The sequence below is a fragment of the Bisbaumannia pacifica genome (assembly GCF_007989625.1).
Classification (GTDB): domain Bacteria; phylum Pseudomonadota; class Gammaproteobacteria; order Pseudomonadales; family Halomonadaceae; genus Bisbaumannia; species Bisbaumannia pacifica.
Genome location: NZ_BJUK01000028.1, coordinates 1 through 48,737, shown reverse-complemented (window position 1 = coordinate 48,737; position 48,737 = coordinate 1). Strand labels below are relative to the sequence as shown.

Genomic DNA, 48,737 nt, shown 5'->3' with positions numbered 1-48,737 from the left:
CGGCCCGGCCTTTACGCTGGTTAATGACGGCGATGGTGACGGAATCGTCAGTCTGGTCACGCAGAACCCGGCTGTCGATACGACTTACACCGGTAATTTTGCCGACTGGATTTATGGGGCAGATGATTTTGGTGAAGTTGCGACTACTTTGCCAGAGGGTGTTGAGGTTGAGTCTATAGCTGCCGATGGTAGTCAGGTTGTGCTTAACTTCTACGAAAGTGATGTGCTTGTAGCCATCCTTACGCTGAATGCCGATAGTGAAGATACGCTTGAGGTCTTCCATCGTGAGCCCGAGGTTGAGTTTTTCGACATTAGCGGAGCAGAGGCGAATGCTGGCGGTCCTGAAGGCGAATTGCTAATCGATTTGGGGGATGAAGCAGATTTCAACGTCCTTGTTACTGCCGATAGTAATGGAACTTCTGCTGAGGTAAATCCTAGTACCCAGGGGTGGGGGGTTAATAATCAGAATATCAATGTAAATCAGTCAATGCTTTTCTCGTTTGTTGATGATGGGGATAACTCAGCGCCATTTGGAATTAAAGATTTCAAGTTTCAGGCAACAAAATATACTGGTGGTTTCAGTGGTGCTATCACAGTAACGATAACTTATATCGATCCGGATACCATGATGGAAGCAATGGAGACTATTTCTCTCACTGTTATATCTGGGCAGACAATACAGATTACTGAGCTTGGGTGGTCAGATTACGAGGCCGGTAATCTACTAACCTCCGTTGAAGTCGCTCATAATGGCGACAGTGGCGCCTTCAATCTGAATGGTATTAATGTGGGGGGGGAGTCTTCTACACCGCCGGATGATCTGTCCTATGAAGGTATCGTTCTCGATATCGTAGATGCTGATGGTGATACAGACAGCCAGGAATTCAGTCTGGTAATTGATGGTGAAGAAGGGGAAGGGCTGGAAGTCGAAGCCATTACCGGAACGTCAGCTGATGATGTACTGGTGGGTACAGGTGGAGATGATACCCTGATCGGTGGCGCCGGTAACGATACTCTGACCGGCGGCCTGGGCGCCGATACCTTCGTCTGGAATCTTGGCGATCAGGGCTCCGATAGCGACCCGGCTGAGGACGAAGTCACGGACTTCACGCTTGGCGACTTCGGTAGCGATGCCGATGCCGATCAGTTGGATATCAGCGACCTGCTCCAAGGGGCTGACTTCGGTAGCGAAGATATCAATGACTATATCTTTGCCGAAGAGTCAGGGAGCGATACCATCCTGCATATCAAGCATAATGGAGGAATCAGCGGTGACGGCAGCAATGCGGATCAGACGATTCTGCTGTCCGACGTGAGTATGGGCGGTAACAATTCCGCGGACTTCATTCAGTCCTTGATCGACAATGGCCAGCTCGATATCGAGTAAGCCGGTGCGTACCGCATCACCCACCGCCGTGCCCGCTTTGCGGGCACGGTTTTTTTATATTGGGTTATGCTGAAGCCAAGATACGTCGGGCGAGGAGGGTGTCATGTACGTGAGCCGGGACGAGACGGGGGCCTTGAGAAAGGTGAGCCGTGAGGCCTCACCGGAGTGTCGGGAGTGGTTGCCCGGGGATGATCCCGAGCTGGATCGCTTCCTGGGGCGGGAGACGGCAGCGGATCCGTTATTGGCCTCCGACCTGGAGCTGGTCCGGGTGCTGGAAGACTTGATCCAGGTGCTGATGGACAAGGGGGTGATCAGTTTTACCGACCTGCCCGATGCCGCCCGGGACAAGCTGTTGACCCGCAAGTCGCTGCGTCGCCGGCTCAATAGCGTCAACCTGCTCGACGATGAGGAGGATGACGTCATCTGATCGATACTCAGTCGCCATCGCTGTCATCCTCCAGATTATGGCGTGGGTCACGAATCCTCGGGCCGGTGAGGCCATGGACGCCGATCTCGATCAGGGTATCCCGTTCCTGGTGTGTGGTGACGCCCTCGGCGATGGAGAGAATGCCCAGCGAGCGGCATAGGGTCACCATGCCGCGCACCATGGCCTGACGCTCCTGGCTGGCCTCGATGGCAGCCACCAGGCTGACATCGAGTTTGATATACCCCAGCCCCAGGTCCTGCAGGTCGGCCAGTCGCGCCAGGCCGGCGCCGGCGTGCTCCAGGCCGATACGGCAGCCGTGGGGGCGTAGGGCCTGGCAGAGGTCGCGCACGCGGTCGAGGCGATGCTGAACGGCCACCTGAGGCAGCTCCAGCCAGAGGGCCGGGCCGGCGTCGGGGTGTGTCGTCAGCAGACGTTGCAGTTGGTGGATCAGATGGCTGTCGCCGATGCCCTCCAGCGACAGGTGGATGCCGCGGGGCAGGCCATCCCGATCGATCTCGCGCAGGGCCTGGGTGACTACGGCCAGGTCGAGTCGAGGCTGGAGCGCCAGCCGGCGTACCCAGGGCATGAAGAGCTCGGGACCGCGCCAATGCCCCCGCAGCCGCAGCCGGGAGGGGCACTCGTGGTGGAGCAGTTCGCCCTCGGGGGTGAGCACCGGGTAGTGAGCCAGGTAGACGCCATCGTCGAAGGCCTGCGCCAGGGCCTGGCGCCACTGATCGTGGGTGGTGAACAGCGGCGGCGGTGCCGTGCCACTATCCACGACCTGCTCCCTGGGCCCCAGGGCCTCGGCCTCGGCGAGGCCCGCATCGAGGCGGCTGAGCAGTTCGGCGCGTCGGGTGTCGGGGGTCAGGCGTGCCACCGCCAGTGGTAGGGGGATGGTCTCGGCGGCGTCGGCCAGGGGGTGCAGGGCGGCCGCCAGGCGTGAGGCCAGGGCCCGGGGATCATCCTCCCAGGGCAACAGCAGGGCGAAATCGCTGCCGTTGAGTCGACCGCAGAAGCTGCCTTCCTCGCCATCGGCGAGGCGTGTCAGTGCCTGGCCCAGCTTGGCCAGCAGGGTGTCGATTCGGGCATGGCCCAGGCGTTCGTTATAGGCGGTCAGGTCGCCGACCCGGACCAGGGCCAGGCAGCCATGGGCCTCGCGGCGTTCGCTCTCCAGGCTGGCCTGGAGGCGTTGCATGAAGTGTTCGCGGTTGGCCACCCGGGTCAGGGGGTCGAGCCGCAGGCGATGATGCAGCCGGTCGAGCTTCTCGCCCTCTTCGGTGAGCATTTCCCTGACGCGTGTCGAGAGCCGGTTCATGGCGGCGGTCACCTCGCGCAGCTCCCGGGTGCGCGGTTCCGGGCGAGTGGTAAAGCGCCGTTCGCCGATCTCCCGGGCCTGGGTCACCGTGGCCTGCAAGGGCCGCCGGATGCCACGCACGATCCACCAGGCCAGCAGGGCGCTGAGTAGCCCGGCCAGCAGGAACCACGCGGTGAGCTGCAGGCCGCGGCGCCACAGGGTGCGGTAGGCATAGCTGTGCTGGCTGACCAGGGTCAGGGTGCCGTATTGTCGCCAGCCGTCCTGAACCACGGCGCGGCCGGGAGGGACCTCGAAGCGCACCAGGGCCACGAACCAGCCCGGCAGGTCGTCGATCTGCTCGTCCGCCTGGCGCTGCAGGATCGTCTCGCCTGCGGGGTTCTCCAGGCGGATCGCGCGGTAGTGGCCGGTGTCGAACTGGGCCGCCAGCAATAGCTCCATCAGCACCGGATCCTTGTCGAGCTGCGTCATGCTGAGTGCCAGGGCATTGGCATTGTCGGCGTTCTTGATGCGCACCTCCTGCTGAATATAGTGGCGGGTCGCGGTCAGGCCGATCATCAGGCTGCCGCCGAAGGCCAGCAGGAGCACCAGACCAATGATGAGCCAGAGCTGCTTGATCAGTGACATGGGCACACCTCCCTGACGGGGTTGCCTTGCGGGTGGGGACAGGGGGCTCGGAGAGTCATAGGAAGCCTTGCTCCTCCATGCGGGCTAGGGCGCCGCGCCAGCGGGAGAGCCGGGCCAGTGGATCGCCGCGGGAGCTGGAGGCATCGCCGACCCACAGGCCATCGCTGTTGAAGCTGAAGACCGGGTCGAGGTCGATTCGCCGCGCGGCCGGAGTAAGGGAGGGCACCAGGTTGTCGAGGATCAGTGGCTCGGCATCCGCGGCGGCGTAGTAGCCCAGCACCATATGCGCCTGGGTGATACGGCTGCGGCCAATCCTCGCCCGCACATAGATCATGCGTAGCCGCTCTCCGGGCACGCCCAGCTGCTTGAGGGTGAGGTACTTGGCGATGGAGTAGTCCTCGCAGTCGCCGCGACCGTTACCCAGGGCCTCCAGGGGCGTGGCCCAGTAGTCCTCGCGGCCCCAGGCATCGAGATCGTCCACCCAGCGGATGCGTCGGTTGAAGAAGTCGTTGACCTCACCCAGCCGGGTCAGCAGGTCGGCCCCCCGGAGCCGGCTCAGGAGATTCAGCCAGGCCTCCAGCGCCGCCAGCCCCGGCTCCCCATAGCGCGATCGCATCTGCTGCCTGAGTCGCGAGGCATCCATGATCGCCGTAGCGGCGGGGGGCCCCAGCAGTCCGGCCAGTAGCACGCCAGCTCCTGCCATCAGGAAGCGGCGACGAGTCAGCGCTGAGGGGGCCGGGGCATGCATCGGGCTGGTGACTCCCCTGGGTGACATTCTGTTTCAGAATGTATCCAGTCTAGCAGCTGGGGAGCGTTGCCAGGGTCACCGTCGGGCGGTTTCTCCGGGGCCGACCCACAGCCGCAGGCGACCCAGCCAGGTCAGGTGTGCCACGCGTTGCCGCAGGCGGGTGGCCAGGGGTTCCAGCGTGCCCTCGGCGGAGGATGCATCGATATAGAGGGAAATATCGATACGGTTGTCCAGGTAATGCAGGTCCAGCGCCAGCCGTGATTGCCAGCAGGGCTCGTCGCCCCAGGCCTCGGCGAGCCGCGCCTCGACCTCACGACGCAGGGGCAGGCCGGGCTGATGGCTATGGGCCAGCATGTCCTGGTCGTCTTCGGGGTCGATATGGAAGGTCACGTCATGCAGGTCGGGGAAGGCCTGGCGCAGTCGACGGCTCACCTCGTTGCCGATCTCATGGGCCTCGGAAACGCTGATGCGTGGCGGTACCACGATATGCAGATCGAGGAGCACATTGCCGCCCACGGTGCGGGTGCGCAGGTCATGGATGCCGCGCACCCCGGGCACCCCTTGCCCCTCCTGGCGCATTGCCGCCTGCTCGCTTTCCGGCAGGGCGGTATCGATCAGTTCCTGGCTCGATTCCCACAGCAGGCGCCCGCCGATCTTGCCTACCAGCAGGGCCACCAGCACCGCGGCCACGGCATCCAGCCAGCCATGACCGAACTGGGCGCCGACCAGGCCGACCAGGACCACTACGGTGGACAGGGCATCGCTGCGCGAGTGCCAGGCGTTGGCCTCCAGCAGCTTGGAGCCGATACGCCGCGCGGTGCGCAGGGTGTAGTGGTAGAGCCACTCCTTGATGGCCAGGGCCACGAGGGCCAGCAGGATGGCCCAGAGGCCCGGGGTGGGGATCGGCTCGCCGGTGAGCAGCCGCATCACGCTGGCCCAGGCGATGCCCCCGGCCACGAAGAGCAGCACGCTGCCCAGCCACAGGGTGGCCAGGGTCTCGATGCGTCCATGGCCATAGGGGTGGTTGCGGTCGGGGGCCTGGTGACCGAAATGGGTGGCGGCCAGCACGAAGGCATCGGTCCCCAGATCCGAGAAGGAGTGGATGCCATCGGCCACGAGCGCCGCCGAGCCCACGAGGGTGCCGACCATGACCTTGAGCAGGCCCAGCAGGCCGTCGAAGCCGGCGCCGACCAGGGTCACGCGGCGCGCTTCGCGTCCCTTGTCGGCCGGCTCGAGAGGGGGGGCATGGGCCATGGTCGCTGTCCTGGGCGGTTCGCCGGTTACAGTTTGCCGGCCCGGTTGAGCACCGGGTTGGCATATTGGGCCAGCCACCAGGCGCGCAGGTGGGTCGGTACCTCGGCGAGGCGCGCCTCGAAGCGGCGGCGATCCGCCTCGGTCACCTCGCTGAGATCGAGCAGCTCCCGACGCTGCCCTTCCTCGACGCCCTCGCTGGCCTCCAGGGCCAGGTAGTGGCTGGGAAAGAGGTGGTAGCCGGTCAGCACCTGGCGATCGATCTCGGCGGTCACCGCCTCGGCGGAGTCGAGCTCCTGGCCCAAGCCGACAGGTGTCCCGAAGTGTAGCCGGATGCGTCCCTTGGGGCCGGTGATGCCGGCGACGATGGAGCGGATGTCCTCATACTGGACCTTCTCGTAGCGTCCCTCGGTATGCAGGGCATGCAGCTCGTGGGCCTTCTGCAGGTCGCAGGGGTCGTACTCATAGCTGATCGACACCGGCACCAGGCGCAGCTCGCGGACCGCCTCGCCGATGCCCACCGTCTTGTCCTGCTGGCGGCGCGCCATGGTCAGCATCTTGATGATCGCCGGGTCGGCGCGGTCGATACCGTCCTTGGCACGCCCCTCCCGCTGAGCCATCCAGATGGAGTGGTTGTCCTCGACGATGGAGTGGCGGATATAGGCGGAGAGCTGTTGGTAGGCGGCCAGCATGGCGCGCTTGCCCCGGGCGCTGCGCGGCACGATAAAGCTCTTGTTGAGGCGCATCAGGTCGCTGACATAGGGCTTTTGTAGCAGGTTGTCGCCGATGGCGATGCGCACCGTATTACGCCCGGCCAGGTAGAGGGCGTAGTTGACGAAGGCCGGATCCAGGGAGATGTCCCGGTGGTTGCCAATGAAGAGATAAGCGGTATCGCCGTCCAGGGCATCCAGGCCGGTCACCTCGAAGGCGTCGGTGGTGGTGCGGATCATGCGCTGCATATAGCCGGCGATGCGCGCCTGGAAGTCGCGGACGCTGGTTACGCCGCGTACCTCACGGCGCACGACGAAACTGGCCAGGGCGCGTGCCAGGCCAGGGGCGAAGCGGGCCAGGCGCGGCAGCTTGAACTGGGTCAGGGCGTCGAGCAATTCCGGGTCGCGGGCCAGGCGCGCCAGGACCTCGGCGACCTCGTCGTCATGGTAGGGGCGAATCTCGGCGAAGGGATCCGGGGTGTCGGTCGATGCTTGTGTCACGGGGCTATCACACGCTCGTTATTGTTGGGCCAGGGCGGCGGCGCCGCCCTCCTGGGCACTGGCTTCACCGCCCAGCCAGCGGGTCAGTTGGCTGATGACCGGGGCCAGGGTCTGGGCCATCAAGGCGAAATCGGTTTCCAGGCGCAGGATGGCGTCGTCGCCATCGTCGGCCTGGGCCGCCTCATCGATCACCGCATCGGCGAAGCGCAGCGACTTCAGGGCCAGGTCGTCATGCAGAGTCCAGGCGAGCTGGCCCTCCACCTCCAGGGCGAGGCGCGTGACCTGGCGGTCATTCTCCAGCAACTGCTTGATCTCGTCGCTGTCCAGGTCCATGTGCCGGGCGCGCACCACGCCCTCGTCCTTGGCCTTGAGCTCCACCTGATCGCCGAGCACCAGCCCCTCGGGACGCTGTTGGGGATCGCTGAGCCAGGCGGTCATGGCGCGGATCGGCAACATCTGGGTGGCCAGGGGCGTGACCTTGAGGCTGCCCAGTGTCTGGCGCAGCAGGTCGAGGATCTCCTCGGCACGCTTGCGGGAGCTGGCATTGACGCCGATCAGGCCGCCGCGAGTATCCCACCACAGGTCGAGGCGCTGGCTGCGCACGAAGGCGCGAGGCAGGAACTCTTCGTAGACCTGCTCCTTGATGGCCTGACGCTCGCGGCGGGGCAGGGGGCGGCCCTCGGCGGCCTCGCGGTCGGCGGCGCGCTCTTCGACCTCTTCGCGCACCACGGCGCTGGGCAGCACGCGCTCCTGGCGCAGCGCCGAGAGCAGCCGATGGCCCTGCACCTCATGCACGAAACGGGGGCTGGTGCGCCCGCCCGGGGTGCGCCACCCCAGTCGGGTCGCCTCGCTGCCACCCAGGGGGCGAAAGGCCTGTTCGGCGAGCCGCTCCTCCAGGGCCTCCAACGGGATGACCTCGGTGTTATGCAGTCGATAGAGATGCAAGTGCTTGAACCACATAGCCAGTCCTGGGCGAAAAAAGGAGGCCTATTATGGCCAAAGGAAGCCATGGGTACCAGCGCATGGGTGGCATGACGCATGTTTAAAACTTGTGTTTGATTGCCGCCGCTCAGGCCCCTAGACTCGAGGCCAGTGTCTCGATCACAACCCAAGGAGTCCCCGATGATCGCTCCCCTGACCCGTACCCGGCTTCGCGTTCGCGGCTACCACCTGGATGGCTATGGCCACGTCAACAATGCTCGCTACCTGGAGTTCCTCGAGGAGGGGCGCTGGGCCTACTTCGACGAGCGTCCCGAGGTGGCGCGGTGGTTCGCTCCGGGGGAAGTGGCCCTGGTGGCGGTCAACCTGAATATCGATTACCGCCGTGCGGCGGTGGCCGGTGATGACCTGGAGGTGCAGACGGTGTTGGCGACGCTGGGCGGGCGCAGCGCCAGGATGCGTCAGCGCATCCTGCGTCGTGGCGATGGCGAACTGGTGGTCGATGCCACCCTGACCTTCGTGTTGCTGGATGTCGCCAGCCAGCAGGCCCTGCCCATCGAGGGCGCGCTGCGCGAGGCCCTGGCGCCGCTGGTGGTCGATCTCGATACCCTGGCCTGATCGTTCCTTTCACGCCGGCGTTCTGGTGTCGCGTCCTGGCCGCCCCGCTGCCCTTGAGGGTGGGGCGGTGGTATACTCCGCCCCTGCTGTCACGACGCTAACGCCGTCGCGCCAATCTGTCGCAGTACAAGGATTCGACGACCCATGGGTGAGATCGCCAGAGAGATTCTGCCAGTCAATATCGAGGACGAGCTGAAGCAGTCGTACCTCGATTACGCCATGAGCGTGATCATCGGCCGGGCGCTGCCGGACGTGCGCGATGGCCTCAAGCCTGTGCACCGCCGCGTCTTGTTCGCCATGAACGAGCTCGGCAACGACTGGAACAAGGCCTACAAGAAGTCCGCCCGTGTGGTCGGCGACGTCATCGGTAAGTATCACCCCCATGGGGATAGCGCCGTCTATGACACCATCGTGCGCATGGCCCAGGACTTCTCGATGCGCCATGTGCTGGTGGATGGTCAGGGCAACTTCGGCTCCATCGACGGCGACAGCGCCGCCGCCATGCGTTACACCGAGGTGCGCATGGCGCGCCTGGCCCACGAGCTGCTGGCCGACCTCGAGAAGGACACCGTCGACTGGGTCGACAACTATGACGGCACCGAACGTATCCCCGAGGTGCTGCCCACCAAGGTGCCCAACCTGCTGGTCAACGGCTCCTCCGGTATCGCCGTGGGCATGGCCACCAATATTCCGCCCCATAACATGGGCGAGGTGATCGACGCCTGCCTGGCGTTGATCGACGACTACACCCTCAGCGTCGACGACCTGATGGAGTACATCCCCGGGCCTGACTTCCCCACCGGCGCCATCATCAACGGCCGCGCCGGCATCCTCGAGGCCTACCGCACCGGTCGCGGGCGCATCTATGTGCGCGCGCTGCACACCATCGAGCACGATGACAAGAGCGGCCGCGACCATATCATCGTCACCGAGCTGCCCTACCAGGTGAACAAGGCGAGGCTGATCGAGAAGATCGCCGAGCTGGTCAAGGACAAGAAGATCGAGGGCATCGCCGAGCTGCGCGATGAGTCCGACAAGGACGGCCTGCGGGTGGTGATCGAGGTCAAGCGCGGCGAGTCCGGCGAGGTGGTGGTCAACAACCTCTTCGCCCAGACCCAACTGCAGAACGTCTTCGGCATCAATATGGTGGCCCTGGAAGACGGTCAGCCGAAGATCCTCAACCTCAAGGAGATCCTCGAGGCCTTTATTCGCCACCGCCGCGAGGTGGTCACCCGGCGCACCCTCTTCGAGCTGAAGAAGGCCCGCGAGCGCGGCCATATCCTCGAGGGCCTGGCCGTGGCCATCTCCAATATCGACGAGGTGATCGAGCTGATCAAGGCCTCGCCGAGCGCCGCCGAGGCCAAGGAGAAACTGCTCGACAAGACCTGGCAGCCGGGGCAGGTGACCGCCATGCTGGAGCGCGCCGGGGCCACCTCCTGCAAGCCAGAGGAGCTCGGCGAGGGCTTCGGCCTGAGCCCCACCGGCGGCGAGTACCGCCTCTCGCCGGGCCAGGCCCAGGCGATCCTCGAGCTGCGCCTGCATCGCCTCACCGGCCTGGAGACCGAGAAGCTCCTCGACGAGTACCTGAGCATCCTCGAGAAGATCGCCGAGCTGACGGCGATCCTCGCCTCCAGCGAGCGTCTGCTGGAGGTGATCCGCGAGGAGCTGGCCGCGGTGCGCGAGCAGTTCGCCGACGCACGCCGCACCGAGATCCAGGCCAGCCACCTGGACCTGTCCATCGAGGACCTGATCGCCGAGGAGGACATGGTGGTCACCGTGTCCCGTTCCGGGTACGCCAAGACCCAGCCGCTCTCCGACTACCAGGCCCAGCGGCGCGGCGGCCGCGGCAAGTCCGCCACCGCCATGAAGGACGAGGACGTCATCGAGCACCTGCTGGTGGCCTCCACCCATGACACCGTGCTGCTGTTCTCCAACCGTGGCAAGGTCTACTGGCTCAAGGTCTACGAGATGCCGGCGGCGAGTCGCGGCTCCCGGGGCAAGCCGCTGGTCAATATGCTGCCGCTGGAGGAGGGCGAGTCGATCAACGCCATCCTGCCGGTGCGCGACTACGACCCGGAGAGCTATATCTTCTTCGCCACCGCCAAGGGCACGGTGAAGCGCACCAGCCTCGAGCAGTTCTCGCGGCCGCGCAGCGTCGGCCTGATCGCCATCGACCTGGAGGAGGGCGACCGCCTGGTGGGCGCCGCCATCACCTCGGGCGCCGACCACGCCATGCTGCTCTCCTCCAACGGCAAGGCGATTCGCTTCGAGGAGACCGCGGTGCGTGCCATGGGCCGTACCGCCCGAGGCGTGCGCGGCATGCGCCTCGCCGAGGGCGCCGAGGTGATCAGCCTGATCATCCCGCAGAGTCAGCAGATCGATGCCGAGGCGGATAACGAAGCCGATGCCGAGGAGGGCGCCGAGCTCGCCTCCGTCAATGGCAATGGTGGCCAGATCTATATCCTGACCGCCTCCGAGAACGGCTACGGCAAGCGCACCCGGTTGGAGGAGTTCCCGCTGCGCGGTCGCGGCGGCCAGGGCGTGATCGCCATGCAGACCAGCGAACGCAATGGCTCGCTGGTGGCCGCCATGCAGGTCTACTCCGCCGACGAGATGATGCTGATCACCGACCGCGGTACCCTGGTGCGCACCCGGGTCGAGGAGGTCTCCACTACCTCCCGTAACACTCAGGGGGTGATGCTGATTCGCCTCGGCGAAGGCGAGCAATTGGTCAAGACGGTGCGGGTGGACGAACCGGAAGAGAGCGAAGCGCCGGCAGAGGGTGTCGCGGAGGCGGATGCGGCCGCGCCGAGCGACGAGCCGGCCACCGACGCCACGCCCACCGACGACGAGTGATACCGTGATGCGGGCCACCGCGGGTGGTCCGCCTTCGCCTGGTGCCATGCCGGGCTACTAGGGACATCTGGAAGCCAAACACCGATGACACGCCATTTCAATTTCTGTGCCGGCCCCGCCGCCCTGCCCACTGCGGTGCTGGAGCGGGCCCGCGATGAACTCCTCGACTACCAGGGGCGCGGCCTCTCGGTGATGGAAATGAGTCACCGCAGCGATGCCTTCGTGGCTATCGCCGAGGCCGCCGAGCGCGACCTGCGCGAGCTGCTGGCCATCCCCGACAATTATCGGGTGCTCTTCCTGCAGGGTGGTGCCTCCATGCAGTTCGCCATGCTGCCCTATAACCTGCTGGGCCAGGGCGGCACCCCCAACTACCTCTACACCGGCATCTGGGGCAAGAAGGCCATCGCCGAGGCGCGCCACCTGGCCGGCGCGCATGTCGCCGCCGAGAGCGCCCCGGGCCTGACCGCGGTGCCGCGCCAGGCGGATATCGCCCTCTCCGAGGACGCCGCCTACCTGCACTACACCGCCAACGAGACCATCGGCGGCCTGGCCTTCGACTATATCCCCGAGGCGTCGGTGCCGGTGGTCTGCGATATGTCCTCCAGCATCCTCGCCGAGCCCCTGGATGTATCGAAATTCGGCGTCATCTATGCCGGCGCCCAGAAGAATATCGGGCCCGCCGGCCTGACCCTGGTGATCGTCCGCGCCGACCTGCTGGATCGCGCCCTGCCGCAGACCCCCAGCATGTTCAATTACCGGCTGATGGCCGAGAATGGCTCCATGTACAACACCCCGCCCAGCTACGCCTGGTACCTGGCCGGACTGGTGTTCCAGTGGTTGAAGCAGGACGTGGGCGGCCTTGAGGCCATGGCCGAGATCAATGCCCGCAAGGCGGCCAAGCTGTATGGGGCCATCGACGCCAGCGACTTCTACTCCAACCCCATCACCGCGGGCAACCGCTCGCGGATGAACGTGCCCTTCGTGCTGGCCGATGACGCCCTCAATGGCGCCTTCCTGGCCGAGGCCGAGGCGGCGGGGCTGCTCAACCTCAAGGGGCATCGCAGCGTGGGCGGCATGCGCGCCAGCCTCTATAACGCCGTGCCCGAGGCGGCGGTGGATGCCCTGGTGAGCTTTATGGCCGACTTCGAACAGCGTCGGGGGTAGGGGCAGCCGCACCGTCTGCCAACGTTGAAGAGAAAATGGGGGCCTAGCTCCCATTGACCAAGAGAGAAGGGAACACCCATGAGTGATACCCCCATCGATCTCGATGCGTTACGCCAGCGCATCGATAGCCTGGACAACGATATCCTGCGCCTGATCAGCGAGCGCGCCCAGGCCGCCCAGCAGGTGGCCCAGGTGAAGACCGCCGAGGACCCCAAGGCGGTCTTCTACCGTCCCGAGCGGGAGGCCCAGGTGCTGCGGCGCATCATGGAGCTCAACCCGGGGCCCCTGGACAGCGAGGAGATGGCGCGGCTGTTCCGCGAGATCATGTCCGCCTGCCTGGCCCTGGAGCAGCCCGTCAAGGTGGCCTATCTCGGTCCCGAAGGCACCTTTACCCAGCAGGCGGCCCTCAAGCATTTCGGCGACAGCGCCGTCAGCCTGCCCATGGCGGCCATCGACGAGGTGTTCCGCGAGGTCGAGGCGGGCGCCGCCAACTATGGCGTGGTGCCGGTGGAGAACTCCACCGAAGGGGTGATCAACCATACCCTGGACTCCTTCGTCGACTCCTCGATCCGCATCTGCGGCGAGGTGGTGCTGCGTATCCACCATCACCTGCTGGTCTCCAGCACGACCCGCCAGGACAAGGTGAGTCGCATCTACTCTCACCCCCAGTCCTTCGCCCAGTGTCGCAAGTGGCTGGATGCCCACTATCCGGGCGCCGAGCGGGTGCCGGTGGCCTCCAACGCCGAGGCGGCCAAACTGATCAAGACCGAGTGGCACAGCGCGGCCATCGCCGGCGACATGGCGGCCAAGCTCTACGACCTGGAGAAGATCGCCGAGAAGATCGAGGATCGCCCGGACAACTCCACGCGCTTCCTGGTGATCGGCAACCAGGACGTACCGCTCTCCGGCGACGACAAGACCTCCATCGTGGTGGCTATGCGTAACCAGCCGGGGGCCCTGCACGACCTGCTGGAGCCCTTCCATCGCCACCAGATCGACCTGACCCGCCTGGAGACCCGCCCGTCCCGCAGCGGCGTGTGGAACTACGTCTTCTTTATCGACTTCAAGGGCCACCGTGACGAGCCACGGGTCGCCGCGGTGCTGGAAGAGGTGCAGCAACGCGCCGCCGAGCTCAAGGTGCTGGGCTCCTACCCCGTGGGTGTGCTCTAGGCATGGCGACCCAGGAGGCCACGCGGCTCGAGGAGCCGCGCCTGCTGATCGTCGGCCTGGGGCTGATCGGCGGCTCCCTGGCCGCCGCCCTCAAGGCCCGCGGCTTCCGCGGCGAGATCCTCGCCTGTGACCGCGATGCCGACGAGATCGCCCGGGGTGTGGCCATGGGCATTATCGATGGCGGTGGCACCGAGCTCGAGCCCCTGCTGGCCGGCGTCTCCCTGGTGGTGCTGGCGGTGCCGGTATTGGCCATGGAGTCGGTGCTGTCGGCCCTGAGGCAGGGGCTCGGCGAGCGCCTCGATACGACGCCGATCACCGATGTGGGCAGCAGCAAGGTGGCGATTCGCGATGCCGCCCGGCGCGCCTTCGGTCGCCTGCCGCCGTCCCTGGTGCTGGGCCATCCCATCGCCGGTTCCGAGAAGAGCGGGGTGGCGGCGGCTAACCCGGACCTGTATTGCCGCCATAAGGTGATCCTCACCCCCACGGCGGAGACCGCCGCCGAGGCCGTCGCCCAGGTGCGCGCCCTTTGGCGCGCCTGCGAGGCCGAGGTGCTGGAGATGCCGGTGGAGCGCCACGACCAGGTGCTCGCCCGCACCAGCCACCTGCCGCACCTGCTAGCCTTCTCGCTGGTGGATACCCTGGCCCGCCAGGACGAGCGCCTGGAGATCTTCCGCTACGCCGCCGGCGGCTTTCGCGACTTTACCCGCATCGCCGGCAGCGACCCGGTGATGTGGCGCGATATCTTCACCGCCAACCGCACGGCGGTGCTGGCGGCCCTGGACGACTTCGAGGCCGGCCTGGCCCGGCTGCGCCGGGCGGTGAGCGACGGCGACGGCGACGCCATGCTGGCCACCTTCGACCGGGCCAGCCATGCGCGACACTATTTCGATACTTTGCTGAATCAGACCAGGTACTACCCGACCATGGAACACAACAACGTACGCTACCGGGTCGCCCCCGGTGGTCAGGTCGCCGGGCGCATCCGCGTCCCCGGCGACAAGTCGATCTCCCACCGCTCGATCATGCTCGGTGCCCTGGCTGAGGGGGTCACCGAAGTGAAGGGCTTCCTCGAGGGCGAGGACAGCCTGGCCACCCTGCAGGCCTTCCGCGAGATGGGCGTGGCCATCGAGGGTCCCCATCAGGGACGGGTGACCATCCACGGGGTGGGCATGCACGGCCTCAAGGCGCCGGCGGGGCCCCTCTACGTGGGTAACTCCGGCACCGCCATGCGGCTGTTCGCCGGGCTGCTGGCCGGTCAGGCCTTCGACAGCGAGCTGACCGGCGATGCCTCCCTCACCAAGCGCCCCATGGGCCGGGTGGCCGATCCGCTGCGCCTGATGGGCGCCGAGATCGACACCGCCGAGGGCGGGCGTCCGCCGCTGCGCATTCATGGCGGCAAGGCGCTCAAGGGCATCACCTACGACATGCCCATGGCCAGTGCCCAGGTGAAGTCCTGCCTGCTGCTCGCCGGCCTCTATGCCGAGGGCGAGACCCGGGTGCGTGAGCCGGCGCCGACCCGCGACCATACCGAGCGCATGCTCAACGGCTTCGGCTATGCGGTCGAGCGGGACGGCGACACCTGCTGGCTCAGCGGCGGCGGCAAGCTCGGTGCCGGCCCCATCGACGTGCCCTCGGATATCTCTTCGGCCACCTTCTTCCTGGTGGCGGCGGCCATCACTCCGGGCTCGGATCTGGTCCTCGAGCACGTGGGCATCAACCCGACCCGGATCGGCGTGATCAATATCCTGACGCTGATGGGGGCCGATCTCGAGCTCTCCAACCAACGCGAGGTGGGCGGCGAGCCGGTGGCGGATATTCGCGTGCGCTATGCGCCCCTCAAGGGGATCGATATTCCCGTGGAGCAGGTGCCGCTGGCCATCGACGAGTTTCCGTCGCTGTTTATCGCCGCCGCCAATGCCGAAGGCATCACGCGGCTGCGCGGCGCCGAGGAGCTGCGGGTCAAGGAGTCCGACCGCATCCAGGCCATGGCCGATGGCCTGGCGGTGCTGGGGGTCGAGCATACCGTGGTCGCCGATGGCATCGATATCGTCGGCGGCAAGCCGCAGGGCGCCAACTACGGCGGCGGACGCATCGATAGCATGGGCGATCATCGCATCGCCATGGCCTTCACCGTGGCGGGGCTACGCGCCAGCGCGCCCATCGAGATCGATGACTGCGCCAACGTGGCCACCTCCTTCCCCGGCTTCGTCGAGCTGGCCGGCCGGGTCGGCCTGCGAGTGGACGAGGAGGGCGCATGACGGCCCCGGTCCTGACCATCGACGGCCCCGGCGGCGCCGGCAAGGGCACCATCAGCCGCTTGATCGCCGAGCGTCTGGGCTGGCACCTGCTCGACTCCGGCGCCCTGTACCGCATCACCGCCCTGGCGGCGCTGCGTTGTGAGCAGGCCTTGGACGACGAGGCGGCTCTGGCAGCACTGGCCGCCGGCCTCGACGTCAGCTTCCTGCCCGGCGACAGCGGAGTGCGGGTGATCCTCGACGGCGATGAGGTGAGCGGCGAGATCCGCACCGAGACGGTGGGCGATGCGGCCTCCCGGGTGGCGGCGCTGCCGCGGGTCCGCGAGGCGCTGCTGCAGCGCCAGCGCGACTTCCGCCAGGCTCCTGGCCTGGTGGCGGACGGTCGCGACATGGGCACGGTGGTGTTTCTCGATGCCCCGCTCAAGGTCTTCCTCACCGCCTCGGCGGAGGAGCGTGCCCAGCGCCGCTACCGCCAGTTGCGGGAGGCCGGCCTGAGTGCTAATCTTACGAGTCTTTTGAAGGAAATTCAGGCACGCGATGCGCGCGATACGCAGCGCAGCGTGGCACCGCTCAAGCCGGCAGATGATGCCATCACGCTTGACACCACGCGCCTGACGATACCGGAAGTGGTGGATCGGCTGATCGAGCTGCTGGCCCAGCGGGGCCTGGCGCCGAACGCCTGACGATCCCTTGCGGCCCCTCGGTTAGATGTCATGGCATGGTCAGGCAGCTAAGACGGTAAGCCTGGCCAGGTCCAACCAGCGCTAACATCCCCGGGGGATCTTGGTAGTAGGCCCGCACTCGCTGGTGGTGCGGAGAGGGCGGTAACCCCGCTAACCCGTTGATCACGTAGGAACATCATGAGCGAAAGCTTTGCCGAACTGTTTGAACAGTCACTCCAGGACATCAACATGGAGCCGGGCGCCATCGTCCTGGCCTCCGTCGTCGACATCGAAGGTGACTGGATCACCGTCAATGCCGGCCTGAAGTCCGAAGGTCAGATTCCCGCCGCGCAGTTCCGCGACGAGAATGGCGAACTGACCATCGCCATCGGCGACGAAGTCAAGGTCGCCCTGGAAGCCGTCGAGGATGGCTTCGGCGAAACCCGCCTGTCCCGCGAGAAGGCCAAGCGTGCCGAAGCGTGGAAGGAGCTGGAAGCCGCCTTCGAGAAGGACGAGATCGTCAAGGGCGTGATCAACGGCAAGGTCAAGGGTGGTTTCACCGTCGACGTCGCCTCCATCCGTGCCTTCCTGCCGGGTTCCCTGGTCGACGTTCGCCCGGTGCGCGATACCGCTCACCTGGAGAACAAAGAGCTCGACTTCAAGGTCATCAAGCTCGACCCGAAGCGCAACAACGTCGTCGTGTCTCGCCGTGCCGTGCTCGAAGCCGAGAACAGCGCCGAGCGTGAGGCCCTGCTCGCCACCCTCCAGGAAGGCCAGCAGATCAAGGGTATCGTCAAGAACCTCACCGACTACGGTGCCTTCGTGGACCTGGGTGGCGTCGACGGCCTGCTGCACATCACCGACATGGCCTGGAAGCGCATCAAGCATCCGTCCGAGATCGTTGCCGTGGGCGACGAGATCAACGTCAAGGTGCTGAAGTTCGACCGCGAGCGCAACCGCGTCTCCCTGGGCCTCAAGCAGCTGGGCGAAGATCCCTGGGTCAACATCAAGGATCGTTACCCGGAGAACACCAAGGTCACCGCCCGCGTCACCAACCTCACCGACTACGGCTGCTTCGCCGAGCTGGAAGAGGGCGTCGAGGGCCTGGTTCACGTCTCCGAAATGGACTGGACCAACAAGAACATCCACCCGTCCAAGGTCGTCAACATCGGCGACGAAGTGGATGTCATGGTGCTGGATATCGACGAGGAGCGTCGTCGTATCTCCCTGGGTATCAAGCAGTGCACCACCAACCCGTGGGAAGACTTCAGCGGCCGTTACAACAAGGGCGACCGCGTGGCCGGTACCATCAAGTCGATCACCGACTTTGGTATCTTCATCGGCCTGGAAGGCGGCATCGATGGCCTGGTGCACCTCTCCGACATCTCCTGGACCGAGTCCGGCGAAGAGGCCGTGCGCTCCTTCAAGAAGGGCGACGAGGCCGAGGCCGTGATCCTCTCCATCGATCCGGAGCGCGAGCGCATCTCCCTGGGCATCAAGCAGCTGGATACCGATCCGGTCGCCGAGTTCCTGGCGGTCAACGACAAGGGCACCATCGTCACCGGCCGCGTGGTCGAGGTCGATGCCAAGGAAGCCCAGGTCGAGCTGGCCACCGACGTGGTAGCGGTGCTCAAGGCCTCCGAGATCAGCGCCGATCGCGTCGAGGATGCTCGCAACGCCCTGAGCGAGGGTGACAGCGTCGAGGCCCGTATCATCGGTGTCGACCGCAAGAACCGTCAGATCAACCTGTCCATCAAGGCCAAGGATCAGGAAGATACTCGCCAGAACCTCAAGAAGCTGCGCGAGCAGGACGTCGACGCGGGTGGCCCGACCACCATCGGCGACCTGATCAAGCAGCAGATGGGTCAGGACTAAGCCCTAGCGCTTGTTCCAACTCTGGCTTGACGAAACGCCGCCCCTCGGGGCGGCGTTTTCGTGTCTGGGCGGTTGACACCCATCAAAGCACCGCCGTCCCGGGTATTCCATACTTCAGCGAATAACCGAGGAGGCGCATCATGCTGCAACCCCTGGAGGCGGGGCGGGTCTATCGGACCTGCCCGGAGTCGCCGTTCGAGTTTCGCTCCACCGCGGAGCTGGTTCCCCTGGATCCCCTGAGCGGGCATCGTCGTGCCAGTGAGGCGCTGGATTTCGGTGCGGCCATGCGCCCGCGGGGGTTCAACCTCTTCGTGTTGGGGGAGGCGGAGCATCTGACGCATCAGCTGGTGCTGCCCTACCTGAAAGCCCGCTCGGCGCGGGGCGAGGTGCCGCCGGACTGCTGCTACCTGCACAACTTCGACGACCCCTCCGCGCCCCGCCAGCTGCGCCTGCCGGCTGGCATGGGGCGGGTATTGCGCGGCGATATCGAGCAACTGGTGGAGGAGCTGCGAGTGGCGATACCGGCTATCTTCGACAGCGACGAGTACCAGAATCGCCTCCAGGAGCTGAAGCAGGCGATGGGCGAGCGCCAGCGTGACCTGATCGAGGCGGTGCGTCGCGAAGCCAAGGAGCACGACATCGTGCTGCTCTCCACTCCCAGTGGCTTCAGCCTGGCGCCTGCCGACGGCGATGGCATGATGAGTCCTGAGGCGTACGAGAAATTGCCCAAGGAGGATCGCGAGCGCCTCGAGGGCACGGTGGAGATCCTCCAGCGCAAGCTGCAGCAGGCGATCCGTCAGATGCCGCGCCTGGCCCACGAGCTGCGCCAGCAGATCCAGACCCTGAATGAAGAGATGCTGCAGTCGGTGATCGCCGCTCCCCTGGAGGAGCTGGAGGAGCGCTACCGGGAGCAGGAGGGCGTGATCGCGCACTTTGCGGCCATTCGCGAGGCGCTGTTGCTGCACCTGGAGGTCTTCGTGGAAGAGGACCCGGAGATTCCTCCCGAGGCGATCTTCAGCCGCTGCCAGCTTAATCTGCTAGTCGACAACGGCCCCTGCGAGGGGGCGCCGGTGGTGCAACTGGACCTGCCCAGCCATCAGCATCTGGTGGGGCGCATCGAACACCATGTGCACCAGGGCACCCTGCTGACCGACTTCTCGTTGATACGGGCCGGTGCCCTGCACCGGGCCAACGGCGGTTACCTGGTGCTGGATGCCCGGGCCCTGCTCCAGCAGCCGGGCGCCTGGGAGACCCTCAAGCGGGCACTGCGCGCCGGCGAGATTCGCACCGAGTCCCTGGAACAGGCCTATGGCCTGATCAGCACCGTGACCCTGGAGCCGGACCCCATCCCGCTGGAGGTCAAGGTGGTGCTGTGCGGTGAGCGCCAGTTCTACTACCTGCTCAGCGAGCACGACCCGGAATTACTCGAGCTGTTCAAGGTGCAGGCCGACCTGGATGACGAGCTGCCCTGGGGCGATGGCTCCCTGGACGCGTATGCGCGGCTGATTGCCACGTTGGCGCAGGAGGCCGAGCTGCCTCCCCTGGCCCCTTCCGGGGTGGCGGCGGTGATCGAGCGTGCCGCGCGCCTGGCCGGCGATCAGCAGCGGCTGATGGTTCAGACGCGCCCCCTCAATGATCTGCTCGCCGAGGCCGCCCACTGGGCCGGCGAGGCTCCCCTGATCACGCGCGAGCATGTGGAGCAGGCGGTAATCCAGCAGCGGCGTCGTGCCGCTCGGATCTACGAGCTGAGCCAGGAGCGAATTCATCGCGGCACCGTGATGATCGCCACCCAGGGTGCGGTGGTTGGCCAGGTCAATGGCCTCTCGGTATTGGAGCTGGGCGGTTTCGCCTTCGGTCAGCCCAGCCGCATCACCGCCACGGCGCGCCCCGGGCCGGGACAGGTGGTGGACATCGAGCGCGAGGCGAAGCTCGGTGGGCGCATCCACACCAAGGCGGTGATGATCCTCTCCCGCTGGTTGGCCAATCGCTATGCCCCGCGGGGGGCGCTATCGCTCTCGGCGAGCCTCGCCTTCGAGCAGTCCTATGGCGGCATCGAGGGCGACAGCGCCTCGGTGGCCGAGGCCTGCGTGCTGGTCTCGGCCATAGCCCGGGTGCCCTTGGCGCAGTCCCTGGCCGTCACCGGCTCCATCAATCAGCATGGCGAGGTACAGGCGGTGGGCGGCGTCAACGAGAAGGTCGAGGGCTTCTTCGCGGTGTGTCGGGAGGCGGGACTGGCGGGGCAGGGGGTGATCCTGCCGGCGGCCAATGTGCCCCACCTGATGCTCGACGCCGAGGTGCGCGAGGCGCTGACCGAGGGGCGCTTCTTCGTCTACGCCGTGACTCATCTGGACGAGGCCCTGGAATTGCTGACCGGCCTGGAGCCCGGCGAGCCCGACGCCGAAGGAGGCTTTCCGCAGGCGAGCCTCAATGCCCGGGTGGTGGCGCGGCTCGACGACTTCCGTCGCGCCCTGAAGCGTCATGACAAGGAGGGCGGGGGAGGCGGCGAGGCGTCCGGTGAGGAGGGGCCTGACCATGAAGACTGAGGCGCCGTTGCGCGTGGTGGCGCTGCTCGATGCCTCTCCGTCGAGCCTGGCGGCCCTGACGACGGCGGTGACCCTGGCCGCGAGTCGTGACGCCGAGCTGCTGGCCCTCTATGTGGAGGAGCCGGAGCTGGCCCAGTGTGCGGCCCTGCCCTTTACCCGGGAGGTGGGGGCGAGTTCCGGGGCGATTCGTCCTTTCTCGCTGGCCGACATGGCGCGTGGCCAGGCCTGCCGCCTGGCGAGGATTCGCGAGGCCCTGCGCCGGGCTTTGGGCGAGCGTGAGCTGACGCATTCCCTGGAGATAGGGCGCGGCTCGGTGGTGGCAGAGGTGCTGCGCCTGGCCCGGGCCGCCGATCTGCTGGTGCTGGGGCGGGCCGGGCTTTCGGCACGCTGGGGGCGCCCGCTGGGCTCGACCTGTCGTCGGCTGTTGCTGGAGGCCCCTTGTGCGGTGCTGATCTGGGACGAGGCCCTGGCCATGGCGCCGGGGGCCCTGCGGGTCCTGGGAGCGCCGGCGCCGAGCGCCCTGCTCGATTGGCTGGTGGCCGGCCCACTGTTCGACCGTGTCGAGGCGCTTGGTCCGGTGCCCGCCAGGGAACTAGCCTGCCGCCTGGCTGGGGAGCGCCGGGGAGGGTTGTTGCTGCGGCGCCGGCAGTTGGCCGCATTGCTGGCGGAGGAGCCGGACTGGCTGGCGCCGATTCGCCTGCCGGTGCTGGTGATTCCCTGAGTCAGGCGTCCCGATAGCGGTAGATGCGTAGGCTGGGCAGGAAGGGCTCGCTCTCCAGGCGGGCGTCGCTGCGCAATGCCCGGGTGCGGCTGGCAGGGGGCGAGGCCGGCGGAATATTGTGATCCGGTAGACGGCCGTCGGGGCTGGGCACGAAGAGCGGCAGGGCCACGTTCAAGGCGCGGCGGCCGCGGCCGTCCGGGAGTGGCTCGCGATAGAAGAGGTTGGCGCGCATCAGCGGTGCCTGGTCCTGGACCCGGGCCAGGGGTTCGCCGTCGGGGATGCCGGCCAACTGGCGCTGTTGAATGCGCACATGGGGCGCTTCCTGGTCGAGGTCGAGCAGCAGCTCCTGCGCCTCGCGTACGGTCAGCCGCTTGATGGAACGCCCGCTGCGATACCAGGCCAGGCGCACCCGGGCCAGGGGCGCCTCGGCCAGTGGGACGGCCCGCCAGCACTGCTTCAGGTGCAGTCGCGCTAGGCCCTGGCCGCGCAGGTGATCATGCAGGGCCGGGTGGCGGAAGGGCAAGACCGCCTTGAGTTCGGGGATCAGGTCGGCGGCGTCGGCGCGGATCCGGCGCAGCAGGGCGGCGAAGTCCGCCTTGGCGGCATTGGCCTCCCGCACGCCGGCCATCAGCGCCTCGTCGGCGGCCACCAGGCCCACATGGCTGCGGGTGGCGCGGCCGTCCTGGCCGTCCTGGTACCAGAAGTCGAGCAGGGCGCGGCGCAGCCAGTCGGCGCCGGCATCCTCTTGATCCATGGCCCAGGTCGCACCGGGGGCTTGGGCATGCGTCGATACCAGCACCTCGAGGCGCTCGATCAGCCGATCGAAGGCCGCCTCGAGCTCGGCCAGTAGCCGGTACTCTGGGGTGATCGGGGCGGGGGCCATCAGGGCTCCAGGCCGGCGTCGCGCTCGGCGCGCAGCACCATCTCGTCGATCTCGGTCTCGTCCATGGCGGGCTCGCCGGCGATGCGATGGCTGCCGTCGGCCCAGGCGCCCAGGTCGATCAGCTTGCAGCGTTCGCTGCAGAAGGGGCGGTGGACATTGGCCTCGCTCCAGGCCACCTTCTTGTGACAGGTGGGGCAGGGTACTTCCAGGGGGGCGGTCTGGCTCATGGGGAATACTCCGATCGTGCGGGGGCGGCTCAGCGACGGGCCTCGGCCAGTCGGCGGTAGCGTCGGTCCAGGGCTTCGACCTGGCGGGTCAGGGCCGCCTCGTTGCCACTATTGTCGATGATATCGTCGGCCCGGGCCAGGCGGGCCCGGCGATCCAGCTGGGCGGCGATAATGGCCCGGGCCTGGGTCTCGTCGACGCCGTCGCGGTTGGCGGTACGCTGGACCTGCTCCGCCTCCGGGACGTCGACCACCAGGATACGATCCACCAGGGTCGCCTGCCCCGACTCGAGGAGCAGCGGCGAGACCAGCAGGTGATAGGGGGCGGGACCGGCGGCCATGTCGGCCAGGCACGCCTCTAGACGTTCGCGGATGCGTGGGTGGGTCTGGGACTCCAGCCAGCGGCGCTCCTCGGGGGCGGCGAAGACGATCTCGCGGAGCGCACGGCGATTCAGCCCGCCGGCGTCGTCCAGCACCCGCGCGCCGTAGCGCTCGGCGATGGCGGCCAGGGCCGGCTCACCGGGTTCCACCACCTCCCGGGCGATATCGTCGGCATCCACCCAGGGAATGCCGAGTGCGGCGAAGGCGCGGGCCACGGTGGACTTGCCGGAGGCGATGCCGCCGGTGACGCCGATGGTCAGGCTCATTAGGCGCTCCTTAGGGGCACGACAGCCCGCTTAAAGTCCGGTCAGGCCCCGATAGGAGGCCAGCAGCGGGGCGCCGAACAGCAGGGCCACCCAGCCGGCCAGGGCCAGGAAGGGGCCGAAGGGCATGGGCGCGCCGCGCAGCCGCGGCAGGGCCAGTTGCACCAGGATGCCGATGATGGCACCGATGCCGGCGGAGAGGATCAGCAGCAGCGGCAGGAACTGCCAGCCCAGCCAGGCGCCCAGCGCCGCCAGTAGCTTGAAGTCACCATAGCCCATGCCCTCCTTGCCGGTGACCAGCTTGAACAGCCAGTAGAAGCCCCACAGCGACAGGTAGCCGGCCATGGCGCCGACCACCGCGCTGGAGAGCATCAGCGGCTGGAACAGCAGCTGGTAGAGCAGCCCCGCCCAGAGCAGCGGCAGGGTGATCGAGTCGGGGAGCAACTGGGTGCGGAAGTCGATGGCGGCCAGGGCCAGCAGCGCCAGGCAGGCGCCGAGCAGGAACAGCGCCGCCAGATCGGCGCCATGCAGGATCACCACCGCCAGGGCCAGGGCTCCCCCGGCCAGCTCCACCAGCGGATACTGTGGGCTGATGCGCATGCCGCAGTCGGCACAGCGCCCGCGCCGCTTCAGGTAGCCCAGCAGGGGGATGTTGTCATGCCAGGCGATGGCGGCGCCGCAGCCGGGGCAGCGGGAGGCGGGCCGGGCCAGGCCGAGGCGCTCGTCCTCCTCCGGTTCCAGTTCCAGGGCCTCGCGGGCCTCGGCCCGCCAGCCCTGCATCAGCATCACCGGCAGGCGGGCGATCACCACATTGAGGAAACTGCCCAGGCAGAGCCCCAGCACCGCCGCCAGGGGCCATAGCAGGCTGGGGGAAAGCTCGGCGAGCATGGCGGGGCTCCTGAGGGTCGCGGGTCGATCAGAGGGTGAAGTCGGGCAAGCGGCGCTCGACCTTGGCCAGCTTCAGCTTGGCCACCTTGGGCAGGCCGTTTTCGAAGGGCGGGAAGTCTTCGCCCTGGATCAGCGGCGACAGGTAGCGGCGGCACGCCTCGGTGATGCCGAAGCCATCCTCGCGGATAAACTCCTTGGGCATGAACTTCTCGCGGTTGGCGATCTCGGCCAGGGGCGCGGCCTCGATGGCCCACTCATAGGGCGCCTCGGATACGCGCTTGATGGCGGGCATCATGGCGTTCTTGCCGGCCAGGGCCAGTTCCACGGCATGCTTGCCCACCGCATAGGCCTGCTCCACGTCGGTCTTGGAGGCCAGGTGGCGGGCGGCGCGCTGCAGGTAGTCGGCGACGGCCCAGTGGTACTTGTACCCCAGGTCCTGCTTGATCATGCCGGCCAGCGTCGGCGCTACGCCACCCAACTGGCGGTGGCCGAAAGCGTCGGTGTTGCCGGAGTCGGCGAGGAAGGTGCCGTCGCCGTAGTGGGCGCCCTCGGAGACCACGATCACGCAGTAGCCGTACTTGCGCACCGCCTCGTCGACTCGAGCCATCACGGCTTCCCGGTCGAAGGCCACCTCGGGGAAGATCACCAGGTGGGGCGGCTCGCCCTCGCCCTCGCCGGCCAGGGCGCCGGCGGCGGCGATCCAGCCGGCGTGGCGACCCATTACCTCGAGGACGAACACCTTGGTGGAGGTGGCGCACATGGAGGCGATATCCAGGGCCGCTTCCCGGGTGGAGGTGGCGATGTACTTGGCCACGCTGCCGAAGCCGGGGGAGTTGTCGGTGATCGGCAGGTCGTTGTCCACGGTCTTGGGCACGTGAATGGCAGTCAGCGGGTAGCCGAGCTTCTCGGAGAGCTGGGAGACCTTGAGACAGGTGTCGGCGCTGTCGCCGCCGCCGTTGTAGAAGAAGTAGCGGATATCGTGGGCCTTGAAGACCTCGATCAGGCGCTCGTACTGGGCGCGGTGGGTCTCGATATCCTTGAGCTTGTAGCGGCAGGAGCCGAAGGCGCCACCGGGGGTGTGGCGCAGCGCCGCGATGGCCTCGTCGGACTCCTGGGACACGTCGATCAGATCCTCGGTGAGGGCGCCGATAATGCCGTTGTGTCCGGCGTAGACCTTGCCGATGCGGTCGTCGTGGCGGCGGCAGGCCTCGATCACGCCACAGGCGCTGGCGTTGATAACGGCGGTGACGCCACCGGACTGGGCATAGAAGGCGTTGTGCGTGGCCATGGGGGCAGCTTCGCTCCTGGATTTCTGATCGTCATAGGGGGGTAAAGTCGGTGGCCTATCTTAGTCGAAAGTGGCGTTGGCTGCATCCGCAGACTGGGGCAGGGCTATCGCCGTTAGCACGCTTTGCTCCGTCCTACCCCAGCGCCCCTCGGCCATCGACGTGTGAGGTCGACGGCCTCGCTGGTGGCGATTTCGGGCCCATGCTAGTCTCCCGCCATCGTCAAGGAGGCTCGGGATGCATCTGCATATCATCGGAATCTGTGGCACCTTCATGGGCAGTCTGGCCCTGCTGGCGCGGGAGCTGGGGCATACGGTCAGCGGCTCCGACGCCAATGTCTATCCGCCCATGAGCACCCAGCTCGCGGCGGCGGGAATCACCCTGCAAGAGGGCTACGCGGAAGAGCACCTTTCGCCGGCACCGGACCTGGTGGTGATCGGCAACGCCCTGTCCCGAGGCAATCCGGAGGTGGAGGCGGTGTTGAATGCCGGCCTGCCCTATGTCTCCGGGCCCCAGTGGCTGGCCGAGCATGTCCTGCCGGGGCGGCGGGTGATCGCCGTGGCGGGTACCCACGGCAAGACCACCACGGCGAGCCTGACCGCCTGGCTGCTGGAGAGCGCCGGCTTGGCGCCGGGCTTTCTGATCGGCGGGGTGCCGCGCAACTTCGGCGTCTCGGCACGCCTCGGCGATCCCGGGGCGCCCTTCGTGGTGGAGGCCGACGAGTACGACACTGCCTTCTTCGACAAGCGCTCCAAGTTCGTTCACTACCGCCCCGAGATCGCCGTACTGGGCAACCTGGAGTACGACCACGCGGATATCTTCCCCGACCTGGCGGCCATCGAACGGCAGTTCCACCACCTGGTGCGTACCGTGCCCGGCAAGGGGCGCCTGCTGGTGGCCGATAACGCCCCGGCCCTGGAGCGGGTGCTGGCGATGGGACGCTGGAGCCCGGTGGTGCGTTTCGGCGCCGAGGCGGGCAGCGATTGGCAATTCGTGCTCGAGCGTCCGGACGCTAGCCGCTTCCGGGTGATGCATGGCGAGGCGGATGCCGTGGTGGAGTGGTCCTCGAGCGGCGAATACAACGCCCGCAACGCCCTGGCGGCCCTGGCCGCGGCCCATGAGTGCGGCCTGGACCTGGCTCGAGGGGCGGCGGCGTTGTCGCGCTTCGAGACCCCGCGGCGGCGCCAGGAGCTGCGCGGCGAGGTGGCCGGTATCCGGGTGATCGACGATTTCGCCCACCACCCCACCGCCATCGCCGCCACCCTGGGCGGGCTCAAGGCCGCCGGCGATGGCGGGCGCCTGCTGGCAGTGATCGAACCGCGCTCCAATACCATGCGCCTGGGCAGCCTGCGGACCCGCCTCGGCGATAGCGTGAGCGAGGCCGATGCGGTCTGGTGGTACCAGCCGGCGGGGCTCGACTGGTCGCTGGAGGAGGTCGTGGCCGCCAGTCCGGTGCCGGCACGCATCGAGGCGGAGATCGAGTCCTTGGTTCGTGCCCTGGTGGCCGAGGCGCGTCCCGGCGATCGTATCGTGGTGATGTCCAACGGCGGCTTCGGCGGCATCCACGACAAGCTGCTGGCCGCCCTGGAGGTGGCCCATGGCTGAGGGGGCGTTCGGCTCGCCGGTCACCGTGGCCCTGACCGGGGCCTCCGGCGCACAGTATGGCCTGCGCCTGATCGAGGCCCTGGTGGCGGCCAACCGGGAAGTCTGGGTGATGATCTCCAAGGCCGCTCACCTGGTGATCAGCACCGAAACCGAGGCTAAGCTGCCGGCCCAGCCCGAGCGCCTGGCCGAGGCGCTGACCGAGCGCTGTGGCGCTCGGCCCGGGCAGATCCGCTGCTTCGCCCGGGAGGACTGGATGGCGCCGGTGGCCTCTGGCTCCGGGGCGCCGTCGGCCATGGTGATCTGCCCCTGCTCGACGGGCACCTTGTCTGCGGTGGCCACGGGGGCCAGCAACAACCTGATCGAGCGCGCCGCCGACGTGGCCCTCAAGGAGCGTCGCCAACTGATCCTGGTGCCCCGGGAGGCGCCACTCTCGGCGATCCACCTCGAGCATATGCTCAGCCTGACCCGCCTGGGGGCGGTGATCCTGCCGGCGGCGCCGGGCTTCTATCACCAGCCGCAGACGGTGGAGGACCTGGTCGACTTTATCGTTGCACGGATCCTCAATCAGTTGGGCATCGAGCACCGCTTAATGCCCCGTTGGGGGGAATAGGGACAAGCCGCGAGGGGAGCCTGGCCCCTGGTGGGTTATTGATAACAAGGAGGTTATTGCGATGATGGGACTGGCCCAGTTGTCGGTCTTCGTGCCCACGTTTTTCCTGGTCTCGCTGACCCCGGGGTTATGCATGACCCTGGCCATGGTACTGGGCATGACCCAGGGCGTCAGGCGCACCCTATGGATGATGGCCGGCGAGCTGCTGGGGGTGGGGCTGGTGGCGGTGGCCGCCGGCGCCGGGGTGGCGACCCTGATGCTGCGTTACCCCGAGGCCTTCGCCCTGTTCAAGTGGCTGGGTGGGGCTTACCTGGCCTACCTGGGGGTGCAGCTATGGCGCTCCCGGGGGCGGATGGCGATTCCCTCCGGAGAGGTGTCGGTGCCGCGGGCCTCGCGGCGTGAGCTCTTCACCCAGGGGCTGGTCACCGCCGTGGCCAACCCCAAGGGCTGGGCCTTCTTCGTCGCCCTGCTGCCGCCCTTCCTGGATGCCGGCCGTCCCCTGGGGCCGCAGCTGGCCGTGCTGGTGGCGATGATCCTGACCATCGAGTTCACCTGTTTGCTGCTCTATGCCAGCGGCGGGCGTGGCGCCCGGCGCCTGCTGGGCGAGCGCGGCAAGGTGCGCCTGCTCAATCGCCTGGCGGGAATGCTGATGATCGGCGTCGGTGCCTGGCTGGCGCTGGGTTGATCCGGGGCTCGGGCCATACCCGGAGCCGCCCGGGCTGCGTCCTGAGCCGGAAGGGTGGCGCTTCGCGCCTGGAAGCTCGAAGCCGGAAGGAAACTCTTGACCCAATAGGGGAGCGCTTCCGGCTTACGTGGCTGGTAGCCAGGCCAGCCTTGCCGTCAGCAATAATATTGAGAGGATGACCAGGACCGGCCAGGGCGTCGGGCTCAGGGGGCGATGGGGAAACCGCTGATAGCTCAGGCGCACCAGGGCGCAGGCCACCAGGCCGAGCAAGGCGCCGCCCACCAGGTCGCTGGCCCAGTGCACGCCGATGGCCAGTCGCGACAGGGCCATGGGCACGCAGGCCAGGATCGCCAGCCAGTAGAGCCAGGCACGCTGCCGGGGCGGCAGCTCCTGGGCGACGAAGGCGGCGCCCAGGCCGAACAGCACCACGGCGGTGGAGGTGTGGGCGCTGGGGTAGGAGAGCGAGCCGTTCAGGTAGTCCGGGACCTCCGGGCGAGCGCGCCCCCCCAGATGCTTGAACAGCGTATTGGCCACGGCGATGCCGACCAGCCCCAGGCCGAGATGCAGGAAGGCGGAGAGATGTCGGGCCCAGAGCAGCCAGGCCAACCAGGGCAGGCTTAATGCCAGGATGCCGTAGGCGTCGCCGATGCGCGCCAAGGCCTGCCCCGCGGCCGTCAGCCAGGGCCACTCCAGGGCGGCGACCAGGGCATGAATCTCGCGGTCCATGGGCAGGGGGCCCTCGGCTTCCAGGACCCAGAGGCTCCACAGGCAGAGCGCCACCAGGCCGAGCATCAGCAGGCTCAGGGAGGCCAGGGGCACCTCGCCCTGGGGGCGCGGGGCGCGCAGCCATTGCCAGAGACGTCGCCGATTGCCGCCGCCCCGAGCCATGCGGGCCAGCCAGCGGTAGAGGCGCCCCTCCCGGGCCAACTGGTGGCGCAGCCAGCTGAAACAGAGCGCCGCGCCGGTCACGATGGCGGCCAGCCATAGCAGCCACTGCTGGGCGCCGGGGGGGATCGCCAGCAACTGCTGCCAGGTGCGCCCGAGTAGGTAGCCGGGCAGCACATAGGCCGGCGCCCAGAGCAGCGCCGAGAGCAGGTTGACCCACAGGAAGGTCCAGGGCGACATGTGCAGGATGCCGGCGATCATCGGCACGATGGGGCGCACCGGCCCCACGAAGCGGGCGAAGAGCACCGACAGGGCGCCGTGGCGGCGAAAGAAGCGCGCCCCTCGCGCCAGCCACTCCGGATGGCGGCGAAACGGCCAGAGGCCGGGGACGCGCTCGCGCTGGGCATGGCCGAGGGCGAAGCTCAAGCCGTCGCCGATCACGGCGCCGAGGAAGGCGACCAGCAGCAGCAGGCTCACCGGCAGCTGCATATGACCGGCCAGGGAGGCGGCGGCGGTGATCAGCACCACGCCGGGTACGATCAGGCCCACCAGGGCCAGGCTCTCCACCAGGGCGATCGCGCCGACGATCAGCAGCAGCAGGCCGGGAGAGGGGGTGAGCTGATAGAGCCAGTCGACGAGGTTCATGTGGTCGACTCCCGCAGCAGTCGTGCCTTCAAGCCCAGTCGCTCTTCGAAGGTGGAGAGGCTCTCCTGGTCATGAGGCGCGCATAGCGCTACCCGGCAGGAGAGGCCGTCGCCGCCCGGCAGGGCGAGTCGCTCCACGGCGTCCAGCAGGCGCTGGCGCACCATCAGGGCGCCGTTCTCGCCGGTGTCGGGCAGCAGCAGCCAGAAGAGATCATCGTCGAGGCGCCCCAACTGGTCCGGGGCGCGGCAGCCGTGCTGGGTCACCTCGGCGAAGCGGCGCAGGCACTGGCGGCGGGTCAGCCTATCGTAGGCATCGCCGGGGCCGTCCAGTTGGGGCAGTTGGATCACCAGCACGCTGAGGCGCTGATCGAGGCGCCGGGCGCGGATGAACTCCTGGGCCAGGCGCTCGCGAATGGCGCTGGCGCGTAGCGCATCGCAGTCGTCGTCATGGGGTCGGGTGGCCTCCAGCAGGTCGCGTTGGCGGGCCTGCTCGCCGCCGGCCAGGGCGCCCAGCAGGGTCAGCACCAGGTAGGCCATGGCCAGCTCGCCGGCCTGCTCCGGGCTGACCAGCAGCACCAGCCACAGCCCCCCAGCAGGACATTGAGAAGGATCGCCGAGCCCGGCGGCAGCACCAGGAAGGCCAGCACCGGCGGCAGGCCGAGCCAGAGGCCCGCACCGCCTTCGAGCTGGGCCACCTCCACGGCGATCAACAGGTAGGCGCTGATCAGCACCAGATAGGCCGAGAGGTAACGCTGCGGGTGATGGCTCAGGCGCAGCAGGGTGGCCCCGGCCAGCAGCAGGGTCAGCAGGGCGGGCAGGGTGATCTGGCCATAGTCGCCCATCAGGTAGTGCCACAGGGCGTATCCGCCCATTAGCACCGCGCCGGCGGCATAGACCAGGGCGAAGAGCCGTGAGGGCCAGAGTTTCTCCTCGCTAGGCATGATCGGCGGCCTCCGATGGCGGCAGGGTGACCAGGGGCTGGGTCTGGCCCGCCAGGGCGCGCTCCTCCAGGGGCAGGGTATGGCGACTGCCGAGGTCGATGGCACGAGCCTTCACGGGCCAGGGTGGGGCCGCCAGCAGGGCGTCGCGGCGTTGCCGGCCGCTCGCGGCATCACGACTGATCAGCAGGGTGGCCAGGGTGCGACGATCGAGCCGGTAGAGGTTCTCGTCCGGCTCCAGGTGGCTGACCAGCCAACGGGTCAGGGGCCAGCAGTGCCGGGGGCGCGCGCGCAGCAGCAATAGTTCGGCGTGATAATCCTTGCGCTCGCAGCGCAGCCGCTCGCGATAGAGGTCGCGCACCAGCTGATCCCGTGACCAGAGGCGGGTGCCGGGCAGCAGGCGTCGCCGTCGGCTGACGCCTTGCCACAGGGGGCGCAGGTAGAGGGCGCGTCCCAGCCCCAGGAGCATCACCGCGGCCAGCAGCAGGCCCGTCAGGAGCCCCTGCTCGGGTATCAGGTCCTGCTGTACTCGCCACCAGCCGAGCGCCGCCAGTCCCCCCTGTAACGGCAACAGCCAGGTCGGCTGGGGCAGCATCACCAGGATCGCCCAGAGCCATAGCCAGGCCCCGTAATGGCTCGGTTCCACCCACAGCAGGGCCGCCAACAGGCCGCCGGGGACCAGTTGCCAGGGTAACAGCGCCGGCCAGTGCAGGCTCTGCTCTTGGAGTAGGCCGGTGGTCAACAGCCACAGGCCGGCCAGCCCCAGCAGGGCGCGCGCACTGGCCTCCTCGGCGAGACTCGCCTGCCAGCCCAGCAGCAGGGCGCCCCCCACCAGGCCGGCACGAAACAGACGGGCTTTGTACTTGCTATCCATGGTGACTTATATTGGTTCCCTTCTTGCTGATCATCGAAACGTCCCCGCCCCGGCGGACGGTCGTTACCGCGTTCTTTCTTGAGGAGATACCCTACGGCATGTCACGTCACCTCCCCCAGGTCAACGATGTCCCCGCGCTCGACGCCGAGATTACCGATATCGATGCCTATATGACCCAGCTCGGCCAGGCCGCCCGCCAGGCCGCGACCCAGATGCGCCGCGAAACCACCGGGCGCAAGAATGCCGCCCTGCAGGCCATCGCCCGGCACCTCGAGGCGGCTCGGGCCGACCTGCTGGCGGCCAATGCCCGCGACCTGGAGCGGGGGCGCGAGAGCGGCCTGGACGCGGCCCTGCTCGATCGCCTGGCCCTCGACGAGGCGCGCCTCGATGCCATGATCGAGGGCCTCGGCCAGGTCGCGGCCCTGCCCGACCCGGTGGGCGAGATCGATGGCCTGCGGGCCCGGCCCAGTGGCATCCAGGTGGGGCAGATGCGCGTTCCCCTGGGGGTGATCGGTATCATCTACGAATCGCGCCCCAACGTCACGGTGGAAGCGGCCAGCCTGTGCCTCAAGTCGGGCAATGCCTGCATCCTGCGCGGCGGCTCCGAGGCTCGTGACAGCAATGCGGCGATCGCCGCCTGCCTGCGTGCCGGCCTCGCCGAGGCCGGCCTGCCGGATGCCGCCGTGCAGGTGGTGGCGACCACCGATCGCGCCGCCGTGGGCCGGCTCATCGCCATGCCCGAGTTCGTCGACGTGATCATTCCCCGCGGCGGCAAGTCGCTGATCGAGCGTATTTCCGCCGAGGCCCGGGTGCCGGTGATCAAGCACCTGGATGGCGTCTGTCATGTCTATGTGGATGCCAGCGCCGATCTCGACAAGGCCCTGGCCATCGCCGTCAATGCCAAGACCCAGCGCTATGGCACCTGCAATACCATGGAGACCTTGCTGCTGGACGCCGCCATCGCCGAGGCCCTGCTGCCCAGGCTGGTGGCCGCCTATGCCGAGCATGACGTCGAACTGCGCGGTTGCGCGCGCAGCCGCGCCATCGCCGCCGAGCTGGCGGAAGCCGAGGAAGCGGATTGGGCCGCCGAGTACCTGGCGCCGATCCTGGCGATTCGCGTGGTGGACGGCGTCGATGCCGCCATGGCGCATATCGACCGCTACGGCTCCCACCACACCGATGCCATCGTCACCGAGAACTACGGCCTGGCGCGGCGGTTCCTCGCCGAAGTCGACTCCAGTTCGGTGATGGTCAATGCCTCCACCCGTTTCGCCGACGGCTTCGAGTATGGTCTGGGCGCCGAGATCGGCATCTCCACCGACAAGCTCCACGCCCGCGGCCCGGTGGGCCTGGAAGGGCTGACGACCCGCAAGTACGTGGTGCTGGGGGATGGTCATACCCGTGGTTGAGCAAGGCACGGCCGGCGCCCCGGCGGTGGCCATGCTCGGCGGCACCTTCGACCCGGTACACCTGGGCCACCTGCGCAGCGCCGTGGAGCTGCGCGAGGTGCTGGGGCTGGATCGCGTGCATATGATTCCGGCCCATGTGCCGCCCCATCGCGCCGCTCCCGGCGTTTCCAGTGCCGAGCGCCTGGCCATGCTGCGCCTGGGCATCGGCGAGACGCCGGGGCTGGTCGCCGACGATCGCGAGCTGCGTCGCCAGGGGCCCTCCTACTCGGTGGATACCCTGGCCAGCCTGCGCGCCGAGCTCGGCACGCGGGCGCGGCTGATCATGGCGGTGGGGCATGACGCCTTCCTGCGCCTGGCCGAGTGGCGAGACCCCGAAGGGCTCTTCACCCAGGCGCATGTGGTGGTGATCGAGCGCCCCGATCACCAGGCGCCGTTGCCCGCGACGCTCCGACCCCTGCTGGCCGGCCGCGAGGTGACGTCCGTCGCGGCCCTGATGGCGGCCCCCCGCGGGGGGCTCTTGCGCCTGGCGCTGCCCACCCGGCTGGCGATCTCCGCCACTGGGATTCGGCGCCGCCTGGCCGAGGGGCGCTCGGTACACTACCTGCTGCCGGAGGCGGTGCGGCGGCATATCGAATCCCGCGACCTTTATCGTGGCGATGGCGCTGCCCCCGGCGGCGAGACGCGATAGAATGGCGTTTTCGACTCCTGCCATGACACGAGGCGCTATGCATATCGATTCCCTGAAGACCCTGGTGGTGGATGCCCTGGAAGAGCTCAAGGCCCAGGACATCACTCTGCTGGATGTCTCCAATCTGACCAGCGTCACCGACCTGATGCTGGTGGCCAGCGGCACCTCCAATCGCCATGTGGCGGCGCTGGCCAATAACGTGGTGGAAAAGGCCAAGGCCGCGGGCCTGCAGCCCCTGGGCACCGAGGGACGCGCCGGCGACGACTGGGTGCTGGTGGACCTGGGCGATCTGGTGGTGCATGTGATGCTGCCGGAGACCCGCCGTCTCTATGACCTGGAGCGGCTCTGGGCCGACCTGCCCAGCGACGCCGACGAGGGCCGCCACGGGGGCCTGGCGTGAGACTCAAGGTGTTGGCGGTGGGGCAGAAGATGCCCGCCTGGGTGGAGGCCGGCGTGGCCGAATACCGTAAACGCCTGCCCCGGGACTTCGCCCTGGAGATCATCGAGATCGCCCCGGGCAGCCGGGGCAAGAACAGCGACCCGGCTCGCGCCATCGCCCAGGAGGCGGCGCGAATTCGCGAACGGCTCAAGGGCAACGAGCACCTGGTGGCCCTGGAGGTGGAGGGCAAGCCCTGGAGCACCGAGCAGCTGGCCGGCGAGGCCGAGGGGTGGCGCCAGGAGGGCCGCGACGTGGCGCTGCTGGTGGGTGGCCCCGACGGCCTGGCGCCGAGCCTCTCGGCGAGTGCCCAACAGCGCTGGTCGTTGTCGCCGCTGACCCTGCCGCACCCGCTGGTGCGCATCCTGCTCGCCGAGCAGCTCTATCGGGCCTGGACCCTGCTGGTCGGCCACCCCTATCACCGTTGAGCGATTTCATGTCGTCGAGCCTCCTGCATGCGTAAGTCCCGCCAGTTGAAGAACCCGGAACAGGAAGTGCGCATCTTTCGTGGCCGTGCGCTATTGGCGGCCTGCCTGGTGGTGGCGCTGACGGCCGCCCTGATGGGGCGGCTGGTCTATCTGCAGGTGGTGCAGCACGAGGTCTATATCACCCGCTCGGAGAAGAACCGGGTGCGTATCGAGCCGCTGCCGCCGACCCGTGGCCTGATCTATGATCGCAACGGGGTGCTGCTGGCGGAGAATCGCCCCACCTATAACCTGACCCTGGTGCGCGAGCGGGTCGAGGACCTGGACGCCACCCTGGCCCTGCTGGTGGAGTTGCTCGAGCTGCCCGACGCCGAGGCCGAGGCGTTCCGCGAGCGCTCTCGGCAGCGTCAGCGGCCCTATCAGCCGGCGCTGTTGATGAGTGACCTCAGCGAGGCGCAGATCGCCCGCCTGGCGGTCAATCGCCACCGTCTGCCCGGTGTCGAGGTGGAGGCGCAACTGCTGCGCTATTACCCGGATGCCGAGATCATGGCCCATGCCCTGGGCTATGTGGGACGCATCAACGCCGAAGAGCTGGAGAACCTGGATGCCGGCAACTACGCCGGGACCCACTTTATCGGCAAGACCGGCGTGGAGCGCCAGTACGAGGAGGCACTGCACGGCCAGGCGGGGCTGCGCCAGGTGGAGACCAATGCCCGCGGGCGGGTGCTGCGCGAACTGGGGCGCAGCGACCCGGTGCCGGGGCGGGACCTGACCCTGACCCTGGACAAGGAGCTGCAGACCCTGGCCTATGAGCTGCTCGACGGGCGTCGCGGCTCCATCGTCGCCATCGAGCCGGCCAGCGGCGAGATCCTCGCCATGGTCTCGGCGCCGGGCTTCGACAGCAATCAGTTCGTCACCGGCATCGATGTGACCTCCTACCGGGCATTGCAGAACGATATCGACCTGCCGCTGTTCAACCGCGCCATTCGTGGCCAGTATCCGCCGGGCTCCACCATCAAGCCCTTCCTGGCCCTGGCCGGGCTGGCGGAGGGCGTGATCACCCCGGATACCGTGGTGCGCGACCCCGGTTACTATCAGTTGCCCAACGACAGTCGCCGCTACCGCAACTGGTTGCGCTGGGGGCACGGACGAGTCGACCTGGAGCGCTCCCTCGCCGTCTCCAACAACACCTACTATTACACCCTGGCCCATGAGCTGGGCATCGATCGCATCCATGAGCGTATGACCCGCTTCGGCTTCGGCCAGCGGGTCGGCGCGGATGTCTTCGGCGAGAGCCCGGCGCTGCTGCCGTCCCGGGAGTGGAAGCGCGGGCGCTTCAATCAGCCCTGGTATCCCGGCGAGACCCTCTCGGTGGGTATCGGTCAGGGCTACTGGATGGTGACCCCGCTGCAGCTGGCCGCCGCCACCGCCACCCTGGCCAATCGCGGGACCACTGTCACGCCCCATCTGGCCCGGGCGGTGGGCGAGGAGCCGCTGAACCTGCCCCCCGATCAGTCGCCCATCGTCCTCGACAACGACCAATGGTGGGATCGCGTCTATGCCGGGATGGAGGAGGTATTGACCGGTCACGAGGGCACGGCGCGTCGTACCGGCGCCGGGCTCGAATACCGCATGGGCGGCAAGTCGGGCACCGCCCAGGTCTTTTCGCTGGGCCAGGATCAGCGCTACAACGCCGCGGAGCTGGCCGAGCGCCTGCGCGATCATGCCCTCTTCATGGCCTTCGCCCCCCTGGAGGACCCGCAGATCGCCGTGTCGGTGATCGTCGAGAATGCCGGCGGGGGCAGCACCCATGCGGCGCACCTGGCGCGGGCCATGACCGATGCCTGGCTGCTGGAGGAGGAGGCTCCCGAGGTGGAAGAGCTTCGCGAGCGGATCGACAACGACGACGCCACGGTGACGGGAAACTGAGATGACGCGACTGGAACAGCTGGCCCCCTGGCGAACCCGGCCGGTGCGCCCCCCGGAGAGCGGCATTTCGCGGCGCCGCTCGCTGTGGAGCCGCCTGCACCTGGACCCCTGGTTGCTGGCGCTGCTATTGATCCTGATGGGGGGGGGATTGCTGGTGCTCTACAGCGCCAGCGGCCAGCGCCTGCCGGTGGTCCAGGCCCAGGCGACCCGCTTCGCCGTGGCGCTGGCCGTGATGGTGATGCTGGCGCGGCTGTCGCCGGCGACTCTGATGCGCTGGTCGCCACTGGCCTATGGCGGCGGCCTGGCCATGCTGGTCGCCGTGGAGATCATGGGCGACGTGGGCATGGGGGCCCAGCGTTGGCTGGTGATCCCCGGGGTGATGCGCTTCCAGCCCTCGGAGATGATGAAGCTGGCCATGCCGATGATGATCGCCGCCTACCTGTGTCGGCGGCCGCTGCCGCCGAGCTGGCGTGACCTGCTGATTTGCGGCCTGCTGCTGGGGTTGCCGGTGCTGTTGATCGCCCGCCAGCCCGACCTGGGTACCTCGCTGCTGGTCGCCTGCGCGGGACTCTTCGTGGTCCTGCTCGCGGGGCTCTCCTGGCGCTTTATCCTGGCCATGGGGGCGCTGGCCGCCGCGGCCCTGCCGCTGCTGTGGATGAACATGCACAATTACCAGCGCCAGCGGGTGCTGACCTTTCTCAATCCCGAGAGCGATCCCCTGGGCTCGGGCTGGAACATCATCCAGTCCACCACCGCCATCGGCAGCGGCGGCCTGACCGGCAAGGGCTGGCTGGAGGGCACCCAGTCGCAGCTGGAATTCCTTCCCGAGCGGCATACCGACTTTATCGTTGCCGTGCTGGGCGAGGAGTTCGGCCTGGTGGGCATGGTGACGATACTGCTGCTCTACCTACTGATCATCGGTCGCGGCCTGTGGCTGGCCAACACCGCCCAGGACAGCTTCGGACGCCTGCTGGCGGGGAGCATCATCCTGACCTTCTTTATCTATCTCTTCGTCAATGTGGGCATGGTCAGCGGTATCCTGCCGGTGGTGGGGGTGCCGCTGCCGCTGGTCAGTTATGGCGGCACCTCCAGCGTGACCTTGATGGCCGGTTTCGGTATTCTCATGGCCATTCAGGCCCACCGGCGGCTGCTGCCACGCTAGCGACGGCAAACCAGGGAGAGGAGAGACCATGAAGCGAGTCAAAGCCGGCCCGGCCTGGCTGTTAGGACTGGGGGTGGGGCTAGGCATAGCGCTGTCGTCCCAGGCCGCCGATTTCGACCCGGCGACTCATCCGGGCGCGGCGGCCCTGGTGGAGACGCTGGCGGCCCGCGAGGTGCCTGCCGCCTGGGCGAGCGAGCGACTGAAAGAGGCGGTCTTTCGCCAGGAGGTGCTGGACGCCATGGCCGGCGCCGCCGAGCGTCGCCTGCGCTGGGACGAGTACCGGGCCATCTTTATGCAGCCGGAGCGCATCGCCCGCGGCGTCGACTTTATCGCCGCTCACCGCGAGGCCTTCGAGCGCGCCGAGGCGCGCTATGGCGTGCCCCCGGAGATCATCGCCGCCATCATCGGCGTCGAGACCCGCTACGGGGAGGTGACCGGCCGCCACCGGGTGCTCGACTCCCTGGCCACCCTGGGCTTCCACCACCCGCGGCGCGGCGACTTCTTCCGCGGCGAACTGGCCGCCTTCCTGGAGATCACCCATGAGCAGGGCGTGGAGCCCGGCGAGATGCGCGGCTCCTATGCCGGCGCCATGGGCTATCCGCAGTTTATCCCCACCAGCTACCGCGCCTATGCGGTGGATTTCGACGACGACGGCCTGCGCGATCTCTGGACCAATCCGGTGGATGCCATCGGCAGCGTCGGCAACTACTTCGCCGAACATGGCTGGCGCCCGGGCGAGGCGATCTACGTCGAAGCCGAGGGCCCGATGGCGCTTCCCGATGGCATCGACTTCAACCAGACGCGTCCCCCCTATGCCGACCTGGCGAGTCTGGCCGCCGCGGGGATAGAACCGCGGCAGGACGAGCCGGACCCGGCGGCCCGGGTGATCCCCTTGGCCCTGGACGCCCTGGATGACGCCGGCGAGGTGAGCTATCGCTATCGCCTGGGGCAGCATAACTTCTACGTGATCACCCGCTATAACCACAGTCATCTTTATGCCATGGCGGTCACCGAGCTGGCCGAGGCCATCGCCGCGGCACGGGAGGCGCAGTCATGAGAGTCCCCTTCGCGAGCCTGCTGATCCTGGTCCTGCTGCTGGCCGGTTGTGCCGGGGGCGGGGGGGGCGTCGCCACCAGCCCCGGTGCCGTGGAGGGTGATGAGAGCACCGAGCGCGCCACCGGACGTTATGCCCGGGTCAGCGATGCCTACCCGGAGGAGCCGCCGGATGTCTCGCGGGTGCCGGACGCGGTGCCGCGGATCGAGCCGCGTTCCCGGGGCGGCAATCGCTCCCCTTACCAGGTCTGGGGGCAGAGCTATCGGGTGTTGGACGATGCCCGGGGCTATCGCGGTGCCGGTATCGCCTCTTGGTATGGCGAAAAGTTTCACGGCTACGCCACCGCCAACGGCGAGATCTACGACATGTACAAGATGAGCGCCGCCCACCGCTCGTTGCCGCTGCCCACCTATGCCCGGGTCACCAATCAGGCCAATGGGCGCTCGGTGATCGTGCGGGTCAACGACCGCGGCCCCTTCCACGAGGATCGCGAGATCGATCTCTCCTATGCCGCCGCGGCGCGCCTGGGCATCCTCGACGCCGGCACCGGCCGGGTGGTGGTGGAGGCCATCGACCCCGAGGCGTGGCTGGCCGAGAATGGTCGTTCCGACGCGCCTCGGCCGGCATCGACCGCGCCTGGCCAGGCCCCGGCCGCCGCCCCGCAGGCGGTGTCCCCGGAGCCGGTCGTGGCCGCCGACGACCCCGTGTTCCTGCAGGTGGCGGCCCTGGGCTCGGCGGGCAATGCCCAGGCCCTCAAGGTGCGCCTGGAAGCCGAGCTGGGCCAGCCGGTGCGGGTCGCCAGTCAGGCCGGCATCCATCGCGTTCAGGTGGGGCCGCTGGCCGATGCCGGGCGCCTCGATCCCCTGCGCGACGCCCTGCGCCGAGCCGGTTTCGCCCAGACCCTGATCATTCGTCCCGAGTAACCCTTTCCCCATGCATCCTTCGATGAGATATCGCGTTATGAGTCAGCCGTTCCACCGTTCACCGCTGCGGCGCCTGCTCGCTACCCTGCTGCTTTGCCTCGCCACCCTGAGCCTGTCGGTCCAGGCTCAACAGCCGGCGCCCCAGGTGATGATTCCCTCGCCGCCCCAGCTGGCGGCCAGCTCCTGGATCCTGATGGACGCCAACAGCGGCGAGGTGCTGGCCGAGCACAACGCCGATGAGCGCCTGCCGCCGGCCAGCCTGACCAAGCTGATGACCGCCTACCTGGTGGAGCGGGAGCTGGATCGCGGCAACATCGGCATGGACGACCAGGTCACCATCAGCGAGCACGCCTGGCGTACCGGGGGCTCCAAGATGTTCGTCGAGGTCGATACCCAGGTCTCCATTCAGGACCTGCTCTACGGCATCATCATCCAGTCCGGCAACGATGCCAGCGTCGCGGTGGCCGAGCACCTGGCCGGCGGCGAGCGGCCCTTCGCCGACCTGATGAACCAGCACGCCACCCGTTTGGGCATGCACAACACCAACTTCGTCAATCCCACCGGCCTGCCGGACGCCAACCACTACTCCTCGGCCCGGGACATGGCGACCCTGTCGCGACATATCATCGACGATTACCCGGAACACTACGCCATCTACGCCGAGCGTTATTTCACCTACAACGATATCCGTCAGCCCAACCGCAACCGCCTGCTGTGGCGTGACAGCTCCGTCGATGGCCTCAAGACCGGCCATACCGACGAAGCCGGCTACTGCCTGGTGGCCTCCGCCGAACGCGACGGCATGCGCCTGATTTCGGTGGTGATGGGCACCGCCTCCGAGGAGGCGCGGGCCCAGGAGACCCAGAAGCTGCTCAGCTACGGCTTCCGCTACTACGAGACCCTCGAGGTCTATGACGAAGGCGAGACCATCGCCACCCCGCGTATCTGGGGCGGTGCGGTAGACGAGCTGCGCCTGGGCGTCGACCGGGCGCTGTGGGCCACCGTGCCCCGGGCCCGCAACGCCGAGCTCAATGCGCGGCTGAGCCTGCCCGAGTCCATCAGTGCGCCGGTGGCCGCCGGCGAGACCCTGGGCACCCTGCAGGTAATGCTCGGTGAGGAGGTGGTGGCCGAGCGCCCCCTGGTGGCCCTGGAGCCGGTGGAGCAGGGCGGGCTCTTCAAGCGCCTGCTGGATGCCATCCGCCAGTTTATCAGCGGCTTCTTCAGCTGATCGCCTGCCTCGGGGCCCGAGCGTCATCGGGCCCCGACGTCTCCCTTGGTGGCAGGGGATAGGTTGAGTAGAATACTCGGACATGACTTGCGTCGAGTATTTCCCATGAGCGACAACTCCCTGCGTGACCTGCGCCAGGCCCCCGGCGCCGTGGCGCGCCCCAAGGTCGAATTCCCCTGCGATTACCCGCTGAAGATCGTCGGTGACGCCGCCGATGATTTCCGCGAGACCGTGGTCACCATCGTCGAGACCCATGCCCCGGGCTTCGATCACACCAGCGTCCAGGTGGTGGACAGCCGCAATGGTCGCTTCCAGTCGGTGCGCCTGACCATCACCGCCGAAGGGGAGGCGCATCTGCAGCGCCTCTTTACCGCCCTCAAGGCCACCGGCCGCGTGCATATGGTGGTGTGATGGCGAGCATCGAGCTGCATCGCCTCGGCCGCCGTCCCTATCTGCCTGTCTGGGAGGCGATGCGCGACGTTACCGACCGGCGCGACGCCGAGACCCCGGACCAGTTCTGGCTGGTGGAGCATGATCCGGTCTTTACCCAGGGGCGGGCGGGCAAGGCCGAACACCTGCTGATGCCCGGCGAGATTCCGGTGGTGCAGAGCGATCGCGGCGGCCAGGTCACCTACCATGGGCCGGGCCAGGTGGTGCTCTATCCGCTGATCGATGTGCGCCGGGCCGGCCTCGGCGTGCGCGATCTGGTCACCGCCCTGGAGCAGGCGGTGATCGCCTTGCTCGCCGAGCAGGGCGTCGCGGCGCGTTCGCGTGCCGATGCCCCGGGGGTCTACGTGGGGGAGAACAAGATCGCCTCCCTGGGGCTCAGGATCCGCCGAGGCGCCAGCTTCCACGGCGTGGCCCTCAACGTCGACGGCGATCTCTCGCCCTTCCAGCGTATCAATCCCTGCGGCTATGCCGGCATGGCCATGACCCGCCTGGCGGATCTGGTCGACGACTGCCCGGACGTGTCGGTGGTGGGGGAGCGCCTGGCGCACTGCCTGGCCCGTGAGCTGGGCAGGGAGTTGGTCGGTGCCGAGCGCCCGGCTACGAGCGCCTAGTCGGCCAGTCGCGGCCGGGAATGAATGCGAGAAACCCCATGGGTGTGTACCCATGGGGTTTCTTCTATGACGCTAGCCTTGATGGTGCCCGGTCTTGCTAGGCGCGCTCAACCGACGTTAACCGCATCGATGCGATTGGGGTCGGGAGCCTGCCCGGGCACTTCGGTGGGAGCGACCAGGCCCAGGTTGTTCTTCTCGAACACCCGATCGGCGCGGTAGCTGGAGCGTACCAGCGGGCCCGAGGCCACCTCCATGAAGCCCTTCTCCAGGCCGATCTGGCGGAAGCGCTCGAACTCCTCGGGGGTGACGTAGCGCTCCACCGGCAGGTGGTTGCGGGTGGGGCGCAGGTATTGGCCCAGGGTAACGATATCCACGCCGATCTCGCGCAGGTCGTCGAAGGTGGCGAGGATCTCCTCCTCGGTCTCGCCGAGGCCCAGCATCAGGCTGGTCTTGGTCAGCACCTCCGGCTTGTGGCGCTTGGCGTGGGCCAGCACCTCCAGGGTCTTGCGATAGCCGGCGCGGGGGTCGCGGACTCGCTCGGTGAGGCGCTCCACGGTCTCGACGTTCTGGGCGAAGACCTCCAGGCCCGAGTCGACCACCTGCTCGATGGCGGCGTGGACGCCGTCGAAGTCGGGGGTCAAGGCTTCCACCACCACCTCGGGGGTGTTGGTCTTGATGGCCCGGATGCAGGCCGCATAGTGAGAGGCGCCGCCGTCTTCCAGGTCGTCGCGATCCACCGAGGTCAGGACGATATAGCGCAGCCCCATCAGCTCCACGGACTCGGCGGTATTGGCCGGCTCCTCGGCATCCAGCCAGCCCTTGGGATTGCCGGTATCCACGGCACAGAAGCGGCAGGCGCGGGTGCACACCGAGCCCATCAGCATGATGGTCGCCGTGCCGTTGCTCCAGCACTCGCCCATGTTGGGGCAGTGGGATTCGGCACAGACGGTGCTCAGGCGATGCTCGCTGACGTTGCGCTTGACCGCCTCGAAACGCTCGCCGCCGGGGATCTGGGCGCGCAGCCACTTGGGCTTGCGACCCAGCTCGGGGGCCTCGCCCTCCTGGCGGCGCTGCTTGATGCCGTCCTTGATGGCGGTGAAGCCGTGTTCGGTGCGGAACTTGGCGCCGCTGGAGATCGATTTCGAGGTGTCGTCGTTCATAAGGCTGTGAGCTCCTCCGCTGGGCGGCTGCCAGGGTCAGGCGCAGCGCCGCTTGTCTCCCGGAGCGGGGCAAAGCTGGGCGGGCCGGCGACCAGGTGGATTGCAGGCCGGTAATTTACCACAGCCGCGCCTGACTGGCACAGGCTGGCCTGGGCCCAACCGCGATAAGGCGCATCAGGGTTGCAGCGGCAGGCAGGCCACGTCGTGGCCCGGCATCGGCGTCAGCGGTGCCTGGAAGTGTGTATTGAGTTCCGGGAGGATCTCGCGCACGAAGCGCAGGAAGAGTTCGGTGACCGGGGAGGGGGGCCTGTCCTTGGGGTGCACCGTGCACCAGGAGCGGCGCAGCGGGAAGCCCGGCAGGCGCGGCGAGGCGAGCAGTCCCGAGGCGATCTCCAGTTGCACCGCCAGGCGCGGCAGCACCGCCACCCCCAGGTGCGCCATGACCCCCTGCTTGATCGCCTCGTTGGTGCCCAGTTCGATGGTATGCGAGAGCGAGACCCGCTCCCGGGACGCGAACTCCTCGAAGGCGGTGCGCGCCCCCGAGCCCGGCTCGCGCATCAGCACGTAGTGGTGGGCGAAGTCGTCCAGGGTCGGCGCCTTGGCGCCGAGCAGGGGGTGGCCCGGCCACACCACCGGAATCAGCTCGTTGTCGAGGATCGGCATAAAGGCCAGGTTGGGGTCGCTGGGCACCATGCCCATGATCACCAGATCATCGCGGCGCTCCGCCAGGCGCTCCAGGGCCTGGCCGCGGTTGCACACTCGCAGCCTGACCTGGACTTCGGGATAGCGGGCACGAAAGCGCGCCAGGATATGCGGTACCACGTACTGGGCGGTGGAGACCGCCGCCAGGTTGAGCTCGCCGCGGATGGTGCCGGCCAGCTCCGAGAGCTCCATCTGCAGGCTCGAGACCTGACCGAAGATCGCCTGCACCGAGGCCGAAAGGGCGTCGGCGGCGGGCAGGATGTGCAGGGTCTTGCCGGCATACTTGAACAGCGGCTGCTCCAGGACCTGCTCGAGCTGGCGAATCTGGGCGCTGACCGCCGGCTGGGTCAGGCCGAGTTGCTCCGCCGCCCGGGAATAGGACTGCTGGCGGTAGACCGCCTGGAACACCTGCAGCTGACGAAAGGTCAGGCGGTTGAGCAGACTGGGACGTGACATGGATGCGCTTCCGCTAGCTATAAGCCCTGCCTTATAGGTTGGCAAAAAAAATTCGGCTTTTCTATTGGTGTTGGCCCGGCTAGGTTAGGGGGTCGGGCTGGCCGCGGGCACAGTCTTCCCCATGCCCGCCATGGACGCAACCCCGGAGGGCCTGAGTGTTCACGAAGTTGTTGATCGCCAATCGCGGCGAGATCGCGGTGCGCATCGAGCGCGCCTGCGCCGAGATGGGCATCCGCTCGGTGGCCATCTATACCGAACCGGACCGCTTCGCCCTGCACGTCAAGCGCGCCGACGAGGCCTACTTCGTCGGTGACGATCCCCTGGCCAGTTACCTGGACCCGCGGCGCCTGGTGGACCTGGCCCGGGAGACCGGTTGCGAGGCCATTCACCCCGGCTACGGTTTTCTCGCCGAGAACGCCGAGTTCGCGCGGATCTGCACCGAGGCGGGCATCGCCTTTATCGGTCCCGACAGCGAGGCCATCGCCGCCCTCGGCGACAAGGTGGCGGCGCGGCGCGTCATGCATGCCGCCGGCATCCCCATAACCCCGGGGGGCATGGCGGCCCTCGGCGGCCTCGACGAGTCCCGGGCCCTGGCCGACGGCCTGGGCTATCCGGTGATGCTCAAGACATTGCGCGGCGGTGGCGGGCGCGGCCTGCGTCGCTGCGACAATGCCACCCAACTGGCCCGGGCCTGGGAAACCCTGCCCGAGGAGAGCGGCGAGGCCGAGCTCTATCTGGAGAAGTGCATCGCCACCGCCCAGCATATCGAGGTGCAGGTGTTGGCGGATCGCCACGGCGGGGTCATCCACCTCTTCGAGCGGGACTGCTCCCTGCAACGCCGTAATCGCAAGCTGATCGAGGTGGCGCCCAGCCCCTGGCTGACCCCGGAGCAGCGCGCCTACATGGGCGAGTTGGCGATTCAGGCGGCCGCGGCGGTGGGCTTCGAGAACGCCGGTACCGTGGAGTTCCTGGTGCGTGGCAACGAGATCTACTTCATGGAGATGAACCCACGCATCCAGGTGGAGCACACCGTCACCGAGGCGGTCACCGGCGTGGATATCGTCCGCGAGCAGATCCGTATCGCCGCCGGTCACAAGCTGGCCTTCCGCCAGGAGGATATTCGTCACCACGGCTACGCCATCCAGTGCCGCATCAATGCCGAGGATCCCAAGAACGACTTCCTGCCCTCCTTCGGCCGGGTGACCCGCTATTACGCCCCCGGCGGCCCCGGGGTGCGGGTCGATACCGCCATTCATACCGGCTACCGGATCCCGCCCCACTTCGATACCCTCTGTCTCAAGCTGATCGTCTGGGGCATGACCTGGGAAGAGACCCTCAACCGGGCGGTGCGCGCCCTGGACGACATGCGCTTGCAGGGGGTCAAGACCACGGCGGCCTATTACGAGGAAATATTGCGGCATCCGGCGCTGCGCGAGGGACGCTTCGACACCGGCTTCCTGGCCACCCACCCGGAACTGCTCGACTACTCGAGCAAGCGCCATCCGGAAGAGGTGGCGCTGGTGATCGCCGCCGCCATCGCCGCCCATGCGGGCCTGTAAGGACCAATAGAGAATGCCTGACACGACCGATCCGGTAAGACTCACCGAGCTGGTGCTGCGCGACGGCCATCAGTCGCTGATCGCCACCCGACTGCGCACCGAGGACATGCTGCCGGTCTGCCCGGCTTTGGATGCCATCGGCTACCATGCCCTCGAGGTGTGGGGCGGTGCCACCTTCGACGCCTGCGTGCGCTTCCTCAAGGAGGACCCCTGGGAGCGCCTGCATCGCCTCAAGGCGGCGTTGCCCCGTACGCCCCTGCAGATGCTGCTGCGCGGCCAGAACCTGGTGGGCTATCGCCACTATGCCGACGACGTGGTGGAGGCCTTCGTGGCCCGGGCCGCGGCGGGGGGCATCGATATCTTCCGCCTCTTCGACTCCCTGAACGACTTCCGCAACCTGGAGGTGCCCCTGGCCGCGGTCAAGGCCAGCGGCAAGCATGCCCAGGCGGCGCTCTGCTATACGGTGAGTCCGGTCCACGACCGAGCCAGCTTCGTCGCCGATGCCAAGCAGCTGGTGGCCATGGGCGCCGACTCCATCGCCATCAAGGACATGGCGGGCCTGCTCACGCCCTACGCCACCTACGAGCTGGTGGCGGCGCTGGTCGATGCCCTGGAGGTGCCGGTGCACCTGCATACCCATGCCACCTCGGGGCTCGCCGCCATGTGCCATCTCAAGGCGGTGGAGGCCGGCTGTCGCCACCTGGATACGTGCAGCGGCGCCTTCGCCGGCGGTACCAGTCATCCGGCCAGCGAGGCGCTGGTGGCGGCCCTCCAGGAGACGCCCCAGGATACCGGCCTGGACCTGGCGGCGATTCGCCGCCTGGGTGATGGCCTGCGCGAGGTGCGCACCAAGTATGCCCGCTTCGAGAGCGAGTTCACCCGGGAAGATATCGGCGTGCAGCTCAACCAGATTCCCGGTGGCATGATGTCCAACCTGGCCAATCAGCTGCGCGAGCAGAACGCCCTGTCGCGGATCCAGGAGGTGTTCGAGGAGATTCCCCGGGTGCGCGCCGAGCTGGGCTATCCGCCGCTGGTGACGCCCAATTCCCAGATCGTCGCTAGTCAGGCGGTGATGAACGTCTTGAGCGGCGAGCGCTACAAGGCGATCACCAATGAGGTGAAGCGCTACCTGCTGGGGGGCTATGGCCGGGCGCCGGGGCCGGTGGACGAGGCCCTGCGCAGCCGCGCGGTGGGCAATCAGCCGGTGGCTCAGGGGCGGCCGGCGGACCAGTTGCCGGCGGAGCTGCCGCGCTTGCGGGAGGCCATCGGTGACCTGGCCGAGCGCGAGGAAGACCTGCTCACCTTCGCACTCTTCCCCGATATCGGCCGCGACTTCCTGGCCGGGCGCCGGGAGGGCAGCCTGGTGCCCGAGCCCCTGGAGGAGACCGGTACCGCCCGCCGCCCGGTGGCCGAGGCACCGCCCACCGATTTCGTGATCGACGTGCATGGCGAGTCCTATGAGGTGCAGATCACCGGGGTGGGGCGCGACGTGGGCGGGCGTCGCCAGGTCTACCTGAGCCTGGATGGCATGCCCGAGGCGGTGGTCTTCGAGCCCCGCGCCAGTCAGCCGGCGCCGGCCGCCGCGCCCCGCGCCCGGGCCTCTACGGCCGGGCATGTCACCACCGCCATGCCGGGGACCATCGTCGAGGTCTTGGTGGGCGTCGGTCAGCGGGTCGAGGAGGGGCAGGCGATCCTGATCACCGAGGCGATGAAGATGGAGACCGAGGTGCATGCCCGTCAGGCCGGGCGGGTCGAGGCGGTGCATGTGGTCAAAGGGGATCGGGTGACCCCGGGGGAGGTGCTGGTGGAGATCGTCGCCGAGGCGTGATGCGGCCGTGATAGGACGAGTGAAGGGCGCCTAATGGCGCCCTTCGTCTTGCGTGGATCAGGCCATTTTCGCCGCCGTGGCGAGCCTTCCTTAGCTTCGTGAGCTGATCCAGTCGTCGGCATCGGGGATCTCGATATCGACCGCCTCGGCCAGGTGCGGCGAACTCAACAGGAAGTCGGCGCTGGCCATATTGCAGGCCACCGGCACGTTCCACAGCGCCGCCAGGCGCAGCAGCGCCTTGACGTCCGGGTCGTGGGGCTGCGGGGCGAAGGGGTCCCAGAAGAACACCAGCAGGTCCAGGCGCTGCTCGGTGATGCGTGCGCCGATCTGCTGGTCGCCCCCCAGGGGGCCGCTCATCAGGCCCTCTACCGCCAGTCCCAGTCGATCGGCGACGCGCCGGGCGGTGGTGCCGGTGCCCAGCAGTTCGTGTTGGGCCAGGGTGTCGCGCCAGCGCTCGGCCCAGGCCAGGAGCTCTTCCTTCTTGCCGTCGTGGGCGATCAGGGCGATGCGCTTGCGCTCGGGGAGCCGGCGTCGGCGCGCCTGGCGGGGACGGGATTCGCTCATGGGGCCTCCTCTCGCTCGCTTACTGGACGGTCAGGATCTTCAGGGTATTGGTGCCGCCGTGGGCGTTCATATGGTCGCCGCGGGTCAAGATCACCAGGTCACCGGGGGTGGTGATGCCGCGGGCCTGGAGCTCGTCCAGGGCACGCGCGTTGAGCTCGGTGGCCTGCATGGCGCTGGTGTCGAAGAGCACCGAGACCACGCCCCGATAGAGGGCCATGCGA

The 48,737-nt window shown here is 67.8% G+C and carries 45 protein-coding genes; 27 read left to right on the top strand and 18 right to left on the bottom strand.

From position 1 onward, the window contains the following. Both HPA02_RS12320 and HPA02_RS12315 read left to right on the top strand, forming a co-directional pair. A partial coding sequence (locus HPA02_RS12320) for a type I secretion C-terminal target domain-containing protein (protein WP_146803501.1) occupies positions 1–1,387 on the top strand: 1,387 nt, incomplete at its 5' end. Between the two features lie 103 nt (positions 1,388–1,490). After that, on the top strand, positions 1,491–1,814 hold the full coding sequence (locus HPA02_RS12315; protein WP_146803500.1) for a tryptophan synthase subunit beta like protein: 324 nt from the start codon (positions 1,491–1,493) through the stop codon (positions 1,812–1,814). 7 nt (positions 1,815–1,821) lie between these two features. Here HPA02_RS12315 and HPA02_RS12310 read toward each other — a convergent pair whose 3' ends face one another. From HPA02_RS12310 to HPA02_RS12290, 5 genes are all read right to left on the bottom strand, one after another. Continuing rightward, the gene (locus HPA02_RS12310) at positions 1,822–3,753 is read right to left on the bottom strand and encodes an EAL domain-containing protein (protein ID WP_146803499.1); all 1,932 of its coding nucleotides are present in this window, start codon (positions 3,751–3,753) and stop codon (positions 1,822–1,824) included. A gap of 55 nt (positions 3,754–3,808) precedes the next feature. Next, positions 3,809–4,456, bottom strand: a complete 648-nt coding sequence (locus HPA02_RS12305) for a transglutaminase-like cysteine peptidase (RefSeq protein ID WP_146803503.1) — start codon at positions 4,454–4,456, stop codon at positions 3,809–3,811. A gap of 120 nt (positions 4,457–4,576) precedes the next feature. After that, the gene (locus HPA02_RS12300; protein ID WP_146803498.1) at positions 4,577–5,755 is read right to left on the bottom strand and encodes a cation diffusion facilitator family transporter; all 1,179 of its coding nucleotides are present in this window, start codon (positions 5,753–5,755) and stop codon (positions 4,577–4,579) included. A 26-nt stretch (positions 5,756–5,781) separates the two neighbouring features. Further along, positions 5,782–6,963 carry a 1-acyl-sn-glycerol-3-phosphate acyltransferase gene (locus tag HPA02_RS12295; RefSeq protein WP_146803497.1) on the bottom strand — a complete coding sequence of 394 codons (1,182 nt, stop codon included), beginning with the start codon at positions 6,961–6,963 and terminating at the stop codon, positions 5,782–5,784. A gap of 18 nt (positions 6,964–6,981) precedes the next feature. Next, positions 6,982–7,923 carry a recombination-associated protein RdgC gene (locus HPA02_RS12290; protein WP_146803496.1) on the bottom strand — a complete coding sequence of 314 codons (942 nt, stop codon included), beginning with the start codon at positions 7,921–7,923 and terminating at the stop codon, positions 6,982–6,984. A gap of 162 nt (positions 7,924–8,085) precedes the next feature. Between HPA02_RS12290 and HPA02_RS12285 the strand changes: the two genes are divergently transcribed. The 9 genes from HPA02_RS12285 to HPA02_RS12245 all read left to right on the top strand — a co-directional run bounded on the left by HPA02_RS12285 (position 8,086) and on the right by HPA02_RS12245 (position 21,766). After that, the gene (locus HPA02_RS12285) at positions 8,086–8,520 is read left to right on the top strand and encodes an acyl-CoA thioesterase (RefSeq protein WP_146803495.1); all 435 of its coding nucleotides are present in this window, start codon (positions 8,086–8,088) and stop codon (positions 8,518–8,520) included. 144 nt (positions 8,521–8,664) lie between these two features. Continuing rightward, positions 8,665–11,376 (top strand): DNA gyrase subunit A, encoded by a 2,712-nt coding sequence (gene gyrA / locus HPA02_RS12280; protein WP_146803494.1) that lies wholly within the window; start codon positions 8,665–8,667, stop codon positions 11,374–11,376. 84 nt (positions 11,377–11,460) lie between these two features. Beyond that, positions 11,461–12,540, top strand: coding sequence for a 3-phosphoserine/phosphohydroxythreonine transaminase (gene serC / locus HPA02_RS12275; protein ID WP_146803493.1), 1,080 nt, complete (start codon positions 11,461–11,463; stop codon positions 12,538–12,540). Between the two features lie 78 nt (positions 12,541–12,618). After that, a complete protein-coding gene (gene pheA, locus HPA02_RS12270; RefSeq protein WP_146803492.1) occupies positions 12,619–13,710 on the top strand; it encodes a prephenate dehydratase in 1,092 nt (363 codons plus the stop codon). Between the two features lie 2 nt (positions 13,711–13,712). Then, positions 13,713–15,968, top strand: coding sequence for a bifunctional prephenate dehydrogenase/3-phosphoshikimate 1-carboxyvinyltransferase (locus tag HPA02_RS12265; protein ID WP_146803491.1), 2,256 nt, complete (start codon positions 13,713–13,715; stop codon positions 15,966–15,968). Further along, positions 15,965–16,648 carry a (d)CMP kinase gene (gene cmk / locus HPA02_RS12260; RefSeq protein WP_146803490.1) on the top strand — a complete coding sequence of 228 codons (684 nt, stop codon included), beginning with the start codon at positions 15,965–15,967 and terminating at the stop codon, positions 16,646–16,648. The genes HPA02_RS12265 and cmk overlap by 4 nt, the downstream gene beginning before the upstream one ends. A gap of 177 nt (positions 16,649–16,825) precedes the next feature. Continuing rightward, the gene (rpsA, locus tag HPA02_RS12255; protein ID WP_146803489.1) at positions 16,826–18,502 is read left to right on the top strand and encodes a 30S ribosomal protein S1; all 1,677 of its coding nucleotides are present in this window, start codon (positions 16,826–16,828) and stop codon (positions 18,500–18,502) included. 140 nt (positions 18,503–18,642) lie between these two features. Continuing rightward, positions 18,643–21,045: a Lon protease family protein gene (locus HPA02_RS12250; RefSeq protein ID WP_146803488.1), complete on the top strand. Its 2,403-nt coding sequence runs from the start codon at positions 18,643–18,645 to the stop codon at positions 21,043–21,045. Then, positions 21,035–21,766 (top strand): universal stress protein, encoded by a 732-nt coding sequence (locus tag HPA02_RS12245; protein ID WP_186809979.1) that lies wholly within the window; start codon positions 21,035–21,037, stop codon positions 21,764–21,766. The genes HPA02_RS12250 and HPA02_RS12245 overlap by 11 nt, the downstream gene beginning before the upstream one ends. A gap of 1 nt (position 21,767) precedes the next feature. On the opposite strand, the gene HPA02_RS12240 is transcribed toward HPA02_RS12245, so the two are convergent. Genes HPA02_RS12240 through HPA02_RS12220 form a run of 5 tightly spaced genes read right to left on the bottom strand, consistent with a single transcriptional unit; the run spans position 21,768 to position 25,693 of the window. Beyond that, the gene (locus HPA02_RS12240; RefSeq protein WP_146803486.1) at positions 21,768–22,649 is read right to left on the bottom strand and encodes a DNA replication terminus site-binding protein; all 882 of its coding nucleotides are present in this window, start codon (positions 22,647–22,649) and stop codon (positions 21,768–21,770) included. Next, positions 22,649–22,876, bottom strand: coding sequence for a DNA gyrase inhibitor YacG (gene yacG, locus HPA02_RS12235; RefSeq protein ID WP_146803485.1), 228 nt, complete (start codon positions 22,874–22,876; stop codon positions 22,649–22,651). The genes HPA02_RS12240 and yacG overlap by 1 nt, the downstream gene beginning before the upstream one ends. Positions 22,877–22,905: 29 nt before the next feature. After that, on the bottom strand, positions 22,906–23,520 hold the full coding sequence (gene coaE, locus HPA02_RS12230) for a dephospho-CoA kinase (RefSeq protein ID WP_146803484.1): 615 nt from the start codon (positions 23,518–23,520) through the stop codon (positions 22,906–22,908). A gap of 30 nt (positions 23,521–23,550) precedes the next feature. Continuing rightward, the gene (locus HPA02_RS12225) at positions 23,551–24,405 is read right to left on the bottom strand and encodes a prepilin peptidase (RefSeq protein WP_146803483.1); all 855 of its coding nucleotides are present in this window, start codon (positions 24,403–24,405) and stop codon (positions 23,551–23,553) included. 28 nt (positions 24,406–24,433) lie between these two features. Next, a complete protein-coding gene (locus tag HPA02_RS12220) occupies positions 24,434–25,693 on the bottom strand; it encodes a 6-phosphofructokinase (protein ID WP_146803482.1) in 1,260 nt (419 codons plus the stop codon). Positions 25,694–25,928: 235 nt separating this feature from the next. Here HPA02_RS12220 and mpl point away from each other — a divergent pair, with 235 nt between their 5' ends. The 3 genes from mpl (at position 25,929) to HPA02_RS12205 (ending at position 28,591) form a co-directional block, all read left to right on the top strand. Next, complete coding sequence (gene mpl / locus HPA02_RS12215) at positions 25,929–27,296, top strand: UDP-N-acetylmuramate:L-alanyl-gamma-D-glutamyl-meso-diaminopimelate ligase (protein WP_146803481.1); 1,368 nt, start codon at positions 25,929–25,931, stop codon at positions 27,294–27,296. Beyond that, positions 27,289–27,906: a flavin prenyltransferase UbiX gene (locus tag HPA02_RS12210; RefSeq protein ID WP_146803480.1), complete on the top strand. Its 618-nt coding sequence runs from the start codon at positions 27,289–27,291 to the stop codon at positions 27,904–27,906. The genes mpl and HPA02_RS12210 overlap by 8 nt, the downstream gene beginning before the upstream one ends. Before the next feature lie 61 nt (positions 27,907–27,967). Continuing rightward, the gene (locus HPA02_RS12205) at positions 27,968–28,591 is read left to right on the top strand and encodes a LysE family translocator (RefSeq protein WP_186809978.1); all 624 of its coding nucleotides are present in this window, start codon (positions 27,968–27,970) and stop codon (positions 28,589–28,591) included. Between the two features lie 123 nt (positions 28,592–28,714). Here the strand turns inward: HPA02_RS12205 and HPA02_RS12200 are convergent, their stop codons facing one another. The 4 genes from HPA02_RS12200 to HPA02_RS12185 are packed head-to-tail and all read right to left on the bottom strand — an operon-like array spanning position 28,715 to position 31,932. Beyond that, the gene (locus tag HPA02_RS12200; RefSeq protein WP_146803479.1) at positions 28,715–30,121 is read right to left on the bottom strand and encodes a bifunctional DedA family/phosphatase PAP2 family protein; all 1,407 of its coding nucleotides are present in this window, start codon (positions 30,119–30,121) and stop codon (positions 28,715–28,717) included. Continuing rightward, positions 30,118–30,696: a diguanylate cyclase domain-containing protein gene (locus tag HPA02_RS12195; RefSeq protein WP_146803478.1), complete on the bottom strand. Its 579-nt coding sequence runs from the start codon at positions 30,694–30,696 to the stop codon at positions 30,118–30,120. Before HPA02_RS12195 ends, HPA02_RS12200 begins: the two co-directional genes overlap by 4 nt. Beyond that, entirely contained in the window at positions 30,639–31,061 is a 423-nt protein-coding gene (locus tag HPA02_RS12190) for a hypothetical protein (RefSeq protein ID WP_146803477.1), read from the bottom strand. The genes HPA02_RS12195 and HPA02_RS12190 overlap by 58 nt, the downstream gene beginning before the upstream one ends. Then, positions 31,054–31,932 carry a hypothetical protein gene (locus HPA02_RS12185; RefSeq protein WP_146803476.1) on the bottom strand — a complete coding sequence of 293 codons (879 nt, stop codon included), beginning with the start codon at positions 31,930–31,932 and terminating at the stop codon, positions 31,054–31,056. Before HPA02_RS12185 ends, HPA02_RS12190 begins: the two co-directional genes overlap by 8 nt. A 98-nt stretch (positions 31,933–32,030) precedes the next feature. On the opposite strand from HPA02_RS12185, the gene HPA02_RS12180 reads away from it, so the two are divergent. The 11 genes from HPA02_RS12180 to lipB all read left to right on the top strand — a co-directional run bounded on the left by HPA02_RS12180 (position 32,031) and on the right by lipB (position 42,247). Beyond that, positions 32,031–33,341: a glutamate-5-semialdehyde dehydrogenase gene (locus HPA02_RS12180; protein ID WP_146803475.1), complete on the top strand. Its 1,311-nt coding sequence runs from the start codon at positions 32,031–32,033 to the stop codon at positions 33,339–33,341. A gap of 31 nt (positions 33,342–33,372) precedes the next feature. Then, positions 33,373–34,029, top strand: a complete 657-nt coding sequence (gene nadD, locus HPA02_RS12175) for a nicotinate-nucleotide adenylyltransferase (RefSeq protein ID WP_232341210.1) — start codon at positions 33,373–33,375, stop codon at positions 34,027–34,029. A 37-nt stretch (positions 34,030–34,066) separates the two neighbouring features. Further along, positions 34,067–34,429 (top strand): ribosome silencing factor, encoded by a 363-nt coding sequence (gene rsfS / locus HPA02_RS12170; RefSeq protein ID WP_146803473.1) that lies wholly within the window; start codon positions 34,067–34,069, stop codon positions 34,427–34,429. Then, the gene (gene rlmH / locus HPA02_RS12165) at positions 34,426–34,893 is read left to right on the top strand and encodes a 23S rRNA (pseudouridine(1915)-N(3))-methyltransferase RlmH (protein WP_146803472.1); all 468 of its coding nucleotides are present in this window, start codon (positions 34,426–34,428) and stop codon (positions 34,891–34,893) included. The genes rsfS and rlmH overlap by 4 nt, the downstream gene beginning before the upstream one ends. Positions 34,894–34,920: 27 nt before the next feature. Continuing rightward, positions 34,921–36,819 carry a penicillin-binding protein 2 gene (gene mrdA, locus HPA02_RS12160; protein ID WP_146803471.1) on the top strand — a complete coding sequence of 633 codons (1,899 nt, stop codon included), beginning with the start codon at positions 34,921–34,923 and terminating at the stop codon, positions 36,817–36,819. 1 nt (position 36,820) lies between these two features. Continuing rightward, positions 36,821–37,981: a rod shape-determining protein RodA gene (gene rodA, locus HPA02_RS12155; protein ID WP_146803470.1), complete on the top strand. Its 1,161-nt coding sequence runs from the start codon at positions 36,821–36,823 to the stop codon at positions 37,979–37,981. A gap of 28 nt (positions 37,982–38,009) precedes the next feature. Beyond that, entirely contained in the window at positions 38,010–39,038 is a 1,029-nt protein-coding gene (gene mltB / locus HPA02_RS12150; RefSeq protein WP_146803469.1) for a lytic murein transglycosylase B, read from the top strand. Continuing rightward, positions 39,035–39,958: a septal ring lytic transglycosylase RlpA family protein gene (locus tag HPA02_RS12145; protein WP_146803468.1), complete on the top strand. Its 924-nt coding sequence runs from the start codon at positions 39,035–39,037 to the stop codon at positions 39,956–39,958. Before mltB ends, HPA02_RS12145 begins: the two co-directional genes overlap by 4 nt. A gap of 37 nt (positions 39,959–39,995) precedes the next feature. Next, positions 39,996–41,186: a D-alanyl-D-alanine carboxypeptidase family protein gene (locus tag HPA02_RS12140; protein WP_244945922.1), complete on the top strand. Its 1,191-nt coding sequence runs from the start codon at positions 39,996–39,998 to the stop codon at positions 41,184–41,186. 105 nt (positions 41,187–41,291) lie between these two features. Beyond that, entirely contained in the window at positions 41,292–41,597 is a 306-nt protein-coding gene (locus HPA02_RS12135) for an HP0495 family protein (RefSeq protein WP_146803466.1), read from the top strand. Beyond that, positions 41,597–42,247, top strand: coding sequence for a lipoyl(octanoyl) transferase LipB (lipB, locus tag HPA02_RS12130; RefSeq protein ID WP_146803465.1), 651 nt, complete (start codon positions 41,597–41,599; stop codon positions 42,245–42,247). Before HPA02_RS12135 ends, lipB begins: the two co-directional genes overlap by 1 nt. 107 nt (positions 42,248–42,354) lie before the next feature. On the opposite strand, the gene lipA is transcribed toward lipB, so the two are convergent. Next, entirely contained in the window at positions 42,355–43,407 is a 1,053-nt protein-coding gene (gene lipA / locus HPA02_RS12125; RefSeq protein ID WP_146803464.1) for a lipoyl synthase, read from the bottom strand. A gap of 174 nt (positions 43,408–43,581) precedes the next feature. Next, the gene (locus HPA02_RS12120) at positions 43,582–44,565 is read right to left on the bottom strand and encodes a LysR family transcriptional regulator (protein ID WP_146803463.1); all 984 of its coding nucleotides are present in this window, start codon (positions 44,563–44,565) and stop codon (positions 43,582–43,584) included. Between the two features lie 155 nt (positions 44,566–44,720). On the opposite strand from HPA02_RS12120, the gene HPA02_RS12115 reads away from it, so the two are divergent. Together HPA02_RS12115 and oadA are read left to right on the top strand one after the other, a co-directional pair. Continuing rightward, entirely contained in the window at positions 44,721–46,124 is a 1,404-nt protein-coding gene (locus HPA02_RS12115; RefSeq protein WP_146803462.1) for an acetyl-CoA carboxylase biotin carboxylase subunit, read from the top strand. 13 nt (positions 46,125–46,137) lie between these two features. Continuing rightward, positions 46,138–47,952 carry a sodium-extruding oxaloacetate decarboxylase subunit alpha gene (gene oadA, locus HPA02_RS12110; protein ID WP_146803461.1) on the top strand — a complete coding sequence of 605 codons (1,815 nt, stop codon included), beginning with the start codon at positions 46,138–46,140 and terminating at the stop codon, positions 47,950–47,952. Between the two features lie 90 nt (positions 47,953–48,042). Here oadA and HPA02_RS12105 read toward each other — a convergent pair whose 3' ends face one another. Together HPA02_RS12105 and HPA02_RS12100 are read right to left on the bottom strand one after the other, a co-directional pair. Next, complete coding sequence (locus HPA02_RS12105; RefSeq protein ID WP_146803460.1) at positions 48,043–48,516, bottom strand: methylglyoxal synthase; 474 nt, start codon at positions 48,514–48,516, stop codon at positions 48,043–48,045. 19 nt (positions 48,517–48,535) lie between these two features. Beyond that, the coding region (locus tag HPA02_RS12100; protein ID WP_276508216.1) for a pyruvate kinase alpha/beta domain-containing protein at positions 48,536–48,737 on the bottom strand (202 nt) is incomplete at its 5' end.

Excerpts from the sequence above, each read along its gene's own strand:
- HPA02_RS12315 (WP_146803500.1), top strand. The coding sequence starts at position 1,491 with ATGTACGTGAGCCGGGACGAGACGGGGGCCTTGAGAAAGGTGAGCCGT.
- HPA02_RS12310 (WP_146803499.1), bottom strand. The coding sequence starts at position 3,753 with ATGTCACTGATCAAGCAGCTCTGGCTCATCATTGGTCTGGTGCTCCTG.
- HPA02_RS12305 (WP_146803503.1), bottom strand. The coding sequence starts at position 4,456 with ATGGCAGGAGCTGGCGTGCTACTGGCCGGACTGCTGGGGCCCCCCGCC.
- HPA02_RS12300 (WP_146803498.1), bottom strand. The coding sequence starts at position 5,755 with ATGGCCCATGCCCCCCCTCTCGAGCCGGCCGACAAGGGACGCGAAGCG.
- HPA02_RS12290 (WP_146803496.1), bottom strand. The coding sequence starts at position 7,923 with ATGTGGTTCAAGCACTTGCATCTCTATCGACTGCATAACACCGAGGTC.
- HPA02_RS12285 (WP_146803495.1), top strand. The coding sequence starts at position 8,086 with ATGATCGCTCCCCTGACCCGTACCCGGCTTCGCGTTCGCGGCTACCAC.
- gyrA (WP_146803494.1), top strand. The coding sequence starts at position 8,665 with ATGGGTGAGATCGCCAGAGAGATTCTGCCAGTCAATATCGAGGACGAG.
- serC (WP_146803493.1), top strand. The coding sequence starts at position 11,461 with ATGACACGCCATTTCAATTTCTGTGCCGGCCCCGCCGCCCTGCCCACT.
- pheA (WP_146803492.1), top strand. The coding sequence starts at position 12,619 with ATGAGTGATACCCCCATCGATCTCGATGCGTTACGCCAGCGCATCGAT.
- HPA02_RS12265 (WP_146803491.1), top strand. The coding sequence starts at position 13,713 with ATGGCGACCCAGGAGGCCACGCGGCTCGAGGAGCCGCGCCTGCTGATC.
- cmk (WP_146803490.1), top strand. The coding sequence starts at position 15,965 with ATGACGGCCCCGGTCCTGACCATCGACGGCCCCGGCGGCGCCGGCAAG.
- rpsA (WP_146803489.1), top strand. The coding sequence starts at position 16,826 with ATGAGCGAAAGCTTTGCCGAACTGTTTGAACAGTCACTCCAGGACATC.
- HPA02_RS12250 (WP_146803488.1), top strand. The coding sequence starts at position 18,643 with ATGCTGCAACCCCTGGAGGCGGGGCGGGTCTATCGGACCTGCCCGGAG.
- HPA02_RS12245 (WP_186809979.1), top strand. The coding sequence starts at position 21,035 with ATGAAGACTGAGGCGCCGTTGCGCGTGGTGGCGCTGCTCGATGCCTCT.
- HPA02_RS12240 (WP_146803486.1), bottom strand. The coding sequence starts at position 22,649 with ATGGCCCCCGCCCCGATCACCCCAGAGTACCGGCTACTGGCCGAGCTC.
- yacG (WP_146803485.1), bottom strand. The coding sequence starts at position 22,876 with ATGAGCCAGACCGCCCCCCTGGAAGTACCCTGCCCCACCTGTCACAAG.
- coaE (WP_146803484.1), bottom strand. The coding sequence starts at position 23,520 with ATGAGCCTGACCATCGGCGTCACCGGCGGCATCGCCTCCGGCAAGTCC.
- HPA02_RS12225 (WP_146803483.1), bottom strand. The coding sequence starts at position 24,405 with ATGCTCGCCGAGCTTTCCCCCAGCCTGCTATGGCCCCTGGCGGCGGTG.
- HPA02_RS12220 (WP_146803482.1), bottom strand. The coding sequence starts at position 25,693 with ATGGCCACGCACAACGCCTTCTATGCCCAGTCCGGTGGCGTCACCGCC.
- mpl (WP_146803481.1), top strand. The coding sequence starts at position 25,929 with ATGCATCTGCATATCATCGGAATCTGTGGCACCTTCATGGGCAGTCTG.
- HPA02_RS12210 (WP_146803480.1), top strand. The coding sequence starts at position 27,289 with ATGGCTGAGGGGGCGTTCGGCTCGCCGGTCACCGTGGCCCTGACCGGG.
- HPA02_RS12205 (WP_186809978.1), top strand. The coding sequence starts at position 27,968 with ATGATGGGACTGGCCCAGTTGTCGGTCTTCGTGCCCACGTTTTTCCTG.
- HPA02_RS12200 (WP_146803479.1), bottom strand. The coding sequence starts at position 30,121 with ATGAACCTCGTCGACTGGCTCTATCAGCTCACCCCCTCTCCCGGCCTG.
- HPA02_RS12190 (WP_146803477.1), bottom strand. The coding sequence starts at position 31,061 with ATGCCTAGCGAGGAGAAACTCTGGCCCTCACGGCTCTTCGCCCTGGTC.
- HPA02_RS12185 (WP_146803476.1), bottom strand. The coding sequence starts at position 31,932 with ATGGATAGCAAGTACAAAGCCCGTCTGTTTCGTGCCGGCCTGGTGGGG.
- HPA02_RS12180 (WP_146803475.1), top strand. The coding sequence starts at position 32,031 with ATGTCACGTCACCTCCCCCAGGTCAACGATGTCCCCGCGCTCGACGCC.
- nadD (WP_232341210.1), top strand. The coding sequence starts at position 33,373 with ATGCTCGGCGGCACCTTCGACCCGGTACACCTGGGCCACCTGCGCAGC.
- rsfS (WP_146803473.1), top strand. The coding sequence starts at position 34,067 with ATGCATATCGATTCCCTGAAGACCCTGGTGGTGGATGCCCTGGAAGAG.
- mrdA (WP_146803471.1), top strand. The coding sequence starts at position 34,921 with ATGCGTAAGTCCCGCCAGTTGAAGAACCCGGAACAGGAAGTGCGCATC.
- rodA (WP_146803470.1), top strand. The coding sequence starts at position 36,821 with ATGACGCGACTGGAACAGCTGGCCCCCTGGCGAACCCGGCCGGTGCGC.
- mltB (WP_146803469.1), top strand. The coding sequence starts at position 38,010 with ATGAAGCGAGTCAAAGCCGGCCCGGCCTGGCTGTTAGGACTGGGGGTG.
- HPA02_RS12145 (WP_146803468.1), top strand. The coding sequence starts at position 39,035 with ATGAGAGTCCCCTTCGCGAGCCTGCTGATCCTGGTCCTGCTGCTGGCC.
- HPA02_RS12140 (WP_244945922.1), top strand. The coding sequence starts at position 39,996 with ATGAGTCAGCCGTTCCACCGTTCACCGCTGCGGCGCCTGCTCGCTACC.
- HPA02_RS12135 (WP_146803466.1), top strand. The coding sequence starts at position 41,292 with ATGAGCGACAACTCCCTGCGTGACCTGCGCCAGGCCCCCGGCGCCGTG.
- lipB (WP_146803465.1), top strand. The coding sequence starts at position 41,597 with ATGGCGAGCATCGAGCTGCATCGCCTCGGCCGCCGTCCCTATCTGCCT.
- lipA (WP_146803464.1), bottom strand. The coding sequence starts at position 43,407 with ATGAACGACGACACCTCGAAATCGATCTCCAGCGGCGCCAAGTTCCGC.
- HPA02_RS12120 (WP_146803463.1), bottom strand. The coding sequence starts at position 44,565 with ATGTCACGTCCCAGTCTGCTCAACCGCCTGACCTTTCGTCAGCTGCAG.
- oadA (WP_146803461.1), top strand. The coding sequence starts at position 46,138 with ATGCCTGACACGACCGATCCGGTAAGACTCACCGAGCTGGTGCTGCGC.
- HPA02_RS12105 (WP_146803460.1), bottom strand. The coding sequence starts at position 48,516 with ATGAGCGAATCCCGTCCCCGCCAGGCGCGCCGACGCCGGCTCCCCGAG.